Source organism: Mesorhizobium sp. LSJC285A00 (assembly GCF_000503155.1).
Classification (GTDB): domain Bacteria; phylum Pseudomonadota; class Alphaproteobacteria; order Rhizobiales; family Rhizobiaceae; genus Mesorhizobium.
On record NZ_AYVK01000037.1, the window covers coordinates 1 to 55835 of the forward strand.

Annotated in this window: 54 protein-coding genes, 1 tRNA gene and 3 pseudogenes (1 of these 58 running past the window's edge); 20 read left to right on the forward strand and 38 right to left on the reverse strand. The window is 63.9% G+C overall.

Features of this window, described 5'->3' with window-relative positions:
• Nucleotides 1-161 precede the first annotated feature (161 nt).
• Together rnpA and rpmH are read right to left on the reverse strand one after the other, a co-directional pair.
• On the reverse strand, nt 162-515 hold the full coding sequence (rnpA, locus tag X726_RS144480) for a ribonuclease P protein component (RefSeq protein ID WP_023672264.1): 354 nt from the start codon (nt 513-515) through the stop codon (nt 162-164).
• Nucleotides 516-531: 16 nt separating this feature from the next.
• Entirely contained in the window at nt 532-666 is a 135-nt protein-coding gene (gene rpmH / locus X726_RS1000000169650) for a 50S ribosomal protein L34 (RefSeq protein WP_008833937.1), read from the reverse strand.
• Between the two features lie 344 nt (nt 667-1010).
• On the opposite strand from rpmH, the gene X726_RS144475 reads away from it, so the two are divergent.
• The 3 genes and pseudogenes from X726_RS144475 to X726_RS1000000171925 all read left to right on the forward strand — a co-directional run.
• A complete protein-coding gene (locus X726_RS144475; protein ID WP_023672265.1) occupies nt 1011-2543 on the forward strand; it encodes a HAMP domain-containing sensor histidine kinase in 1533 nt (510 codons plus the stop codon).
• 195 nt (nt 2544-2738) lie between these two features.
• Nucleotides 2739-2815, forward strand: a tRNA-Arg gene (locus X726_RS144470).
• A 32-nt stretch (nt 2816-2847) separates the two neighbouring features.
• Nucleotides 2848-3012 (forward strand): annotated as a pseudogene (locus X726_RS1000000171925) (LysR family transcriptional regulator); the annotation flags it as partial.
• Between the two features lie 100 nt (nt 3013-3112).
• On the opposite strand, the gene X726_RS144465 reads toward X726_RS1000000171925, so the two are convergent.
• Complete coding sequence (locus tag X726_RS144465; RefSeq protein ID WP_023672266.1) at nt 3113-3655, reverse strand: autotransporter; 543 nt, start codon at nt 3653-3655, stop codon at nt 3113-3115.
• Between the two features lie 160 nt (nt 3656-3815).
• On the opposite strand from X726_RS144465, the gene X726_RS144460 reads away from it, so the two are divergent.
• Nucleotides 3816-4544, forward strand: coding sequence for a GntR family transcriptional regulator (locus tag X726_RS144460; RefSeq protein WP_023672267.1), 729 nt, complete (start codon nt 3816-3818; stop codon nt 4542-4544).
• A 30-nt stretch (nt 4545-4574) separates the two neighbouring features.
• On the opposite strand, the gene X726_RS144455 is transcribed toward X726_RS144460, so the two are convergent.
• Nucleotides 4575-5465: a sigma-70 family RNA polymerase sigma factor gene (locus tag X726_RS144455; protein ID WP_023672268.1), complete on the reverse strand. Its 891-nt coding sequence runs from the start codon at nt 5463-5465 to the stop codon at nt 4575-4577.
• A 32-nt stretch (nt 5466-5497) separates the two neighbouring features.
• Entirely contained in the window at nt 5498-5806 is a 309-nt protein-coding gene (locus tag X726_RS07410; RefSeq protein ID WP_023672269.1) for a hypothetical protein, read from the reverse strand.
• Nucleotides 5807-5953: 147 nt separating this feature from the next.
• On the opposite strand from X726_RS07410, the gene X726_RS144450 reads away from it, so the two are divergent.
• Together X726_RS144450 and X726_RS144445 are read left to right on the forward strand one after the other, a co-directional pair.
• Nucleotides 5954-6319 carry a VOC family protein gene (locus X726_RS144450; protein WP_023672270.1) on the forward strand — a complete coding sequence of 122 codons (366 nt, stop codon included), beginning with the start codon at nt 5954-5956 and terminating at the stop codon, nt 6317-6319.
• Between the two features lie 53 nt (nt 6320-6372).
• Nucleotides 6373-7221, forward strand: a complete 849-nt coding sequence (locus X726_RS144445; protein WP_245272154.1) for an alpha/beta hydrolase — start codon at nt 6373-6375, stop codon at nt 7219-7221.
• 85 nt (nt 7222-7306) lie between these two features.
• On the opposite strand, the gene X726_RS144440 is transcribed toward X726_RS144445, so the two are convergent.
• From X726_RS144440 to X726_RS144425, 4 genes are all read right to left on the reverse strand, one after another.
• A complete protein-coding gene (locus X726_RS144440) occupies nt 7307-8293 on the reverse strand; it encodes a Gfo/Idh/MocA family oxidoreductase (protein WP_023672272.1) in 987 nt (328 codons plus the stop codon).
• A 78-nt stretch (nt 8294-8371) separates the two neighbouring features.
• Nucleotides 8372-8947, reverse strand: a complete 576-nt coding sequence (locus tag X726_RS144435; protein ID WP_023672273.1) for a YceI family protein — start codon at nt 8945-8947, stop codon at nt 8372-8374.
• Nucleotides 8948-9015: 68 nt separating this feature from the next.
• Complete coding sequence (locus X726_RS144430) at nt 9016-9594, reverse strand: cytochrome b (RefSeq protein WP_023672274.1); 579 nt, start codon at nt 9592-9594, stop codon at nt 9016-9018.
• Between the two features lie 150 nt (nt 9595-9744).
• A complete protein-coding gene (locus X726_RS144425; RefSeq protein ID WP_023672275.1) occupies nt 9745-10635 on the reverse strand; it encodes a LysR family transcriptional regulator in 891 nt (296 codons plus the stop codon).
• A gap of 96 nt (nt 10636-10731) precedes the next feature.
• On the opposite strand from X726_RS144425, the gene X726_RS144420 reads away from it, so the two are divergent.
• On the forward strand, nt 10732-11727 hold the full coding sequence (locus X726_RS144420; protein ID WP_023672276.1) for an aldo/keto reductase: 996 nt from the start codon (nt 10732-10734) through the stop codon (nt 11725-11727).
• 150 nt (nt 11728-11877) lie between these two features.
• Here X726_RS144420 and X726_RS144415 read toward each other — a convergent pair whose 3' ends face one another.
• From X726_RS144415 to infC, 8 genes are all read right to left on the reverse strand, one after another.
• Entirely contained in the window at nt 11878-12480 is a 603-nt protein-coding gene (locus tag X726_RS144415; RefSeq protein ID WP_023672277.1) for a nucleotidyltransferase family protein, read from the reverse strand.
• A gap of 161 nt (nt 12481-12641) precedes the next feature.
• On the reverse strand, nt 12642-15050 hold the full coding sequence (gene pheT / locus X726_RS144410) for a phenylalanine--tRNA ligase subunit beta (RefSeq protein WP_023672278.1): 2409 nt from the start codon (nt 15048-15050) through the stop codon (nt 12642-12644).
• Nucleotides 15050-15499, reverse strand: a complete 450-nt coding sequence (locus X726_RS144405; protein WP_023672279.1) for a GFA family protein — start codon at nt 15497-15499, stop codon at nt 15050-15052. The genes pheT and X726_RS144405 overlap by 1 nt, the downstream gene beginning before the upstream one ends.
• Nucleotides 15496-16548 carry a phenylalanine--tRNA ligase subunit alpha gene (gene pheS, locus X726_RS144400; protein ID WP_032891898.1) on the reverse strand — a complete coding sequence of 351 codons (1053 nt, stop codon included), beginning with the start codon at nt 16546-16548 and terminating at the stop codon, nt 15496-15498. Before pheS ends, X726_RS144405 begins: the two co-directional genes overlap by 4 nt.
• A 296-nt stretch (nt 16549-16844) precedes the next feature.
• Complete coding sequence (gene rplT / locus X726_RS144395) at nt 16845-17246, reverse strand: 50S ribosomal protein L20 (protein ID WP_023672281.1); 402 nt, start codon at nt 17244-17246, stop codon at nt 16845-16847.
• A gap of 39 nt (nt 17247-17285) precedes the next feature.
• Nucleotides 17286-17489 (reverse strand): 50S ribosomal protein L35, encoded by a 204-nt coding sequence (gene rpmI, locus X726_RS144390; protein ID WP_006201248.1) that lies wholly within the window; start codon nt 17487-17489, stop codon nt 17286-17288.
• Nucleotides 17490-17673: 184 nt separating this feature from the next.
• Complete coding sequence (locus X726_RS144385) at nt 17674-18312, reverse strand: isoprenylcysteine carboxylmethyltransferase family protein (RefSeq protein ID WP_023672282.1); 639 nt, start codon at nt 18310-18312, stop codon at nt 17674-17676.
• A 132-nt stretch (nt 18313-18444) separates the two neighbouring features.
• Nucleotides 18445-18981, reverse strand: coding sequence for a translation initiation factor IF-3 (infC, locus tag X726_RS144380; protein ID WP_023744911.1), 537 nt, complete (start codon nt 18979-18981; stop codon nt 18445-18447).
• A gap of 246 nt (nt 18982-19227) precedes the next feature.
• On the opposite strand from infC, the gene X726_RS144375 reads away from it, so the two are divergent.
• From X726_RS144375 to X726_RS144360, 4 genes are all read left to right on the forward strand, one after another.
• Entirely contained in the window at nt 19228-19998 is a 771-nt protein-coding gene (locus X726_RS144375; protein WP_023672284.1) for an alpha/beta hydrolase, read from the forward strand.
• A gap of 6 nt (nt 19999-20004) precedes the next feature.
• Nucleotides 20005-21147 (forward strand): benzoate/H(+) symporter BenE family transporter, encoded by a 1143-nt coding sequence (locus X726_RS144370; RefSeq protein WP_023672285.1) that lies wholly within the window; start codon nt 20005-20007, stop codon nt 21145-21147.
• A gap of 117 nt (nt 21148-21264) precedes the next feature.
• The gene (locus tag X726_RS144365; protein ID WP_023672286.1) at nt 21265-21750 is read left to right on the forward strand and encodes a DUF2852 domain-containing protein; all 486 of its coding nucleotides are present in this window, start codon (nt 21265-21267) and stop codon (nt 21748-21750) included.
• Between the two features lie 198 nt (nt 21751-21948).
• Nucleotides 21949-22707 (forward strand): M48 family metallopeptidase, encoded by a 759-nt coding sequence (locus X726_RS144360; RefSeq protein WP_023672287.1) that lies wholly within the window; start codon nt 21949-21951, stop codon nt 22705-22707.
• An 18-nt stretch (nt 22708-22725) separates the two neighbouring features.
• Here the strand turns inward: X726_RS144360 and X726_RS144355 are convergent, their stop codons facing one another.
• Nucleotides 22726-22944: a hypothetical protein gene (locus X726_RS144355; protein WP_023672288.1), complete on the reverse strand. Its 219-nt coding sequence runs from the start codon at nt 22942-22944 to the stop codon at nt 22726-22728.
• Nucleotides 22945-23053: 109 nt separating this feature from the next.
• Between X726_RS144355 and X726_RS144350 the strand changes: the two genes are divergently transcribed.
• The 6 genes from X726_RS144350 to X726_RS144325 all read left to right on the forward strand — a co-directional run bounded on the left by X726_RS144350 (nt 23054) and on the right by X726_RS144325 (nt 28757).
• Nucleotides 23054-23713 carry a phosphoribosylanthranilate isomerase gene (locus X726_RS144350; RefSeq protein WP_023672289.1) on the forward strand — a complete coding sequence of 220 codons (660 nt, stop codon included), beginning with the start codon at nt 23054-23056 and terminating at the stop codon, nt 23711-23713.
• Between the two features lie 90 nt (nt 23714-23803).
• Nucleotides 23804-25054, forward strand: coding sequence for a tryptophan synthase subunit beta (trpB, locus tag X726_RS144345; protein ID WP_023672290.1), 1251 nt, complete (start codon nt 23804-23806; stop codon nt 25052-25054).
• 2 nt (nt 25055-25056) lie between these two features.
• Nucleotides 25057-25896, forward strand: a complete 840-nt coding sequence (gene trpA, locus X726_RS144340; RefSeq protein WP_023672291.1) for a tryptophan synthase subunit alpha — start codon at nt 25057-25059, stop codon at nt 25894-25896.
• Between the two features lie 100 nt (nt 25897-25996).
• A complete protein-coding gene (gene accD, locus X726_RS144335) occupies nt 25997-26923 on the forward strand; it encodes an acetyl-CoA carboxylase, carboxyltransferase subunit beta (RefSeq protein WP_023672292.1) in 927 nt (308 codons plus the stop codon).
• A gap of 62 nt (nt 26924-26985) precedes the next feature.
• Nucleotides 26986-28311: a folylpolyglutamate synthase/dihydrofolate synthase family protein gene (locus tag X726_RS144330; RefSeq protein WP_023672293.1), complete on the forward strand. Its 1326-nt coding sequence runs from the start codon at nt 26986-26988 to the stop codon at nt 28309-28311.
• Between the two features lie 26 nt (nt 28312-28337).
• The gene (locus X726_RS144325; protein WP_023672294.1) at nt 28338-28757 is read left to right on the forward strand and encodes a VOC family protein; all 420 of its coding nucleotides are present in this window, start codon (nt 28338-28340) and stop codon (nt 28755-28757) included.
• Nucleotides 28758-29195: 438 nt separating this feature from the next.
• Here X726_RS144325 and X726_RS144315 read toward each other — a convergent pair whose 3' ends face one another.
• The 14 genes and pseudogenes from X726_RS144315 to X726_RS144260 all read right to left on the reverse strand — a co-directional run bounded on the left by X726_RS144315 (nt 29196) and on the right by X726_RS144260 (nt 47438).
• A complete protein-coding gene (locus tag X726_RS144315) occupies nt 29196-29477 on the reverse strand; it encodes a cupin domain-containing protein (RefSeq protein WP_023672296.1) in 282 nt (93 codons plus the stop codon).
• 190 nt (nt 29478-29667) lie between these two features.
• Nucleotides 29668-29991 (reverse strand): thioredoxin, encoded by a 324-nt coding sequence (trxA, locus tag X726_RS144310; RefSeq protein ID WP_023672297.1) that lies wholly within the window; start codon nt 29989-29991, stop codon nt 29668-29670.
• Nucleotides 29992-30064: 73 nt separating this feature from the next.
• Complete coding sequence (locus X726_RS1000000172475; protein ID WP_348626775.1) at nt 30065-30730, reverse strand: PD-(D/E)XK nuclease family protein; 666 nt, start codon at nt 30728-30730, stop codon at nt 30065-30067.
• Complete coding sequence (gene addA, locus X726_RS01000000167395) at nt 30699-33638, reverse strand: double-strand break repair helicase AddA (RefSeq protein WP_348626776.1); 2940 nt, start codon at nt 33636-33638, stop codon at nt 30699-30701. The genes X726_RS1000000172475 and addA overlap by 32 nt, the downstream gene beginning before the upstream one ends.
• Nucleotides 33635-36832 (reverse strand): annotated as a pseudogene (addB, locus tag X726_RS01000000167400) (double-strand break repair protein AddB). The gene addA and the pseudogene addB overlap by 4 nt, the downstream one beginning before the upstream one ends.
• Nucleotides 36829-37533 carry a nucleotidyltransferase family protein gene (locus X726_RS144305; RefSeq protein WP_027049083.1) on the reverse strand — a complete coding sequence of 235 codons (705 nt, stop codon included), beginning with the start codon at nt 37531-37533 and terminating at the stop codon, nt 36829-36831. Before X726_RS144305 ends, addB begins: the two are co-directional and overlap by 4 nt.
• 14 nt (nt 37534-37547) lie before the next feature.
• Entirely contained in the window at nt 37548-39059 is a 1512-nt protein-coding gene (gene tsaE, locus X726_RS144300; protein ID WP_023672299.1) for a tRNA (adenosine(37)-N6)-threonylcarbamoyltransferase complex ATPase subunit type 1 TsaE, read from the reverse strand.
• 8 nt (nt 39060-39067) lie between these two features.
• A complete protein-coding gene (locus tag X726_RS144295) occupies nt 39068-41632 on the reverse strand; it encodes a PAS domain-containing sensor histidine kinase (RefSeq protein WP_023672300.1) in 2565 nt (854 codons plus the stop codon).
• Between the two features lie 302 nt (nt 41633-41934).
• Nucleotides 41935-43335 carry an adenosylhomocysteinase gene (gene ahcY / locus X726_RS144285; RefSeq protein WP_023672302.1) on the reverse strand — a complete coding sequence of 467 codons (1401 nt, stop codon included), beginning with the start codon at nt 43333-43335 and terminating at the stop codon, nt 41935-41937.
• A gap of 207 nt (nt 43336-43542) precedes the next feature.
• On the reverse strand, nt 43543-43833 hold the full coding sequence (locus X726_RS144280; protein ID WP_023672303.1) for an HPr family phosphocarrier protein: 291 nt from the start codon (nt 43831-43833) through the stop codon (nt 43543-43545).
• A complete protein-coding gene (locus tag X726_RS144275) occupies nt 43830-44231 on the reverse strand; it encodes a PTS sugar transporter subunit IIA (RefSeq protein ID WP_023672304.1) in 402 nt (133 codons plus the stop codon). The genes X726_RS144280 and X726_RS144275 overlap by 4 nt, the downstream gene beginning before the upstream one ends.
• Before the next feature lie 164 nt (nt 44232-44395).
• Nucleotides 44396-44857, reverse strand: coding sequence for an HPr kinase (locus X726_RS144270; RefSeq protein ID WP_023672306.1), 462 nt, complete (start codon nt 44855-44857; stop codon nt 44396-44398).
• Nucleotides 44858-44869: 12 nt separating this feature from the next.
• Entirely contained in the window at nt 44870-46651 is a 1782-nt protein-coding gene (locus X726_RS144265) for a sensor histidine kinase (protein WP_023672307.1), read from the reverse strand.
• Between the two features lie 85 nt (nt 46652-46736).
• Nucleotides 46737-47438, reverse strand: a complete 702-nt coding sequence (locus X726_RS144260) for a response regulator transcription factor (RefSeq protein WP_010912942.1) — start codon at nt 47436-47438, stop codon at nt 46737-46739.
• A 346-nt stretch (nt 47439-47784) separates the two neighbouring features.
• On the opposite strand from X726_RS144260, the gene X726_RS144255 reads away from it, so the two are divergent.
• The 3 genes from X726_RS144255 (at nt 47785) to X726_RS144245 (ending at nt 50707) form a co-directional block, all read left to right on the forward strand.
• Nucleotides 47785-49395, forward strand: coding sequence for a phosphoenolpyruvate carboxykinase (locus X726_RS144255; RefSeq protein WP_023672308.1), 1611 nt, complete (start codon nt 47785-47787; stop codon nt 49393-49395).
• An 86-nt stretch (nt 49396-49481) separates the two neighbouring features.
• Nucleotides 49482-49916: an alternative ribosome rescue aminoacyl-tRNA hydrolase ArfB gene (gene arfB, locus X726_RS144250; RefSeq protein ID WP_023672309.1), complete on the forward strand. Its 435-nt coding sequence runs from the start codon at nt 49482-49484 to the stop codon at nt 49914-49916.
• 158 nt (nt 49917-50074) lie between these two features.
• Entirely contained in the window at nt 50075-50707 is a 633-nt protein-coding gene (locus X726_RS144245; RefSeq protein ID WP_023672310.1) for an alpha-ketoglutarate-dependent dioxygenase AlkB, read from the forward strand.
• Here X726_RS144245 and X726_RS144240 read toward each other — a convergent pair.
• From X726_RS144240 to hisF, 6 genes and pseudogenes are all read right to left on the reverse strand, one after another.
• Entirely contained in the window at nt 50670-52244 is a 1575-nt protein-coding gene (locus X726_RS144240) for a hypothetical protein (RefSeq protein WP_023672311.1), read from the reverse strand. The two genes, X726_RS144245 and X726_RS144240, sit on opposite strands and share 38 nt — an antisense overlap.
• Nucleotides 52241-52690, reverse strand: a complete 450-nt coding sequence (locus X726_RS144235; protein ID WP_050588575.1) for a GtrA family protein — start codon at nt 52688-52690, stop codon at nt 52241-52243. The genes X726_RS144240 and X726_RS144235 overlap by 4 nt, the downstream gene beginning before the upstream one ends.
• A 2-nt stretch (nt 52691-52692) precedes the next feature.
• Nucleotides 52693-53726, reverse strand: a pseudogene (locus tag X726_RS01000000167405) (glycosyltransferase family 2 protein).
• A 75-nt stretch (nt 53727-53801) separates the two neighbouring features.
• On the reverse strand, nt 53802-54761 hold the full coding sequence (coaA, locus tag X726_RS144230; protein ID WP_023672313.1) for a type I pantothenate kinase: 960 nt from the start codon (nt 54759-54761) through the stop codon (nt 53802-53804).
• Nucleotides 54762-54893: 132 nt separating this feature from the next.
• The gene (locus X726_RS144225; protein WP_023672314.1) at nt 54894-55217 is read right to left on the reverse strand and encodes a phosphoribosyl-ATP diphosphatase; all 324 of its coding nucleotides are present in this window, start codon (nt 55215-55217) and stop codon (nt 54894-54896) included.
• An 8-nt stretch (nt 55218-55225) separates the two neighbouring features.
• Nucleotides 55226-55835: the 3' portion of an imidazole glycerol phosphate synthase subunit HisF gene (hisF, locus tag X726_RS144220; RefSeq protein ID WP_023672315.1), read on the reverse strand. Its footprint extends 197 nt past the window's final position; the window shows 610 of its 807 coding nt (coding positions 198-807); its start codon lies beyond the right edge, outside the window — the gene reads right to left on this strand; it ends in the stop codon at nt 55226-55228.

Here is a 55835-nt window from a genome sequence, read left to right on the forward strand (position 1 = left end):
CTTCTTCTGCTCCGCCGCCCGCTGCTCTTCGATGCGGGCCGCCTCGCGCTGCTGTTCGCTGCGCGGCAGCACATAGAAATATTGCCACAGCCCGAGGATCAGCACCGACAAGACGATGGTGATGTAGAAGTTCCGGTTGTTTTCCATCGAAAGCCCTTGGCCTATCGTGTTCCGCTGAGACGGCGGGAGAGTTCGGCCTTCAACTGGCCGAACGGAATGGTGAGCACGTCTTCACGCCCGACGATGACATAGTCATTGCCGGGCGCCATGTCACTTGCGGCATGGGTGCGCACGGCTTCTTTCAGCCGCCGCCTGACGCGGTTGCGGACAACCGCATTGCCGACCTTCTTGGTGACGGTGAAGCCGACGCGCGGCGGCAGGCCGTCATTGCGGTCGAGAACTTCGACGAGAAAAAGCCGCCCGCGCCGCTTTTCACCGCGGCGGACGGCCAGGAATTCCGCACGTTTCAGAAGCCGCTTGGGGTTTGGTCCCACTGGCTTGCCGGTTGCGGGCAACGATCTCGTCTTCCGTTCAGGCGCTGAGCCGCTTGCGGCCGCGGTTGCGGCGAGCTGCGACGACGCCGCGACCACCCTTGGTGGCCATGCGAGCACGGAAACCGTGCCGGCGTTTGCGGACGAGTTTGGACGGTTGGTAGGTACGCTTCATTTGTTTTAATACCGCGGGGTGCGGCCCTTCTTGATTCTGTCACTGTGTAACAGGAGCTTTGCCGGGCCGGCATTGGCGCGATCGAAACCGCGCCGGGACGAATGGCCCGAGCGTGAGCGGCTTATAGAAAGAAGGGTTTTGGGAGTCAATCCAGCGCGAACGCCAGTTCGTCGCAGCGCGAACTGCCAGTTCGTCACGGCGCGACACCCCGTTCGTCGCGGCGCGAACACCCAGTTCGAGGCTATTTTTATTGCTGGCGCCATCGTCCAACGAAGGATGAAATTGGCAAAAAAGCCGCAATCACCTAATCTCAACCGATCAAGCGTTTGTGAAGACAGGCCTTAATGAGCGAAGTTGCATCAGCGGATGAAGGGAGCGGCCCGGCGACAGCCGATGCCAGCCCGGCGACCGTTCGCCCGGTTGCGAGCCGTTCGGTGCCCAATCGTTCAGTGCCCTTGGCGCGCGGCCTGTCGACCAAGCTGCTCTTGCTCACCATTGTCTTCGTGCTCCTGGCCGAAGTCCTCATTTTCCTGCCCTGGATCGCCAGCTACCGCCTGGCCTGGCTGAAGGAGAGGCTAAGCACCGCTGCCGCGGTGTCGATCGTGCTGGTGCAGGGTGAGCCCAATTCGCTCTCCCGCGCCGCCCAGAACGACGTGCTGATGGCAATCGGCGCCAAGGCGATCGCGGTGCGCGACGGCGGCGTATCGCGCCTGCTGGTGGTGGCCGAGATGCCGCCGCAGGTCGACGAGCACATCGACATCGCCAATGTCGGCATGATCAAGGGCATGACCGGGGCGCTGGATACGCTGTTCTTCGGCGGCAAGCGCATGCTGCGGGTGTTCGGCCCGGTCGGCGACAGCGACAAGGAATTCGAGCTGATCATGCCCGACTATTCCCTCCGCAACGCCATGCTGCGCTATTCGCGCAACGTCGCCTTCGTCTCGCTGCTGATCTCGCTGTTCACCGCAATGCTGGTCTATGCCGCGATCGACCTGATCATGATCGGCCCGATCCGCACCATGACGCGCTCGATGCTGTCCTTCTCCGAGGCGCCCGACGATCCAGGGCGCATCATCCACCCGGCCGCCCGTGCCGACGAGATCGGCGTTGCCGAGCGCGAACTGTCGCAGATGCAGGAACGGCTGCAAAAGATGCTGTCGGAGCAGAAGCATCTTGCCGATCTTGGCCTCGCCGTCTCCAAGATCAACCATGACATGCGCAACATCCTGGCCTCGGCGCAGTTGATGTCGGACCGCTTGCGCCTGGTCAAGGACCCGACGGTGCAGGCCTTCGCGCCAAAGCTCTTGCGCGCGCTCGACCGCGCCGTCTCCTATTCCGAAGGCGTGCTCCACTATGGCCGCACGCAGGAGCCGGCGCCCTCACGCCGCCGCTTGCGGCTGCGCCAGCTGGTCGATGATGTCCACGGCCTGCTCGACATCGAGGACGGCATCGAATTCGTCAATGCCGTCGAGCTCGCCTTCGAGGTCGATGCCGATTCCGACCAGCTGTTTCGCGTGCTCACCAATCTGTGCCGAAACGCGGTGCAGGCGATGGCGGCCGACGCCGAGAGCGCGCTGGTGCGCCGGCTCGCCGTATCGGCCGAGCGCATAGGCAGCGTAAGCCGCATCATTGTCACCGACACCGGTCCCGGCCTGCCGGCGAAGGCGCGAGAAAACCTGTTCGCGGCGTTTCGAGGCTCGGCCCGCAGCGGCGGCACCGGCCTTGGCCTGGCCATCGCGCACGAGCTGATCCGCGCCCATGGCGGCACGGTGGAACTGGTCGAATCGATCGGCGGCCGCACCACCTTCGCCGTCACCATCCCCGACCAGCCGGTCCGCCTCGACCAGGCCCGCAACGGCCTGCGCCGCCCTGCCTGAGCTGTATTGATATTCAGCCGAAGCCGGACTGAGCTGAATCTCAGCACCCCTTTGATCGGCACCGTCGAAAGCAGCTGCGACAAAACTTTTGCCGGATTGGCTTGCTTTTCGGAAATTCAGTCGCTAGGGAACACGTCTTGTCGCGGCCGGTCGTCAGGATCGGTTAGCGGGGCTATGTAAAGCATGGCCTGTTGCGCGCCCGTAGCTCAGCTGGATAGAGCACCAGACTACGAATCTGGGGGTCAGGAGTTCGAATCTCTTCGGGCGCGCCATTTCCGCCGAATCTGCGATTTCCTGCGATCCGCTAGCCGGTCTTGGGCTCGCATATGAAGAGCAGGTCGCGGAACACGTTGCCGAGCACCGCCTCATCCGAGTGCTGGAGAACTGGACGCCGCCTATTCCGGGCTTCTTCATTTATTACCCCAGTCGTCAGCCTGACTGCGCTATAAACGCGCTGCGATGTTCTTGAAACGGGAGAGTACGCGGCGACCGTTATCTGGGCGCAGCGACGCTGAATGCTCATTCACGCCGCCGCGCAGCACGCTCACTTTTCTTCCGCCTTTCCCGGATCAGGGCCCAATAGGCCTCGCTCCAGCCAGATACCGCTCATTGTCAAACGGCTCGGCGTGGGTGCTGCCCGGGCTCCACATGTGGCGGTGGGTCTCGGTCAGATTGCCGAGATAGACATGCAGCGCGCCTGAGCGGGCGATGCCGGTGTTGGCCACCGCGTGCACGGTATCAGGGGTCATGTGCACCACCGCGGGCGCCGCGATGTCGTGGCGTTCCGGCGCATCGATCTCGCTGCCGTCGACGGGATAGATGAAGTTGGTCTCGCTGCCCTTGTAGATGCCGATCAGCGCATCCATCAGATGGTTGTGCGGCGGGTACCGCAGGCCGGGCGACAGCGTGATGTGGTAGATGGTCAAGTCAGGGCTGGCATGCAGCAGCACCTCATCGTCGTCTTCCTCATGCGCGAGCACGCCTGATGCATGGAAGCGGTCGGTGTGTTCGCGCAGCACCGCCTTGACCCGTTCGATGGCATGAGCACCTTTGGCTGCGTTGACGATACCGGCGGTTACGGCGTAGAGAGGCGAGTTGGCGGCAAGAGACATTTGTCGTCATCTCCATTGGGAAGCTCAACCAATACAGCTGAGATGCTCAGGCTAGCGAATGCCGACAGACCCGTCAACCGGATGGTCGAAACGGGCAAGCAGACTACGCGGGCAGACTACGCGGGCAGACCACGCGGGCAGACCACACGGGCAGGCAGATATGGCTCTTCCGAAATCAGTGTCACCGTCCGCCGTCAAGGCGCCGTCGACCGCCGACATATTGCGCAGCGAGGAAGCTTATGAGCAGCTGAAGAGCGACATCGTCGCCTGCGTCCTGCAACCCGGCGAAAGCCTGACCGAAAAGCAGATCGGCGACCGCTACCAGATCAGGAAGGCGACGATCCGCTCGGCTTTGGCCCGCCTGACGCAGGAAGGGCTGATCAAGAGCGAGCCGCGCCGCGGTTATGTCATCGCACCGCTTAGCCTGCGCGACGTCAACGAGATCTTCGACCTCCGCAGCCTGATCGAACCGGAAGTGTTCCGGGTGGCCGCGGCAAACCTCACCGAACGCGGGCTCGACGACATCAGGCTGGCGGCGCAGAAGGTGCTGAAGCCGGAGACGCTGCGCAGCCATGTCGCCTTTCTGGCGGCCGACCGCGCCTTTCGCCTGGCCCTGGCTGAACTCTCCGGCAATCTACGGCTGGTTCGCCTGCTCGACCAAACGCTCGACCAGTCGGAGCGTGTCCTCCATCTCGGCTTCAAATCGCGCGACTTCACGCAAGCGATCATCGGCCAGCAGAAGGAGTTGGTGCTTGCCTGCGAGCTGGCCGAAGTCTCGGCCATCGCAAAGCTTGCCCGCTCGCAGTGCCTGTCGCTCAAGAAGCAGGTGCTCGAGGCCTTGCTCGCCGGCTCCAAGCTGCAGGACGCCAATTTGCAAAGCTTCGCCTGAGGCGCGAAGTCCGCGCTCTCTGGCCGATGCTTACTCGTCGATGAAGCGGATGTCCGCATCGGCAAGGCAATAGGGCGCGTAGCGGAAATCGCGGATATGGCTGACCTTTCCATCCTGCCAGTCGACCAGCATGAAGCCGCGCACGGCGTCATCTCCCGTTTGCGGGTTGCGGATCAGGATGGCCGGCCTGCGGTCGACGAAGCCGAGCGACAGCGCCCAGTCCTGGACACGGTCGTAATTGCCGAAATAGTTGGAAACCTGCGCCTTGCCGCGCATGCGGGTGCGGTTGACGACTTCAAGCTGGATATCCTCGGCGATCAACGCGCGCACGGCGTCGAAGTCGCGCGCGTTGAACAGGTCGACATAGCGGCGCAGGCGCCGCTCGTCGTCGGCGTCGAGCTTTGGGGCAGGCGCCTGCTCGTCCTGTGACGCCAGCAGGCGCAGCTGCGACCGCCCGCGATGCAGCGCTGCCTTGGTCGCGGCCAGCGTCGCGCCGGACACTTCGCAGGTTTCGTGCAGGCTGAGGCCAAGCACGTCGACAAGGATCACGGCGCTGCGCTGCACTGTTGCCAGCTGCATGAAGCTTCGCAGGCTGGCGGCGGTGGCGAGCCTCGCATCGGCGCTTGCGGAGGGGTCTTCGATCGTCGTCATGTCGGTCTCGCTCATGCGCGCCTGCTCCCGCTGGCGCCGGCGCAGATGATCCTGCGCGGCATTGTGGGCTATGCGGAACAGCCATTGCTCCGGACGCCCAACGGTGGCGTCGCCGTCGATGGCCTGCAGTGCCTTGATCAGTGTCTCCTGGACGATGTCCTCGCCATCGATCACCGAGCCGGCCATGCGGGCGCAGTAGCGGTGCAGCTTCGGTCGCAAGGCGCCGAGCATCGCCTCCAGGGCAACGCGGTCGAGTTTTGCTGTGTTCATCCTGTCCGTTCCCAAAATGCCGGTCTTTGCATTCAAGCCGGCACGACCTCGCCGGCCAGCATACGATAATTGCCGACGATCTTTGCCGGCGATCTGGCAAGCGGCGTCGAGCGGCGCCCGGCATGATCGGCGCTGAAGGCCTTGAAGGCTGCGAGCCCCGTCAGGCCGTCGCCATCCTGGTTGACAAGATGGATGAACTCGCCATTCTCCAGTTCCAGGACGAGGTAGCGCACGGATTGCGGCTTCGTGTCGTCGAGTGCCTCGAACACCTGTGCAACCAGCATACGGTTCTCGGCGATGCTTTCGTCCTTCACGCCGTAGCGGATGAGATTGTAGCCCATTGTCGTCTCCTGTTTTTCAACTCTGCACAGAGAAGACGTTTCGCGGCCTCGAAAAGATTCGTCGCCCGGCGAATCTTTTCGATCGTCCGGATCGTCTTTCCCGTCGACGGCTGCGCGGCAGCCGTCCAGGAGCAGGAGAGACCCATCATGCACATCCAGTTTGCCGAATTGCCGGTGTTCGACCAGGACCGCGCCAAGGCCTTCTACACCGGACATCTTGCTTGCCAAGTGGCGGAGGACCAGCTGATGGGCGACAGCGGCTGGCGCTGGATCGAGCTGACATTTCCCGGCGCCGTCACCAATTTGCATTTCGTCAAACGCCCCGATGACACGCCGGGCACTGAGCCCGTGCTGGTGCTCGTTGATGGCGATGTCGAGGCAACGGTCGCGGGCCTGAAGGCGCGCGGCGTCGAAATCATCACCGAGCCGCAGGAAGCGCCTTGGCAGCCGGGCCGCACAGTCGCCGAATTCCGCGACAGCGAGGGCAACCGCATGGTTGTCGCCAGCAAATGATCGGACCCGGCGCAAAGCCGAACTTTGACATGAGAACAACAGGAGAGATGGACATGACCCCCCAAACGTCGACGCTGAAAGTACCGGGCGCCAGCCTCTATTATGAGATGCGCGGTTCCGGCCCCGTACTGTTGATAATCCCCGGCGGACCGCAGGACGCCGGCGTCTTCGCCGATGTCGCGGGCCACCTCGCCGACCGCTACACGGTGGTCGCCTATGATCCGCGCGGCAATTCGCGCAGCACCTTCGACGGAGAGCCGCAAGAGCAGGACCTCGATGTCCATGGCGACGATGCCGCGCGATTGATCGAGGCGCTTGGCGCCGGACCGGCCTATGTGTTCGGCACCAGCGGCGGCGCCCAGATCGGGCTCAACCTCGCCGCCCGCCATCCCGGCCGGGTTCGTGCACTGGTGGCGCATGAGCCGCCCAGCATGATGCTGCTCGACGACCCGTCGCCGTCACTGGCCGGCATGCGCGACCTGCACGACACCTATCGCAGCCAGGGTGTCGAGGCGGCGATGCAGAAATTCTTCAGCGAGAACAGCCTGTCGGAAGGGCCGGGTCAGGATGAAGCCGGGCCGCAGGACGGACCGCCTTCGTTCGAACCGTCGCCCGAGGAGGCCGAGACCTTTGCCAGGGTCAGCGGCAATTTCGAATACTGGCTGGCGCATGGCGTCATGCCGCTGTCGCTCTACCGTCCTGATATCGAGGCGCTGCGCGGCCGCCCGGTCGTGGTCGGCATCGGCGAAGAGTCCATCGGCCAGCCGATCGACGGCATGGGCAAGGCGCTGGCCGACGGGCTCGGCAGCAAGCGCGCCGCCTTCCCCGGCGACCACATGGGCTTTGCGCCCTATCCCGACCGCTTCGCCGAGACCTTGCACCTGACGCTCAGCGGCTCGTGAGATCGTCAGTTCAACAGGAAAGGAGCGTCCGCATGCACAATGCGGACGCCCTTCTCCCATGAAATTACCCGCTAAGATTGCTGTATCAGACGGCCTCCCAGCCTTCCTTGCCGCCGGCGCGGAAGATGGCGTCGATGACCTTCTGGTTGAGCACGGACTCCTCCAGCGTGAAGACACGCTCCTTGCCACCCTGTGCCGCCCTGGCAAACGTCTCGACCTCGCGCCGGTATTGCTGCGTGCCGGGAAAGCGGAACACCTGCGCCTCCGTATGGTTCTGGTTGTGCAGTTCGATGCGGTGATGGTCGTAGAGCCCGGCATTGAACGGCGAGAACACCTCGATGAAACCCTTCTCGCCGTGGAACACCATCACCTGCCGCGCCGCCATCTGCGTCGACAGATAGAAGGACAGTTCGAAATCGCCGAAATCGGCGCGGATCGAGGAATAGATGTCGGTGCCGAATTTCTTGTCGCGCTCGATCGTCGCCTGCACGCGCAGTGGCTCCTTGCCGCTCGAAAACCGCGTCGACACCGTCGGATAGACGCCGATATCAGGCAGCGCGCCGCCGCCGAGATCGAGCTGGTTGCGCATGTTGGTGGGATCGACATTGTAATAGGAGAAGGCGCCCTGCACATGGCGCAGCCGGCCGATGGCGCCATCGGCGATGAGATCGCGCACCTTGATCCATTGCGGGTGGTAGATGACCATGAAGGCCTCGCAGACCAGCACCTTCTTCTGGTCGCGCAGCTTGATCAGCGGTGCGATATTCTTGGCGTCGAGCGCCAGCGGCTTTTCCACCAGCACATGTTTTCCCGCTTCGATGGCCTTGGCCGTCCATTCGACATGCTGCGATGTCGGCAGCGGGATGTAGACGCCGTCGACGTCTTTCGAAGCCAGCAGCTCCTCATAGGAGCCAAAGGCATGCCTGGCGCCGAACCGCTCGCCCAGGGCCTCGGCCTTCGACAGGTCGCGGCTGGCGATCGCGGACAAAACGCTATTCTCGGCCTCGACGATTGCCGGCAACAATTGCTCGCGGCCGATCTTGGCCGTCGACAAAACACCCCATCGGAACATCAGGCTTCTCCTATCGATTTACAGGCGAGGAGGTTTGCCCGAAATTGCGGGAAAAGCCAATGCGGATCGCTGGTCCTCCTAGCCTCGCTTGCCCGTCAGCGTCATGTCGAAATCGACAATATTCGAATAGATCGGCGTGCCGACATCCATGCCGTACCGGGAGCGCAGCACCTTGCCGGTGACGTGGAATTTAATGACGCCGCCCTTCAGCCCGCCGAGCTCGGCAGTGAACTTTTCCGCAAACGTCTTGCCGCGCGCCGTCAGCCGGCCGCTGACCAGCGCCGTGGTGTCGCTGGTTCGGGTTACGCTGGTCGAGCGGAACTGGATTTCGGGGCTGTTGGCCACGTCGAACACCGCATCGGAGCGCAGGAAGGCGTCGATGCGGCCCTGGCCGGTGCCGACGCTTTCGGGATAGATGGTGAAGTTGACCGCGGAACGGCCGACATCGCTGTTGTCGATGCGGATGGAGCCCTTGAAGCGGCCAAAGGCGCCGTCGAGGCCGCCGCCACCGACCTTGCCGATGGAGAAGCGAATGCTGGAGCTGGCCGGGTTGACCGTGTAGCTGCCGGCGGCGTCGCCGAGGTCCACAGCGGCGGAGACAGGCATGGCAAGGCAAGCGGCAACAGCCGCCAATCCGAAGATGCGCGCATACATGGGTTTTGTCCTTCTGGGGCAGGCGAAGTGTTGCGCCCTCACTCCAATGAACGAATGCGCGGCGCGCGCTATTCCATGTCCTGATCTGACGAAGGCGTGATCATGCGCGTGAGCACGCTGTCGCGCAGCCAGAAATGATGCCGCAGCGCCGCCAGCGCATGCAGCGCAACCAAGGCAATGCCGGCATAGGCGAGATACCAGTGTGCTAGCGCCCAGAAGTTTTCCGCCGCATCGGACACGCCGAGCGGCAGGTTCGGCATCACGAACAGGTTGAACGGCATGCTGGGTATCTCCAGCATCGACACCGAAACCAGTGCCCAGCCGGACAGCGGCACCGCGAGCTGGAAGCCATAAAGCGCCAGATGCGCCAGCGGCGCCGTCCGACGCTCCAGGCCTCCGACCGAGGCCGGCAAGGCCGGGGCCGTATTGCCGAGCCGCCAGGCAATGCGCAGGATGAGGAGGCCGAGCAGCAGGAAGCCGAAGGATTTGTGCAGCTGGATCAGCTCGAAGGCGGTGCGCTGGCTGGTCAACCGCACCATGATGAAGCCGAGCATGAACTGGCCGATGAACAGGATGCCGATCAGCCAGTGGAGGACGATCGCCGCCCAGCCGTAGCGGGTTGAGTTGTTGGTGATGAATGCCGGCATGGTTGGTGAACGAATGGCAGCTGGGCTTTCTTCCACCCTCCCCCTTGTGGGGAGGGTCGGCGCGAAGCGACGGGGTGGGGGGTAGCGCCCTACGAAGACTCCCACCCCGATCCGCTACGCGGATCGACCCTCCCCACTAGGGGGAGGTGGCTAACCACCGACCTTGAAGAAATCCACAAACGCCCGCAGCGCCGGGCGCATCTGGCGGCGACTGGGGTAGTAGACGAAGAAACCGTCGAAGGGCGGACACCAGTCTTCCAGCACGCGGATCAAGCGACCGTCGGCGAGCGGCGCGCGCACATAATCGTCGAAGACGAAGGCGAGCCCAGCGCCGTCGACCGCCGCCTGGGCGATCAGATGGTCTTCGTCGAGGATCAGCGGCCCTTGCGCCGCGATCTCGATCTCTTCGCCATCCGTCTCGAATTCCCAGCGGTAAAGAATGCCGCTGGAAAAACGGAAGCGGATGCAGCGGTGGTCGGCAAGATCGCGCGGATGGCGGGGTCTTGGCATGGTCGCGAAATAGGATGGCGCGCCGACCACGGCGCCGCGAAGGTCCGGTCCGATGCGCACCGCGATCATGTCGCGCTGCAGGCTCTCACCGAGCCGCACGCCGGCATCGAAGCCGCCTTCGACGACGTCGGTGAAGCGATCCTCGATGACGATTTCCAGCACGATGTCAGGATAGGCCGCGGCAAAGCCGCCGAGCCTGGGCGTCAATGCCAGGTGGGCCGCGGTGCGCGGCACGGTCAGCCGCAGGTTCCCGGCCGGCCGGTCGCGCGCCTCGATCGCCGTTTCCAGCGCCAGATCGATCTCGGACAGCGCCGGCCGCAGCCGTTCGAGCAACTGCGCGCCCTCTTCCGTTGGCGCTACGCTGCGGGTGCTGCGCGCCAAAAGCCGCACGCCGAGCCGCGCCTCCAGGCTGGACACGGCATGGCTCACTGCCGAGGGCGCTATGGCCAGTTCGCGCGCCGCGCCACGAAAACTGCCGCATTGGGCGACTGTTGCCAGTACAGCGAGTTGAGAAAGATGCGCTCGGTTCATTGCTCTATTTTATAGAACACCCCGTGCGAATGACAGCCAATTATCGAACGTAAAGCCAAGCGCTATCTCTCTTTCAACGCAACAAGGAGACGCGCCATGAAAACCCGCAAACTTGGTACTGAACTCGAAGTCTTCCCCGTCGGCCTCGGCTGCATGGGCATGAGCTTCGCCTATGGCGGTCAGGCCGAGGCGGACGCAATCGCCACGCTGCGCCGCGCTGTCGAGATCGGCGTGACGTTTTTCGACACCGCCGAAGTCTATGGTCCCTTTGAGAACGAGATCCTTCTCGGCAAGGCGTTGAAGCCGGTGCGCGACAGGGTGACGATCGCCACCAAATTCGGCTTCAAGATTTCCGAGGAAGGCTCAGGCCTCGAACGTATGGTTGGCGTCGATAGCCGCCCGGAGCACGTCAAGGCAGTGGCGGAAGCCTCGCTGAAACGGCTCGATATCGATGTCATCGACCTCTACTACCAGCACCGCGTCGATCCCGGCGTGCCGATAGAGGACACGGTCGGCGCCATGGCGGAACTGGTGCGCGACGGCAAGGTGCGGGCGCTGGGCCTGTCGGAGGTCAGTGCCACCACCATCCGCCGGGCGCACGCCGTGCATCCGATCGCTGCCGTGCAGAGTGAATATTCGCTCTGGAGCCGCGACCCCGAAGACGAAGTGTTCGATGTCTGCCGCGAACTCGGCATCGGCTTCGTCCCCTACAGCCCGCTCGGTCGCGGCCTGCTCACCGGCACCATCGCCAAGCCCGAGGCCCTCAGCGACGACGACTGGCGCCGGACCTTGCCGCGTTTCCAGGCCGACGCCATGGCCGCTAATGCCAAGGTCGTTGCGACGCTGGAAAAGCTGGCGGTGGAAAAAGGCGTCACCTCGGCCCAGCTGGCGCTGGCCTGGGTGCTGCACCAGGGCGACTTCATCGTGCCGATCCCCGGCGCAAGAAAGATACGCCATCTCGAGCAGAACACGGCGGCGGTCGGGATCGATCTGAGCGCGGCTGAGGTCGCGGCGATCGGCGATGCGCTGTCGCCGGACAAGGTGGTTGGCAAGCGCTATACGGAGGAGCTGTTGGCGCTGGTGAATGGGTGAGTGCCTTTACCCTCCCCCTTGTGGGGAGGGTCGATCCGCGAAGCGGNGGGGGGGGGGGGGCTCCTCGTGAGGCGCACCCCCACCCCGTCTCTCTGTCTCCGCCTCGCTGCGACAGCGGGCCGACCCTCCCCACAACGGGGAGGGTAAGTCTCACCACGGCACCACCGTAATCTCCGGCCAGCACGCCTTCGCCCTCGCCCCCTTGGCCTCATGCGTGCGCCTGTTATCCATCAGCCGGTTGGGCGTGATGCGAAACGCGAAGAGGTCATCCAGCCCGAACGGCGCCACGACCTCAAGCTGCCCATCGGCATCGTATCGCACCCCGACCGCATGCGTCTTCGAAGCAAAATAGCTCACCGACTCGCTGGAACTCGTATAGCGCGGGCAGGGCTGGCCGAATTTCTGCGGATACCACAGATGCACCCGTGCCTGGTTGCGCACCTCGGCCGGCAGAGCCAGCCCCTCGAAATGCTGCGCCGCTCGACGGATGACCGCGTCCTCGGCCTCGTAGGACAGGTCGCTGTCATCGAAGTAGAAGAGATCGACATCCTTGATGCCGTAGCCCGGCGCCTTGCCGGTCAGGTGGTTCCAGACGCTGTTGTAGAGCGCGCCGGACACCACCAGCCAGTCCGGCAACGCCAGCGTGCGGGCCCGCTCCAGCGCGTCGCTGACGAGCGCATCCGCCAACACCATTGCGAGAAACGCTTCGCGCTGGGCTTCGAACGGCAGACCGGAATAGCGCAGATGGTCCATCGCCCTTTGGAGAGCGATTCGCAACTGCCGGCAATCCTCAGAAGCAATTCCAGGAAAAGTGTGTAGCGGTTTTCCCGGGAAAGCGCGCCGCGCTTTCCCTAAGACGCGCTTTCCCTAAGAATTGCGTGAAGGCGAAATATGTAGGGCGGGCGTTAGCCGCTCTACGTTCTCAGCATGCCGCCCGTTTGCTTGCCAACATTGTCGACGATGCGCTTGGCCAGCGCCTCGAAATCCTCGTCGGTGAGCGTCTTTTCAACCGGCTGGATAGATACTTCGATGGCAATCGACTTCTTGGCGGTCCCGAGAGATGCCCCCTCGAACACATCGAACACCGAAACGCCGGTGACCAGCTTCTTGTCGGCGGCGAGCGCCGCGCGCACCAGCGCGCCGGCCTCCACCGTCTTGTCGACGACGAAAGCAAAGTCGCGCTTCACCGCCTGGAAGGCGGACAGCTCCAGCTTTGGCTTGGTTTTCGTCGGCTTGGCCTTCGGCTCGGGCACGGCGTCGATATAGACCTCGAAACCGCAGATCGGTCCGGAAACGTCCAACCCCTCCAGCGTCTTCGGGTGGAACTCGCCGAAGGTGCCGAGCACTGTCTTCGGGCCGAGCTTGATCGTGCCGGAGCGGCCGGGATGATACCAGGCCGGACCGCCTGGCTCGATCTGCAGCCTGTCGACCGGGGCGCCGCAGGCTTCCAGCGCTGCAATCGCGTCGGCCTTGGCGTCGAACACGCCGACCGGACCGGAATTGCCGGCCCAACTGCGGCCGGAGCCGTCGAGCTTGGCGGTGCCGCGGCGCACACCGGCCGCAACGCGCCGCTGCTGGTCGGGGCGGTCGCCCTCATAGGTACCGGAGACCTCGAACAGCGCGACATCGCCGATGCCCTTGTCGGCATTGCGCTGCGCGGCGACGATCAGGCCGGGCAACAGCGAGGGCCGCATATCGGACATGTCGGCTGCAATCGGATTGGCGAGCTTCAGCGCCGTCTGGCCGCCGCCGAACAGTTCGGCGTGTTTGGCCGGGATGAACGACCAGGTGAGAACCTCCAGCATGCCCCGCACGGCGAGCGAGCGCTTGGCAGTGCGGGTGCGAACCTGCAGCGTCGTCAGTATCTTGGAGTTGACCGCGTCATGCGCGCCGAGCGGCTGCGGCGCGATGTTGTCGACGCCGTGGATGCGCATCACTTCCTCGACCAGGTCGGCCTTGCCGTCGACGTCAGGACGCCAGGACGGCACAGCGACATCGACGACGTCGCCCGCGCCTGACGGCTTGAAGCCGAGGCGGGTCAGGATGTCGAGGCTTTCCGCCTTCGGCACCTCGATGCCGGTCAGCCGCTTCACTTCGGAGATCGGGAAGGAAACGATCTTCGGCTTGTAGCCGGCATAGCCGACCACCTCCGTCTCGGTCGGCTCTCCGCCGCAGAACTCCAGCACCAGCTTTGTCGCCAGCTCGACGCCGGGCACCATGAATTCCGGGTCGACGCCACGCTCGAAACGGTAACGGGCATCGGTGATGATGCCGAGCGTACGGCCGGTGCGGGCCGTGGTGATCGGATCCCAAAGAGCGGATTCGATCAGCACGTCCGTGGTGTTCTCGTCGCAGCCGGAATGCTCGCCGCCCATGACACCGGCGATCGATTCGACGCCATTGTCGTCGGCGATCACGCACATCTGCGGCGTCAGCGTGTATTCGCGCCCGTCAAGCGCCAGCACCTTCTCGCCGTCGCGTGCGCGGCGCACGACGAGATTGCCGGCGACCTTCTTGGCATCGAACACATGCAGCGGCCGGCCACGGTCAAAGGTGACGTAGTTGGTGATGTCGACCAGCGCGCTGATCGGGCGCAAGCCGATGGCGATCAGCCTTTGCTGCAGCCATTTCGGCGACGGCCCGTTCTTCACGCCTTTCACCAGGCGCAGCGCGAAACCGGGGCAGAGCTCCGGCGCCTCGATGGTCACCTTGACCGGCGTTTCACCTTTGCCAAGGACCGCTTCGACCGGCGCGGTCTTGAGCCGGCCAAGCCCGCTTGCCGCCAGGTCCCGGGCGACGCCGTAAATGCTGGTCGCATCCGGCCGGTTCGGCGTCAGATTGATCTCGATCACCGGATCGTCGAGATGCGCGTAAGCCGCGAAGCTGGTGCCGACAGGCGCATCGGCCGGCAGGTCGATAATGCCATTGTGCTCATCCGACAGCTCCAGCTCGCGCTCGGAACACATCATGCCATGGCTCTCGACGCCGCGGATCTTGCCGACGGTCAGCGTCACGTCGATACCGGGCACATAGGCGCCGGGCGCGGCGAAGGCGCCGATCAGGCCGGCGCGGGCATTCGGCGCACCGCACACCACCTGGACAGGGGCTGCGCCATTGCCGGTGTCGACGGTCAGCACCCGCAGCCGGTCGGCGTCGGGATGCTGCACCGCCGTCAGCACCTTGGCGATGACGAACGGCTTCAGGCCGGCCTTGTCGTCGACATGCTCGACTTCGAGGCCGATCGAGGTCAGCCTCTCGACGATCTCGTCGAGCGTGGCGTCGGTGTCGAGATGATCCTTGAGCCAGGAAAGGGTGAGTTTCATCACTGTGTTCCGTTTTGTCTGTACCCGCCCGGACCTTGTCCATCGGGTCTGGGCACGCTTGTCTTCAAATGGCGCGGCAAGTCGTCGGGCATATGCACGAAGGGCAGCTGCTCGCGCACATAGGCATGGTGCGTCGGCCGGAAATAGGCCGGCATGTCCATGGCGCCCAGCATGAAATAGATGTGGTCTTCCAGCCGCTCGTCGACATAGGCGATAGGCGAGCCGCAAATGCCGCAGAACGAGCGTGTAACCGGCCCGTTCTCGTACATCTTCAGCGCCTTGCCGGTGAAAGCCACCTGCTCGGTCAGGAAGCCGACAAAGGCCGACACCGGCGCGCCGCTGGCGCGCCGGCAATCGCCGCAATGGCAATAGCTGATATGGTGCGGTTCGACTGATGCCTCGAACCGTACCGCGCCGCAGCGGCAGCCACCCGTGTGCGGCGCCGTCATGCGGAAAGACCTCCGAACAGCGTCGGCATGTCGAGCGGCCTGAAACCGTAATGCGACAGCCAGCGGACATCGGCGTCGAAGAAGGCGCGCAGGTCCGGCATGCCGTATTTCAGCATGGCGATGCGGTCGATGCCCATGCCCCAGGCAAAGCCCTGATATTCGTCGGGATCGAGCCCGCCGGCGCGCAGCACATTGGGGTGGACCATGCCGCAGCCGAGGATCTCCATCCAGTCGGAGCCTTCGCCGAATCGCACTTCGCCGGGCCGCGAGCGGTCGCACTGGATGTCGACCTCGAGGCTGGGCTCGGTGAACGGGAAGAAGGACGGCCGGAAGCGCATCTTGACCTGCGGCACCTCGAAGAAAGCCTTGCAGAATTCTTCCAGCACCCACTTCATGTTGGCGACATTGGCCGATTTGTCGATCACCAGCCCCTCGACCTGATGGAACATCGGCGAGTGGGTAGCGTCGGAATCCTGGCGGTAGGTCTTGCCGGGAATGACGATGCGGATCGGCGGCTTCTGCTTCTCCATGGTGCGGATCTGGACCGGCGAGGTGTGGGTGCGCAACAGCTTGCGCTCGCCCTTCTCGTCCGGCTGGAAAAAGAAGGTATCGTGCATCTCGCGCGCCGGATGCCCTTCGGGGAAATTCAGCGCGGTGAAATTGTAATAGTCGCTCTCGACATCGGGACCTTCTGCGATGGCAAAGCCGAGATCGCCGAAGATCGCCGCGATCTCGTCGATGACCTGGCTGATCGGATGGATGCGGCCGCGCTCGGCCGGCGATTGCCGCACCGGCAGCGTCACGTCGACCGTCTCGGCGGCGAGGCGCGCAGTGACAGCAACATCCTTCAGCTCGGCCTTGCGTGTCGTCAGCGCTTCGGTGACGCGGTTCTTCAGGCCGTTGATCGCGGGGCCCTTGACCTGGCGCTCCTCGGCGCTCATCGCGCCCAGTGTCTTCAGCAATTCCGAGATCGACCCCTTTTTGCCGAGAGCCGCGACGCGCACGGCTTCGATAGCGGCCTCATCGGCGGCCGACGCGACGTCGGCCATCAGGGAGTTTTCGAGAGTATCCAAGCCGGTAGCTATGTCGTTCACGGTCAAACTCGCTGTGTTGGGAGTCAACTTTGAGGTGAAAGTCACTTTCAAGTTGAAAGTTCATCCATAAGAAAAACCCGCGCCAGCCGTGCCAGCGCGGGTTCCCCAATCAGAATTGCGAATGCTGGGAAGCGCTGGGCTCGGAGCCCGATCCCGAAAAGTTGCAGACTTTTCGGAAAGATCGCGCTCCTCGCTAAATTTCCCTGAGCATGATGTTGTCCAAAAAGTCAGCAACTTTTTGGCATCATGCTCTAGGCGACAGCGCTTTCAAAAGCATTCGGGGTGGTGTTCTTCAGATATTCGAGCGCGACCTTGGCCTTGGCCACGAGTGCGGCGAACGCCTGCGGTTCATGGATGGCCATGTCGGACAGGATCTTGCGATCGATCTCGATACCGGACTTGTTGAGGCCGTCGATGAAGCGGCCATAGGTCAGGCCATGCTCGTGCGTCGCGGCGTTGATGCGCTGGATCCACAGCGCGCGGAACGAGCGCTTGCGGTTCTTGCGGTCGCGATACGCATACTGCATCGACTTTTCGACCGCCTGCTTGGCGATGCGAATGGTGTTCTTGCGGCGGCCGTAGAAGCCTTTCGCGGCTTTCAGGACCTTCTTGTGCTTGGCGTGCGAGGTGACGCCTCTTTTTACGCGTGCCATGTCATGATCTCCTTAAACGCTGTTCCTGAAAGCGAATGCTCAGAGGCCGTTCGGCAGAAAATTCTTGATGACCTTCTTGCCATCCGGTTCAGCCAGAACCATCGTGCCGCGGGCATTTCGAATGAACTTGTTGGAACGCTTGATCATGCCGTGACGCTTGCCGGCCGCAGCCGACAGGACTTTACCCGTACCTGTGATCTTGAACCGCTTCTTGGCGGCCGATTTGGTCTTCATCTTGGGCATTTTGCTACTCCGTATTGGTGGCGCACAATCGCGCTTCTTGTTCGCTTCGGGCGGACCAAAAGCCCGAAAAGCAAATGAAACCGCCACGGCATGCCCTGCCGGGCGGTTTTCTTGGAACGGCGGTCCTATACGTCAAAGCGGGCTGGCGCGCAACACCCGAGCGGCTGCGACGCTCTGTCCGCGATCAGGGCAGCCTGAACAGCACCGGGAGTATGCCCGATTGCTGGGCGCCATCGATGGTCTCGAACACCGGCAACGCCACCAGAAACACCAGCCCGTCGAGCAAGGTGGTCAGCAAGAGGCGCGGCTTGAAGCTGCCGGTGTCGCCTTCCTGGTAGAGCGACAGCTGGGGGAAGAAACGCGGCACCCGCGCCAGATAGACTGTGTAGGGCGCGCCGAGAACCTCCTTGAGATACCGTTCCTCGCGCAGGATGACGATGTGGAAGGCGCCGGCGCACAAAAGCGCAAACAGGACGATGCCGGAGAACGAGCCGATCTGCGCCCCGACGCCGGCGGCGGCAACGGTCGAGAACACGTAGAGAGGATTGCGGGTGATCGAATAGGGGCCGCCGGTGACCACTTCGGAGGATTTGCGCCCCCCGATATAGAGTGTCGACCACAAGCGGCCGACTACGCCAAGGAAGATCAGCAGCACGCCGACCATCTCGATCGTTTCATGCACCGGGGTATCGGGCGGGAAGGTCGACTGGCCGAACAGCAGTGCCGCAAACAGCACCACCACCAGCACCGCAAGCACCATGCGACGCATGTGCTGGTAGCCGCCCAGCTCCTTGATGGGCGCAGGGTTGATTTCATTGGCCATGTCGGGAATCCGATTGTCGAGAAGCTTTGCCGGCGATCGCGGCGTCTGGACAGGAGAATCGGCGTCCCGCCAATCGCCGGGACGCCATGAGACAGGATTCAGGCGGATTTAGAGCGCAACGCCCGAACTGATCTAGCGCGGCGCCAGCACCATCATCATCTGGCGGCCTTCCAGCTTCGGCTCGGCTTCGACCTTGGCGATGGTAGCCGTCTCCTCGCGCACCTTGTTCAGGAGCTGCATGCCGAGTTCCATATGCGCCATCTCGCGGCCGCGGAAGCGCAGCGTCAGCTTGACCTTGTCACCTTCCTCGAAGAAGCGCCGCACGGCCTTCATCTTGGTTTCGTAGTCATGGCTGTCGATGTTCGGGCGCATCTTGATCTCCTTGATCTCGATGACCTTCTGGTTCTTGCGCGCCTCGGCCGCCTTCTTCTGGTTGGCGTATTTCAATTTGCCGAGATCGAGAATTTTGACGACAGGCGGCACCGCATTGGGCGAGATCTCGACCAGATCGAGCCCTGCCTCTTCGGCGAGCAGCAATGCGTCGTTGATGGAAATATCGCCGCGGTTCTGGCCATCGGCGTCGATCAGCTGGACCCGGGGAACCCGGATATCACGGTTTGAGCGCGGGCCATCCTTGGTGGGCGCCGCTGCTTTGAAAGGTCTGCGAATGGTCGTGGTCTCCTTGGCCGTTTCGTTCAGGGTTTCAATCTAGAATGTTCAGGACGCGCCAATGTGGTGAGCGCGCGGGCGGAGTCAATAGCACAGCGCTGACAGAAAATCACCCTGATCGCAGGCCTGCACCAAACAAAGGATGTCGCGAGCACTTTCCGCCTCGCCTGTGCCTGTGTCAAAAGACCAGCGAGTAAAATCAGGCTCCCACAATCAGGTCCCCAGAACCAGGATTGATCCACAGCCATGACCGCGACCACCCCAACCCTGCTGGATGTCGACGGCATCGATATCGCGGTTCGCCATTCCTCGGGCGCAACGCCCGGCGTCGTCTGGCTCGGCGGCTACAAATCCGACATGCTGGGCACGAAGGCGCAAACGCTGTCGGATTGGGCGGCCAGGGAAGGCCGCGCATATCTGCGCCACGACTATTCCGGCCATGGCGAATCCGGCGGCGCCTTTGCCGACGGTACTATCTCGAAATGGCTTGGCGAGAGCCTCGCCGCCTTCCGGCATTTCACCGAGGGCAAGCAAATCCTGGTCGGCTCGTCGATGGGCGCCTGGATCGCGCTGCGCATGGTGCAGGAGCTGCGCAAGGCGGGCGACAGCAATGTGGTTGGCCTGGTGCTGCTCGCGCCGGCGCCGGATTTCACCGCCGAGCTGGTCGAGCCGGCTCTGACGGAGGCACAGAGGCGCGAACTTCGGGAGAAAGGCTTTTTCGAAGAACCTTCGGACTATTCCGCCGAGCCTTACATCTACACAAGCGCGCTTATCGAGGACGGCAGAGCGAACCGGGTCATGATCGGGCCGATCGATACCCATTGCCCGGTCCACATCCTGCAGGGCTTGGCCGATGCCGACGTGCCGGCAAGCCATGCGCTGAAGCTGGTCTCGCTGCTGCCAGCCGACGACGTCACTTTGTCGCTCATTCCCGACGGCGACCACCGCCTGTCGCGGCCGCAGGATCTCGACATGCTGCTGAGGGCGGTGGCCGACATGGTTCGGCGGGCGGGGTAGGCAAGAATGCGCATTTCCATCCCGATATCCGCCTTTGTCGCGGCAATCGTCGGCTTCGGCGGCACGCTGGCCGTCGTCATTGCCGCCGCCAAGGCGGTTGGCGCCACGCAAGCCGAAACCGCGAGCTGGGTGACGGCAGTGTGCGTGGCGATGGCGATCGAATGCCTGTGGCTGTCCTGGCGCACGAAAATGCCCATCATCACCGCCTGGTCGACACCAGGCCTGGCGCTGATGGCGGCATCGAGCGGCTTTACCATGGCCGATGCGGTCGGCGCCTTCATCGTCACCGGCTTGATGTTGATCGCCACCGGCCTGTTCAAGCCGCTGACCCAGCTTATATCAAGGATACCGACGTCGGTCGCGTCCGGCATGCTGGCCGGCATCGTCGTCACCTTCGCGCTCAATGCCGTCAAGACCATTCCGGTCGACCCCTGGCTGATCCTGCCGCTGATCGCGGCCTTCTTCGTCATTCGCCTGTTCAACCCGGCGCTGTCGGTGCTGGCGGTGCTGATCGGCGGCGGCATCGCCGCCTTCCTGACAGGCCGCGTCGGCGGACTGCCGGCGCCGGAACTGTCGACGCTGACGCTGATTGCTCCGCATTTCAGCGCCGCAGCTGTCATCGGCCTGGCGCTGCCGCTCTACCTCGTCACCATGGCGTCGCAGAACCTGTCGGGTCTCGCCGTCTTGCGCGCCGCCGGCTATCACCCCGAACCCGGCCCGCTGATCGGCGTCACCGGCCTGTTCTCGCTGCTGTCGGCGCCGTTTGGCGGCTCGACCACCAATCTGGCCGCGATCTCTGCGGCGATCTGCACCGGGCCGGACGTCCATCCCGACCCGGCCGAGCGCTGGAAGACCGGACCCTTCTATGCACTTGCCTATCTGATCTTCGCGGTTTTCGGCGCCTCGCTGGTGGCGATCTTCGCAGTGCTGCCGCAAAGCCTGATCGTGCTGGTGGCCGGCCTGGCGTTGATGGGGTCGCTGGCCAACGCGCTGGCGATCGCGCTCAAGGACGAGGACCAGCGCATGGCGGCTACTGTCACCTTCGTTGTCACCGCGTCGGGGCTGACTTTGTTCGGCGTTGGCGCCGCCTTCTGGGGCTTGGTCGCCGGCCTGGTCGTGCTTTTCCTCGAAGCGGTCAAAAAGCGATAATCAATTCAGGACCTTGTCCGGTTTTGGCGGACGTTGTCTTGAATCGCCGTTTTTCTCATCCCATTTCGAATCCACGCAGCCGCTCTTGGCTGTCTCCAACCGAAGGAATGGGAGAAAATGAACACATCCGCATTGATCCGCCCGGCCTGGACGCCGGCGACCATCGCGCTGATGGTGATCGGCTTCATGGTGTTCTGGCCGCTTGGCTTCGCCATGCTCGCCTACATCATCTGGGGCGACCGGCTTGACGGCTTCAAGCGCGACGTCAACCGGGCCACCGACGGCATCTTCGCCGGCTGCCGTCGCGGTTCCGACAAGGCCGCGCGCTGGGGCCACGGTTCGGCCCGCACCGGCAATGTCGCTTTCGACGACTGGCGCGAGAAGGAACTCGAACGCCTCGCCGAAGAGCGTCGCAAGCTCGATGAGATGCTGAGCGAGTTCGATGAGTACGCCCGCGAATTGCGCCGCGCCAAGGACCAGGACGAGTTCGACCGCTTCATGGCCAACCGCAACAAGTCGACAGCGCCTGCAAAGACAGGCTCGGCCGAAACGGCCAAGCCCGCGACGCCCAAGCGCAAGGGCCCGAACCTGCTTGACGACTGAGGCTGCGCGCATGACCCCGAAAATCGAAACCGATTTTCGGAAAGGTTCATGCGCCGAATTAGAGTGCTACAGCGTCCTTTGCGCGTCAGAGACGCGCGGCGCTCTAAGACAGGCCTTGGCATGATGGACGGCGTCGCGCGAGCGGCGCCGTTTCTTTTTTGTTCTGGTCGTTTTCCTCGAATCGCGTATCGTTCAGCCATGTCCTTCGGCTTTTTCCGCAACCTGACCAAACCAAAACCCTCGCCTGTCGAAGAGCGAGAGCACGTCGTTGCCGGCCGCACACTGCCGCTCAGGATCGTCGAGAGCGCCCGCGCACGGCGGCTGACGCTGCGCATCGATTCGGGCGGCCAGGGGCTGCGCATCACCGTGCCGCCGGGCCTGCGCCGCGGCGAGGTGGAGAAATTCCTTCACCGCCACCAGGACTGGCTGGAGCAGCGTCTGGCCAAGGTACCGACACGGCCGCAAGTGCGCCCCGGCATCAAGATCCCGATACGCGGCGTCGCGCATCGCATCGTCCACGAACCGTCGAAACGCGGCACCGTCACCGTGTCGCGCGACGAGCGCGGTCCGCTGCTGATCGTCCATGGCGAGCGCATACATTTGCCGCGCCGCATCGCCGATTTCCTCAGGCGCGAGGCCAAGAAGGACATCGAGAAGCTGGTGGTCAAGCATACCGAGGCCATCGGCAAGCGCGCCAAGGCGATCCGCTTCAAGGACACGTCGAGCCGCTGGGGCTCCTGCACTTCCGACGGCAATTTGTCCTTCTCATGGCGCATCATGATGGCGCCGACGCCGGTGATAAACTACCTGGTCGCGCATGAGGTGGCGCATCTCAAGGAGATGAACCACGGCCCGAAATTCTGGAAACTGTGCGAGCAGCTCTGCCCCGACACCGACCGCTGCAAGGACTGGCTGAAGCGGAATGGTGGGGCATTGCAGGCGATTGTGTTCGATTAGCCTTCGCCGGCGGCGCGCTCAATCATCATTGGCCGCATTAAGCTCTTCAGGCCGCAGCCCTTCGTCGCCATGGCGCGGCCATGGCAGGAAATTCTGCTCGAACGCATCGCTGCCGAAATAATCCAGGACCCGGTGCGCTTCTGCCCCGTCGAAGGCGGCCTTTTGCATCAGATGCGCGATGACGTCGCGCGCTTGCGCGATCTTCTGCCTGAGTTCGGCTATGCTCTGGTCGGCCATTGGTCTCCTCCGCCTTGCTTCTCCCATCAATAGGTAGCGCCTTTGGCGTTGCCGGCAAACAGCATGCTTTTTCTCGACTCTTGGCCGGTTTCGTGCCAATCCCCGCGCCATGGCGCTCGATATCAAGATCTGCGGATTGAAGACCGATGATGCAATGGCCGCGGCATTGGCCGGCGGCGCCAGCCATGTCGGCTTCATCTTCTTTGCCAGGAGCCCGCGCTATGTCGAGCCTGCGGCAGCCGGCCGCCTGCGCCAGGCGGCAATCGGCAAGGCCCTGGCGGTTGCCGTGACGGTCGATGCCGATGACGCCTTCCTGGACGAGATCGTCGAAAAGATGCGACCCGACATGCTGCAACTGCACGGCACGGAGACGCCCGAGCGGGTGGCCGAGGTGAAAGCTCGCTACGGCCTGCCTGTCATGAAGGTGTTCTCCGTCAGTGAGGTAGCCGATCTCGAGCGGCTAAAGCCGTTCATCGGCGTTGCCGATCGCTTCATGTTCGATGCCAAGCCACCAAAGGGCTCGCAACTTCCGGGCGGCAATGGCGTCGCCTTTGACTGGCGCATCCTGGCCGGCCTTGACGCCGGGCTCGATTACATGCTTTCCGGTGGGCTCAACGCCGCCAATATCGGCGACGCCCTGATATCAGCCAATCCGCCCGCGATAGACATTTCGTCGGGGGTGGAAAGCGGCCCGGGCGTCAAGGATCCGGCGCTGATCGAGCAGTTCTTCCGGGCCGTCAGGGCCGCGCGCGACGACCGCGCTGCCTGAGGCACTTCTTTCGAACCCGAGCATGTTCCGGAGAAGTGGGAACCGGTTTTCCGATAAGACATGCTCAGAACCAAGACCAGGAGATCGGCGATGAACAAGCCGGCGACACCCAATTCCTTCCGCACGGGACCCGACGAACAGGGCATGTTCGGCATCTTCGGGGGCCGCTTCGTGGCCGAGACGCTGATGCCGCTGATCCTCGACCTCGAGCGGCACTGGAACGAGGTCAAGAACGATCCGGACTTCAAGGCTGAGTTGACCAACCTCTCGACCCACTATGCCGGGCGGCCGTCAAAGCTGTATTTCGCCGAAGGCCTGACCAAACATCTTCGTGAGGTTTCCTCGGCGAAGGGCCTCGGGGGCGGCGCCAAGGTCTATTTCAAGCGCGAGGACCTGAACCACACCGGTTCGCACAAGATCAACAATTGCCTCGGTCAGATTCTGCTCGCCAAGCGCATGGGCAAGAAGCGCATCATCGCCGAGACGGGCGCCGGCCAGCACGGCGTTGCCGCGGCCACGGTCGCGGCGCGCTTCGGCTTTCCCTGCGTCGTTTATATGGGCGCCACCGATGTCGCCCGCCAAAGCCCCAACGTCTTCCGCATGAAGCTGCTCGGCGCCGAAGTGCGGCCGGTGACCGCCGGTCACGGCACGCTGAAGGACGCCATGAACGAAGCGTTGCGCGACTGGGTCACCAATGTCGAGGACACTTATTATCTGATCGGCACCGCCGCAGGTCCGCATCCCTATCCGGAGCTGGTGCGCGACTTCCAGTCGGTGATCGGCATCGAGGCGCGCGCCCAGATCCTGGAACAGGAAGGCCGGCTGCCCGACACCATCATCGCGGCTGTCGGCGGCGGCTCCAACGCCATCGGCCTGTTCCATCCGTTCCTGGATGACAAAGAAGTCCGCATCATCGGCATCGAAGCCGGCGGCCGCGGCCTTGACGGCATCGAGCATTGCGCCTCGATGAATGCCGGCGCGCCCGGCGTGCTGCACGGCAACCGCACCTATCTCTTGCAGAACGCCGACGGCCAGATCCTCGACGGCCATTCGATCTCGGCCGGCCTCGACTATCCGGGCGTCGGCCCCGAACATTCCTGGCTGCGCGATTCCGGCCGCGTCGAATACGTGCCGATCCTCGACGACGAGGCGCTGGAAGCCTTCAAGCTGACGACGCGCGTCGAAGGCATCATCCCGGCGCTGGAATCCGCCCACGCCATCGCGCATGCGGTGAAGATCGTGCCTGATATGGACAAGGACCAGATCGTCATCGTCAACCTGTCGGGACGCGGCGACAAGGATGTGCACACAGTGGCCTCGATGCTGGGCATGGAGATCTGATCATGGTGACCCGCATCGACCGCCGCATGGCAAAACTGAAAGCCGAGGGCCGCCCGGCGCTCGTCACCTATTTCATGAGCGGCGACCCCGACTATGACACCGCTTTGTCGATCATGAAGGCGCTGCCCAAGGCCGGCGCCGACATCATTGAAATGGGCATGCCGTTTTCCGATCCGATGGCCGATGGACCGGCGATCCAGGCCGCTGGCCTGCGGGCGCTGAAAAGTGGCCAGACCCTGGTCAAGACGCTGAAGACGGCGGCTGATTTCCGCGCCACCGACAATGAAACGCCGATCGTGCTGATGGGCTACTACAACCCGATCTACATCTACGGTGTCGATCGCTTCCTCAAGGACGCCATCGCCAGCGGCATTGACGGGCTGATCGTCGTCGACCTGCCACCGGAGATGGACGAAGAACTCTGCATTCCGGCGCTGAAGGCCGGCATCAACTTCATCCGCCTGGCGACGCCGACCACCGACGACAAGCGCCTGCCCAAGGTGCTGCAGAATACGTCGGGCTTCGTCTATTACGTGTCGATGACCGGCATCACCGGCTCGGCTTTGGCCGACACCGGCAAGGTTGCCGCCGCGGTCAAGCGCATCCAGGGCCACACCAACTTGCCAGTCTGCGTCGGCTTCGGCGTCAAGACCGCCGAGCAGGCGCGCATTATCGGCGCCAATGCCGATGGCGTCGTCGTCGGCACCGCGATCGTCAACGCGGTCGCCAATGTGTTGGGACCGAAGGGCGAGAAGACCGCCGACCCGTCCGAGGCCGTCGCCACCCTGGTCAGCGGACTGTCTCAGGGCGTGCGTTCGGCCCGCCTTGCTGCTGCCGAATAGTTTCCCTACTTAGGCCTTGTGCAAGTCGTTATCCCAAAACCGGTTCCCACTTTGGGCGACATGCACGAGCCAACTCTTCGTCAGGACAGGAGCCGAAGCGATGAACTGGATCACCAATTACGTTCGCCCGAGGATCAATTCGATGCTCGGCCGGCGCACCGACATGCCCGAGAATCTCTGGATTAAGGATCCCGAGACCGGCGAGATGGTGTTTCACAAGGACCTGGAATCCAACCAGTTCGTCATCCCGTCATCGGGCCATCACATGAAGATTTCGGCCAAGGAACGGCTGAAATTCTTCCTCGACGACGGCAAATACGAGCAGCTTGAGAACCCCAAGGTCATGCAGGACCCGCTCAAGTTCCGCGACGAGAAGCGCTACACGGACCGGCTGAAGGACGCCAAGGCCAAGACCGGCCTGGAAGACGCCATCATCAACGCGCTGGGCACGGTCAAAGGCCTGCCGGTTGTGGTGACGGTGCAGGATTTCGCCTTCATGGGCGGCTCGCTCGGCATGGCCGCGGGTGACGCCATTGTGCACGGTTTCGAGGTCGCCTTGCAGCGCAAGCGGCCGCTGATCCTGTTTGCCGCCTCCGGTGGCGCGCGCATGCAGGAAGGCATCCTGTCCCTGATGCAGTTACCGCGCACCACGATCGGCGTCGACCGGCTGAAGGAAGCCGGCCTGCCATACATCGTCGTCTTGACCAACCCGACCACCGGCGGCGTTACCGCCTCCTACGCCATGCTGGGAGACGTCCACATTGCCGAGCCCGGCGCGCTGATCGGCTTTGCCGGCCCGCGCGTCATAGAGCAGACCATCCGGGAGAAACTGCCGGACGGTTTCCAGCGCTCCGAATATCTGATGGAGCACGGCATGGTCGATATGGTGGTGTCGCGGCTGGAACTGCGCGAGACGATTTCACGGCTGTTGAAAATCCTGCTCAAACTGCCGCAGGAGCAAAAGCCGCTGGAGCCGGAAATCCTGCCGCCGTCGGTCATCCCGACGGAAGCCCGCCCGCAGGCCTGACGCGACATTTCTGGCCGCAAACCGCGATTGCGTGCACCTGCGCGCATGCGTAGGATTCGCTCATGACAACGCTTGCCGCAGATCGTGAAATCGAAGCCCTGATGGCGCTGCATCCGAAAGGCTTCGACCTTTCGCTCGACCGCATCACAAGGCTGCTCGAACGCCTCGGCAATCCGCAGGAGCGGCTGCCGCCGGTCATCCATATCGCGGGCACCAACGGTAAGGGCTCGTGCGCGGCCTTTTCGCGCGCGCTGCTCGAAGCCGGCGGCCACCTTGTCCATGTCCACACTTCGCCGCATCTGGTGAACTGGGCCGAGCGCTACCGACTGGCGGCCGAGGGCGGCGGCCGGCTGGTCGACGACGAGACCTTCGCCGAGGCCATCGCCCGCGTCGCCCGGGCCAATGCCGGCCAGAAGATCACCGTCTTCGAAATCCTAACCGCCGTCACCTTCATCCTGTTTTCCGAGCATCCGGCTGCCGCCGCCATCATCGAGGTCGGCCTTGGCGGCCGCTTCGACGCCACCAATGTCGTTGCCCGGCCGGCGGTGTCGGTGATCATGCCGGTGTCGATGGATCACGAAGCCTATCTCGGCGACCGGGTCGAACTGATCGCCGCCGAAAAGGCCGGCATCATGAAGCGCGGCTGCCCGGTGGTCATCGGCGCGCAGGAGAGCGAGACGGCGCTGCAAGTGCTGATCGAAACCGCCGAGCGGCTGGATTGCCCGACCTTCGTCTACGGCCAGGATTTTCTCGCCTTCGAGGAAAACGGCCGCATGGTCTATCAGGATGAGGACGGGCTGATGGACCTGCCGCCACCGCGCCTGCCCGGGCGCCACCAGTTCGCCAATGCGGCGGCAGCGATTGCCGCCGTCAAGGCCACCGGTTTCGAAATCAGTCATCGCGCCACTGAGAAGGCGATGGCGAGCGTCGCATGGCCGGGCCGCATGCAGAAACTGGTACAGGGCCGGCTGATGGAGCTGGCGCCCAAGGGCGCCGACATCTGGCTCGACGGCGGCCACAATCCGGGCGCCGGCATGGTCATTGCCGAGGCGCTGGCCGAGCAGGAGGAAAAGAACCCGCGGCCGCTGTTTCTGATCTCCGGCATGATCAACACCAAGGACCAGAGCGGCTACTTCCACGCCTTCAAGGGCCTGGCTCGGCACGTCTACACCGTGCCGGTGAGCATGAGCGATGCCGGCGTGCCGAATGACGAGCTGGCGGTGCGGGCGACCGAAGCCGGCCTCACGGCCGAACCGGTCAGTTCCGTCGCCAGTGCGCTGATGCTGCTGCGCGACACCTGGGACGGGCCGGCGCCACGCATCCTGATCGGGGGGTCGTTATATCTCGCCGGCGCGGTGCTGGCCGAAAACGGCACGCCGCCAACCTGAAGCCATTTCACTGCGAGGAGCCCATCATGATCAAGGTCAAGCAACTCGCCCATGTCTGCATCTTCGCGCATGATCTGGAGGCGACGCGAAGCTTCTACCGCGGCGTGCTTGGCCTCGACACGCAGTTCAATTTCCTGCGCGACGACAAGGTCTTCGGCTTCTACCTCAATTGCGGCGGCCGCAGCCATGTCGAGGTGTTCCAGAAGGACGGCACTGCATACAGCGAGCAGAACCAGATCAACCATTTCTGCCTGGAAGTCGAAGATCTCGACGCGGCGATCGCCCATATCAAATCGAAGGGCATCGACGTCACCGCCAAGAAGCACGCCTGCGACGACACTTTTCAGGCCTGGATCCGCGACCCCAACGGCGTGAAGATCGAGCTGTTCGAATACACCGCAAAAAGCGCGCAATTTACCGGAGGCGACCGCATCGCCGACTGGTAGTATTTTGGCCCGGGGAATCTATCGGGCGGTTGCCCCTCGGGCAGAAGCCCCGATATGCTTGGCCAAGCATGGAGGCAAGCTCGAATGGTTGTGAAGTGTCTTGTTACCGTCGACAACGACCCGCCGGAGGAGCTGATATTTGAATATGCTCCGCGGGTCGGCGATCATGTGATGTTACCGGGAGCCATCGAGCCACCGCACCCAATTGTTCGAGTGGCCCACAGACCGACGCGCCCCAATGATGCATCCGGCCAGCCCAGTGTCGCGTATTTCGTAAGCCGAGAGACGTTTCTCTATCGTGTGTATACGGGCGCTATAGAGGGATATGGGCAGGTCCTGAAGCCCGCGACCGGACGGAAGCCCGGCAAGCCTAGGCAGGCCAAAAAAACCGTGGCTCAAACTAAATAGACATCGGCGGCCGCGGCACCAGTCTGAGGCCTATTTCAGCTCGATCTCGATGAAGGCGTATTCGCCGTCATTGGCGCTGATGACGTCGTGCTCGACGCCTTCCTTGCGGAAGTAGGGCGCGCCCTTCTTCATTTCAGCAAAACTCTCGCCGTCCTTGGTCACCAGCTTCACCTTGCCGTCCATCAGCGGCACCACGACGTAGTCATGGCGATGCCGGTGCCAGCCGGTGTTGTCGCCGGGCTGGAAGCGGTATTCGGTGACGATGACGCGCTCATTGTCGATGAAGACGGTGGCCTTGGCGGATCCGGTCATTCTGTTTCTCCCTGTCCTGCCTCAAGCAGATGACATGGAGTGCGCCGATGCGAGGGCCAGAGGCGGCCGGGCGATGACGCCAAAGAAAAAGCCCGGCGCGAGGGCCGGGCTTCGATCTCGGGAACTAATGCAGGTCGCCCAAAAGTGGTCCCGGTTTTGGGAGGACGACATGCATCAAAACAAAGCCAGATCAGGCGAGGCTGCCATTGATCCAGTGCGACAGCGCGGTCTTCGGCGCGGCGCCGACCTTCATGTCGGCGACTTCGCCGCCCTTGAAGATCATCAGCGTCGGGATCGAGCGCACGCCGAATTGGGCGGCAAGCTCGGGGTTCTCGTCGATGTTCAGCTTGGCGATCTTGATCTTGTCGCCGAGTTCGTTGGCGATCTCTTCCAGCGACGGACCGATCATCTTGCAGGGGCCGCACCATTCGGCCCAGAAATCCACGACGACGGGCTGCGAGGCGTTGAGCACATCGGCCTGGAAATTGCTCTTGTCGACCTTGACGGTGGCCATACGAAAATCCTTTCGAAATTTATCTCGCACCAAATGTGGTGGTTCAGCAGCCCTTCTTCAAGCAGAACTTGTGTCACGCTCCCGTGAGTCGGGCAAGGGCGTCATCCATCGCTTGCACCGGCAGTTCGATAAGCCTCGGTGCCTCGGTGAACAGCAGTGCTGCCGTCACCGCGCGGCCGGGGTAAAGCGGCTGGAGCAGCGCGCGGTAGAGCGCCAGCTGCAGGATATAGGCCGGCGGCACCTGGGCCAGGCCTGCGGGCGCCGGCCGGTTGGTCTTGTAGTCGACGATCGATACGCGCCCGGGCGTCACCGCCAGCCGGTCGATCTTGCCGGAGATCGAGCGCAGCCTGCCCTTGACCTCAAGGCTGCCCATCACAGCAACTTCGGCGCGGGACGACGGCGAAAACAGCCCGGCAAAACGCGAATCTCTGAGGATCGCCATCACCGAAGCCAGCGCCTTGTTGCGCTCGGCCTCCGGCCAGTCGGCGCCGGCTCGAATGAGATACTGCGCCGCCGCGCCTTGCCGTTCGTCTTCGGCAAAACCGGGCAGCATCTGCAGCAGCTTGTGCAGCGCCAGCCCGCGCATCACCGCAAAGCCCGGCTCCGCCTCGCTGTCCAGCACCGGCGAGCGGGTATCGACAACAGCTTCCTTGGCCTCGTCGATCAGCGCCGACGCGCCGGAAGGCGACAGCGGGCGCGGCAGCTCCTCATAAGGCGGCAAGGGCCGGAACAAGCCCACCGGCAGCGGCGGCACCTGTTGCGGCAGCCGCGACNAAGGGCCGGAACAAGCCCCCCGGCAGCGGCGGCCCCTGTTGCGGCAGCCGCGACTCGTCGGCTGCCGCTTGCGCCACCGGCGGAAGCTTGGTCATGACGAAACGGTGCACCGGCTCGCTGCTGGCGGGGTGGCGGCGCTCCGTGCTTTCCGGCGCGGCAAGCAGCGCGCGGCTGACAATCGAATGCCAGGTGCCGGTGCTGGGCTGACGCTTGCCGTGATAGCCGCAGACGATCAGCCGGTCCTCGGCGCGCGTCATGCCGACATAGAGCAGCCGCCGGTATTCGTCGTCGGCAAGCTCCCGCGCCCTGGCCGAGGCCGCCTTGGAGAAGCCGTTGGCGACATCGGCGGCCGAGCGCCAGAGATAGCCCTTGCCGTCGAAATTGCGGCCCGAAGCGTCGAACGGCATGAGCCGCGGCAGATGCTGGTCGCTGAACGGCGCCGAACCGCCATCGACCAGGAAGACAACAGGCGCTTCCAGGCCCTTGGCGGCATGCACGGTCATGACGCGGACCTCGTCGCGCGTCTGGTCCATCTCGCGCTTGATCTCCGGGCCGGTGTTTTCCAGCGTCGCCAGGAAAGCCTCCAGCCCCGGCAAGCCGGTGCGTTCTTCGGCCAGACAGAAACTCAGGAACTCGTCGAGAATATCGCCGGCTTCCGGTCCAAGCCGGGCGATCATCTTCTTGCGCAGGCCGTCGCGCGCCAGCACCCCGGCGTAGAATTCGAACACCGGCCGGAACGCCGCCTCGTTGGCCCAGCCGTCGAGCCGGGCAACGACATCGGTCAGCGCGGTATTGTCGCCAGCATGCTGGCGTAATGAGGCGATCAGCGATGTTCCGGCTGGCCGTCCGGCGCCAAGCGTAAAAAGCGTCTCCTCCGACACGTCGAAAACCGGGCTGCGCAGCACGGCGGCGAGCGACAGGTCATCCTGCGGCTGGATGAGGAAATGGCCGAGTGCGATCAGGTCCTTGACCGCGATGTGGCCGGGCAGGCTCAGCCGGTCGGCGCCGGAGACGGGAATATCGCGGTCCTTCAGCGCGCGCGACAGCGCATGGACGAAGCGGTCGCGCTTGCGCACCAGCACAAGAATGTCGCCGGCCCTCAGCCTGCGTCCCTTGCCCTCGATGATCTCGCGGTCCTTGAGCCAGGTCTGGATGGTCGCAGCCACGTGCTCGGCCACCCGCACAGCCGGCGCGCTGGCATGATTGACCGGCAACGTCCAGTCGTCGGGCTCCTCGACGGCGTCAGCGCCGAGCGACGGCCAGACCTCGACATAGCCAGGCGCGTCGTTGCGGATCGCCTTGTGGTCGAGCGGATCGGGGTCGTGGCTGATGCCGCGCCGCACGCCCGGATCGGCAAAGACGCGGTCGACTGCGGCAAGCACGTCGTCGGTCGAACGGAACGACCAGGTCAGTTTCAGGTCGGCAAACGAAGCATTGGCTGCGTTCACGCGTCCGGAAAACAAGAGCCGGCTGTCGGCAAAGGAATCCGGTGCGGCACCCTGGAAGGAATAGATCGACTGCTTTTCGTCGCCGACGGCAAACACCGTGCGATTGGCCGTGCCGCGCTGGCCGTGGCCGGCAAAGAACTCCTCCGCCAGCCGCTTCACCACCTCCCATTGGTCGGGGCTGGTGTCCTGCGCCTCGTCGAGCAGGATGTGGTCGATGCCCTGGTCGAGCTTGTACTGCACCCAGGGGCCGGCATCGGGCCGCGCCAGAAGGTTGACGGTGCGGGTGATGAGGTCGTTGAAATCGAGAAAGCCGCGGCTGCGCTTCAGGCGCTCGTACCGCACGATCAGCCAGTCGGCTATGGTCAACGCCGCGACCGTGCCTTCCAGCATCCGGAACAGCGCCAGCCGGTCGGAGACGTCTGTTATCGACTTGACGGCCGCCAGATAGCGCTCGGGAAGGTCGGGCAGCCGGCCGAGCAGCGCCTTCTTGAACAACTTTGAGGGATCATAGGGGTCGCCATCGGCCTTGAGAAAGGCTTTGCCGAGCATCTGCAGCCGGCGGGTCGGGTCCGTCTCGGCAAAGGCCAACCGGGCATAGGGCAAGAGATTGTTGAGCACGGTGCGGGCGTCGGCGGCCTCGGCGGCACTGGCGAACACTGCAAAGAAGTCCGGCAGGAAACCCGGCAGCGGCCATACCGATGCCGCTATGTCTTCGGCGCTCCGCCCGGGGCGAAAATGGAATTCGTCGAACAGGGCCTGAAAGCCGCCGCCGTCGCGCCGGACCGCACCGATGAAGCCGCGTAAGCCGTCGCGCTTGCGCACGATTTCGGCGAGCAGCGCATCGAGTCCGTGTTCGCCGCCGCGCTCCAGCACGGTGGCAAAGGCCTCGGCCAGTCCGGCGTCTCCGGCTGACGTGCCCGAAATCATGTCGCGGCGGGCGCCAGCAAACAGCGAGGCCTCCATCTGCGGATCGAGCATTTCGAAATGCGCCGGGATGTTGGCCTCCAGCGGAAACTGGTGCAGCACCGATTCGCAGAAGGCGTGGATGGTCTGGATCTTCAGCCCGCCCGGCGTTTCCAGCGCTTCGGCAAACAGCCGGCGCGCCCGCCGCATCGTGTCGCGGTCGGGTCGGCGGCCGTCCACCGCCTCAATCTTTGTGGCAAGCTCGGCATCGCCGAGCGCCGTCCATTCCGACAGGGTCGAGAACACGCGGTTCGACATGTTGGCGGCGGCCGCCCGCGTATAGGTCAGGCACAGGATCTTCGACGGATCGGTGCCGTTGAGCAACAGCCGGATGACGCGCTGGGCCAGCACATGCGTCTTGCCGGATCCGGCATTGGCCGACACCCAGGCCGAGTTCTTCGGGTCGGAAGCGCGCGTCTGGCTGGCGGCGGTTTCGCCGGGAATGGGATAGGCTTTTTTCATGCCTCCCCCGCCTCGTCATCGCTGTCGCCGCCGGCCGACCATTCGAGCACGCGCGCCAGGTGGTCGTAGTCGCCATCGCTCTCGCCTTCGCGAAACGGCAGCGCCCGCGACAGATAGCCGGTCGCCGGATCGGCATAGTGAATGAGCAGTTTTTCCAGCCGCGCCCAGGCCTCTTCGGCGAGGTCTTCTGCGGTCCGGGGCTGGCGGTTGTAGTCGAGGATGGATTCCTCGAACACTTCGCCATTCGGCTTCAGCCGCACGAATGCAAGCTGCGATGGTTCGCGCGCGCCAAGCCCCTTGAAGGCGCCGCGCCGGAGCAGCGCCCCTTCGAGCGCCAGCTGTGGCGCCAGCAGCGTGTGCGCCTGCGCCTTGGACGGCGAGGAGCCGGTCTTGTAATCGAGAATGTCGGCCATGCCACCGGCCAAAAGGTCGACGCGGTCGGCATAGCCGGACAGCGTCACACCGGTACGGCCGACAGCCGTCTTTTCGGCGCGCTCCTCGGCATGCCGCCGGGCGACGGCGGGAGCGCGGCCGCGCTCCCATTCGATGATGTTGGCGGCGAGCTTTTCGAAGCGCGGCCACCACACAGCCTCGACATCGGCGGGCAGGGCGATCTCGGCAAAGCAGGTCCGGCCGGCAGCGATGAGGCGTTCCAGAGCTTCGGGCGCGCGGGGATCCGCCACCTCTGTCGAGAACAGATGCAGGATGTCATGAAACAGCGTGCCGCGCTCGGCCGCACCGGGATCGCGGATCACCGGCTCGAGCGGCAGAAGGCTCAGAATACGCTTGGCATAGACCGCATAGGGGTCGCGGCGCAGCGTCTCGATCTCGGTCACCGAGAAGTGGGTGGGCCGCATGCTCAGCGGCGGTTTCGGCTGCGGTCGCGGCGCGAAATGCTGCCGCTCGCCGGCATCGAGCGCGCGCGCCCAGGCAAGCAATTCGTCGCCGCGCCCGCGCAATGCGGCCGCCGGATCCTTGCCGATGAAGGTGAGGATGCGCTGCAGCCAGCGCGACGGCACCGCCGGTGCGTCGCCGGCTCGGGCGGAGCGCGTCAGCACCACCTTTTTCGCCCCCATCGNGCGGCAAGGCCGATACGGCGCTCCGGCGGCTCGAGATCGATGCCGGTCTTCATCAACCGCGACATGAAGCGATCGCTTTCCGGCTTGCGTGGCCACACGCCCTCGTTCAGCCCGCCAATGACCAGCGTGTCGACATTCTGCAGCCGCGCTTCCAGCGCCCCCCAAATGGCGATGTTGCGGTCGGTGCCTTGCCCGGGCTTGACTGTTTCCGGTGCTACCAGCGCGTCCATCACATCAGGCCATTCGTCGGCCGGGAAGTCGAACGAGGCCGAGGCCGCGACCACACCGCGCAGCAGCTCGGCGAGTTTCTCGCCGGCGTCGCCGGCATAAAATTCAGCCAGGCTGCGCTCCGCCGTGCGGCCGAGATTTTCCAGCGCGGCGACGCTCGCTCTGGTCAACGCGACAAGATCGGCATTCTCTTCACCGCGAAAGGCGGTCAGCGGCGCCAGTGCCGTCACAAGCCGGCTCAGCATATCGCGGGCATCGTCGATGCCGCGCACGCTCAGGCGCGAAAACCAGAAGGGCTGGCGCTTGTCCCCGCTCAGCCCGGCGAGACGCTCCTCGAACAGTGCTGGCAGGGCGGCGATGTCGGGGCGTCCGGTGCCGCCGCGCAGCGCCACGAGTTCGATGAGCTCGGCGGCATGGCGCACGCCGGTGCGCTCAAGTCCGAGCCCGAGCAGCGGATGCTTGAGCAGCGACAAAAGGCCGACGGGATCGCCGGGCCGGAATACCGCGTGAAGTGTGAGCCGCAGCAGGCTGGCTGCAGGCGTGTTGGCGAGCGGCGTGCCGCCGGAATCGTCGGCGATCACGCCGAAGCGCAACAGCTCGGCCGAGACGCGCCGCGCCAGCCCGCGGTCNCGTGCCGCCGGAATCGTCGGCGATCACGCCGAAGCGCAACAGCTCGGCCGAGACGCGCCGCGCCAGCCCGCGGTCGCCGGTAACGAGCGCTGCCCTGTGCCCCGGCTGTTCCACGGCGGTTTTCAGCGCGATGGCGATCGCCGCCGCCTCGTCGCGTTCGCTGGCGGCTTCGACCAGCGTCACGTCGGCGAAGGCCTCGGCGATGTCTACGGCGTTGAAGCATATGCGGGTCTCGGCCCATAATTCCGTGGTCTCGGCCGGCCGCAGCGCCTCGCCGACAAGGGCCGCGCGGAGCGCCAGTGCGGGCTCGGCGGAGACCACTTCCTCGACATCGCCACGCAGCACGCCAATCTTGCCGATCAGCTTGGCCATGCCGTATTGCGGGTGGCCAAGCAGTGCCGGCCGCGCACCGGGCGCCCCAATCGCGGCAAAAGACGGTTCGTCCAGCATCCCATCGAGCCCGGGCAGCACCACGGCGCCGTTGGGCAGGCTGGCGACCGTGGCAAGCAGTTCGGCCGTGGCGGGAATAGAGCCCGTCGAGCCGGCGGCGATCACCGGGCCTTTGGGCGGGTTGCGTTCCAGCCGCTTCGCCTCGCGCCGGATCAGCGCATTGCGGTGCGCGGCCGGGTTGGAGCGGTCGCGCTCCTCCAGCAATTTCGGCCAGGCCTCGGTGACGATACGGAGGAAATCGAGCGTCACAAGCCACCATCCGGCAAGATTGCCGGTGACCAGATCGGCAAGCCTGGTCCAGTCCGTGCCTTCGGTTTCGATCTCGTCCATCAGCCGGGCGAGGTCGCGCGCCAGCCAGATCGCATCGGCGGCGGAGGCCGGCACGACGATCTCTTCGTTGAACATATCAAGGACATGCGCCGGCAAGGTGCGCTTCCAGGCCCGCACCAGCGGCGCCAGTAGCAGCAGGCGTTCGATGGCTGCGATCGGCGGCGCCATTTCAAGCTCGGTCGGCGTGCCGGCGTCGAAGGCGGCTTCGTCCTCGTCGAACTCTCCGAGCGGGCGGATGACCGGCAGGATCGCCGAACGGCGGCTCCCCCCCGGTCCCGAAAGCGCGTCGACAAAAGCGCCGCGCAGCGCACGGGCCGCGCGCCGTGTCGGCACATAGATGGTGACATCAGCCAGCGCCAGCGGATCGCCGTCGAACCGGAAGCCGGGCACCAGCCGTCCGGCCAGCAAGGCCTCGGCCAGAGTCGGCAGGAATGGCGCTCCGGGCGGGATCGAAAGAACGCGGCGCGCGCCGCTCATACCACCTTCGCGAGAGCTTCGGCGGCGGCCGCTTCCGCCTGCGGAATGGCGTCGGGAGTGCCGACGGTGATCCAGCTTCCGCGCATCTGCATGCCGAACAGACGGCCAGAGGCGATTGCCTTGTCGAAATGGGTGTTGAGCGAATGCGCCCCGGCCGGCGCATCCCTGAAGATGGCGGGATTGACGATTGCCGCTCCGGCATAGATCAACCCGGCCGGATCGCCTTTCGAGCGCCGCAGGCCGCCATCCGGCGCCATCAGGAAATCCGTGCCGACACCGTGTCCGGTGGCCGAGTCGAGATCGGTAAGCATCAGCAGAATATCCATTTTCGCGCCGTCCCATGCAAGGGCAAGGCGCTCGAGGCTGGGCTGGCCGCTGTCGATCCAGAACGTATCGGCGTTGATGATGTAGAAGGGGTCGCTGCCCAGCAGCGGCAATGCCTTGACGATGCCACCCGCCGAATTCAGCAGTGCGTCGCGCTCGTCGGAAATGACGATCTTTGGCGCCCGCCTGTGGGCGATATGGGCGACGATCTGGTCCGGCAGATAGTGCACGTTGACGATGGCTTTCTCGACGCCGGCCGCTTCGAGACTGTCCAGCCCCCAGTCGAGCAAGGTCCTGCCGGCGATCCGCACCAGCGGCTTCGGCATGGTGTCGGTGATCGGCCGCATGCGCTTGCCAAGACCAGCCGCCAGCACCATCGCTGTGGTCAAGGTCACGGGAGCCGTTCCTCCAGCAGGCCATGTGCCATGTAAAACTCCTTCAACTGAGCCAGCGCCGGGTGCGCCAGCGCCCGCCTGAGATAATCGCGGATGCGCGGCAGGTGTCGGAGATAATAGGGCTTGCCGTCGCGCTTTTCGAGCCGCACGAAAATGCCGAGGATCTTCGAATTGCGCTGCGCCGCCATGATCGCATAGGCCGCGCGGAAGGCGTCCTCATCGAAGCCGCCGGCGGCGTGGCGCGCAGCGACATAGGCGTCCACGGTCCGCTGCTCGATATCGGGCGAAACGGTGACGCGGGCATCCATGGCCAGCGACGCAACGTCATAGGCCGCCGGACCCATCAGCGCGTCCTGGACATCGACGATGCCCAGCCGGTCGTGGCCTTTGCGGTCACCGCGCCAGATGATGTTGGGCGAATGGAAGTCGCGCAGCATCAGCGTGTATTCCTGTGTGTCCAGCCGATCGAGAACCGCGTTCCATTCCCTGTGATAGCCGGCGCGTAAAGCCTCGCTTGCCGGGCTGCCGGTCACCATCGGCACATACCAATCGACCAAGAGATCGGCTTCGATCAGCATGGCGGCGCGATCGAAGGGCGGCACCTCGTGGAAGACGCCCGGCACGGCCTCCATGCGCTGCGGCCAGGTCTTCCCATGCATCATCGCCAGCAATTCGGCCGCTGCCGCGTAGCGCTCGGCCACCGGCTCATCATTGCCGTCGAGAAAACCTTCCGAGCCCAGATGCTCCAGCAGCAGAAAGCCCCGTTCGAGATCCTCGGCATGGATTTTTGGGACACTGACACCTTGCGCCAGCAGCGCCTTGTCGATGGCGACGAAAGCGGTGACCGACTGCGCCGTGTGGGCGATCACGGCATAGGGCTTGCCGTCGCGCACCGGCGGCCCCAGCACCAGCCTTGGCGAATTCATCAGCACGCGCGGCGCAAGGCCGGCGAGCGAAACAATCTCGTAAGAGCGCGCCGAGGCGTCGCCGACGAAATGGCGCCGCGCGGCGTCGCCCCAACCGGCCGTTTTGAGGAAATCGCGCATCGCCAGCGATCGGGCCACGCGTTCGAAGGCAACGCCTTGGCCCGATAGTTTCGCCAATCGTCCTTCGTCCTGATGGACGAGTTCGATCCAGATCGACGTTCTCGGAAGAGCGGCCTCCGCCCGTTCCGGCCACTCGACAAGGGCAGCGCCCTGCAGCAGCGCCTCGTCGAAACCCAGCTCGTCCATCTCGCCGGCCGAGGACAGGCGATAGAGATCGAAATGGTGCACGGGGATGCGCGTGTCGTAGCTTTGCACCAAGGTGAAGGTAGGGCTCGGCACATCGAGGCCGGCATCATCGGCCAGCGCCCTGATCAGGGCCCGCGCCAGCGTCGACTTGCCGGCGCCGAGATCGCCCTTGAGCGCCAGCACGTCGCCCGGCCGCAGCGCCATGGCCAGGTCTTCGCCGAGCCTTGCGGTCGCAGCCTCGTCGGCGAGAAAACGCTCCAGCACAACAACGGTCATCGAGCGCGCTACTCGGCCGCGGCGCGGATGCCCGACGGTGCATCGGGGAAGGTGCAGATGACGGTGGTGCCCTTGTCCTTGCCAGTCTCGATGCGCACGCTGCCGCCGTGCAGCTCGACAAAGCTCTTGACGATCGACAGGCCTAAGCCCGCACCGCGCCGGCGCCCGCCATTGGTGCGCGGCTCGAAGCGGCGGAACACCGAATCGAGCAGGTCCGGCGGCATGCCGGGGCCGTTGTCATGGACGGAGAATTCCACACCTTGCTCCAAATGCCGGCAGGCAAGCGTGATAGTGCTCGCCTCCGGCGCGTAATTGGCGGCGTTGCTGAGCAGATTGTAGAGGATCTGGCGAACCCGGGTCTCGTCGCCGTGAAAACTCTTCGGCGCCGCAGCGGCGTCGATCCGGAGCTTGATCGAATGCTCTTGCAGCCGGTCGGCGACCAGTTCGGCCGCGGCCTCGATGGTGCGCTCGACGCTTACTTCCGAAATGTCGAGCTGCATGATGCCGGCGTCGACGGTGGCGAGGTCGAGTATGTCGTTGACGATGGTGAGCAGCACCGAGGATGACGAGCCGACATGCTCGACATATTCGCGCTGCTTTGGGCTGAGCGGCCCGGTCGCCGGCAGCGACAGAAGCTCGGTGAAGCCGATGATGTTGGTCAGCGGCGAGCGCAGCTCGTAGGAGACATGCTGCACGAACTCGTTCTTCAGCTGGTCGGATTTCTGCAGCGCTTCGTTCTTGTCCTTCAGCGCGCGCTCGACATTGACGCTGTCGGTGACGTCCACAAAGGTCATCATCACCTGGCCGTTGGGCAGCGGGATGACGGCGTAGCTGAGCACTGTGCCGTTCTTCAGTTCGGTCTGGCCATGGCGGTCGCGGCGCTCGTCGTCGAAACCGGTGATGGCGGCGACGAACCCGCCCCACGGGCTGTCGACGGCGCGCTGGTCGCTGAGATCGCGGATCGCCGAGACATGGACGTTGGGCTTGATCACATCCTGGCTCAGTCCCCACAGCGCGACAAAGGCCGGGTTCGACAGGCGCAGCCGCCCATCGGGACCGAACACGGCGACGCCTTCGGCCAGATTGTCGAGCGTTTCGCCCTGGACCCGCACCGCCGTCTGGTAGCGGCTTTCGAGGTCCATCTTCTCGGTCAGGTTCTCGAACACCCAGGTCACGCCGCCCTTCGGCTGCGGGTTGGCCACCACGCGGATGGTCTTGCCGTCGGGCAGATGCCACCAATGCTCTTGCGATTCCACCGCGCGGTAGGCACCAAGCAGGCCTTCTTTCCAGCGCCGCCATTCCGGCTGCTCGGCGATCTTGCCTTCGCTGCGCAGCCGGTCGAGCAGCAGCGCATTGTCGGGCGCGCTGTGCAGGAAGCCCGGGTCCAGCCCCCACAGTTTCTGGAACGCCTGGTTGAAGAAGCGCAACTTCTCGTTGGCATCGAAGATCGCCACCGCCGTGTTGAGCTGGTCGAGCGTGTCGGCATGGCTGCGCACCGTGCGCTCATATTCGCCGCGAATGGTTTCGGTGGCGCTGGTGTCGCAGGCAAGGCCGGCCGAGCCGTCGGCACCGGCGAAGTCGGTGACGGCGAACACGCGGCGGTCGCCCTCGATCACTGTCGACAGCGTTTGTTCGAAGATTGGGCGCGATTTGTGCTGCGCGGCGATCTGTTCGCGCGCCTGGGCGCCGAGGAATTCCTTGGCTTCGCGCACCGCGGTCTCGGCGTTCGGTGCCTCAACCGCTCCGGCATAGGCACGGTTGACCCATTTCAGCCGCCCGTCGGTGGCGCGCAGCCAGGCCGGCATCGGCAAGGCGTCGAGCAGGCCGATCATGGTCTCGTAGTCGGCGGCCAGCCGCTGGTTCTCGATCTTCAGCCTGGCTTGGCTCCTCTGAGTTTCCGACAGCGAGACGAAGCGCACCAGCACATGCGCGGCGCTCTTGCGGCCATGCACTTCAAGCGGCGCCCCGGCCTGCGATTCGATCACGAGATCAAAGGGTTTCGCTTTCTCGCGCAGACCAGCGACGGCATTTTCGAGCGCCGCCGCCGAGCGCGGCATCAGCCAGCGGCCGAAGGCGAGGAAGGCTGCACGGTCGTCCGGCGCACCGCTTTCCAGCGGCAGCGTGCCGATCAGCTCCGGCTTCTTGTTCTCCGACGCCCAGACGATGACGCGCTGGTCACGCAGATTGAGCAGCGCCTCGGAGCGCTGCAGCGCCGCATTGATGTCGGCAATGCGGGCTCTGAGTTCGACATTCTGCGCCGAGGTGCGGGCTCTTTCGCGGATCAGGAAGATGGCCGAGACCAGTGCCGCGCCCATGACCCCGACGAACATGGCGAGCTGGATGACTTCGACCGCGCTGACCGACAGTCCGGCCTTCTGCGCAATGGCCGGCTCGGCATGGGCGGCAAACGAGGTGAGCGGGCCGGCAAGAGCTGAGGTGGCAAGAAAGCCGGCGGTGCGGGCGCCAACGCGCCTCTTCAGGCCACCGCCTGTCGTGACGGAGCCATTGCTATCGGAATCGTCATGGCCGCCGGAAACGGCCGATCCCGCGCGAGGCGGGTTTTCCCCCGGCATGCCTTGGTCCTCTTCGCCGCCTGAATGCAAGACCGCCTAGATCAGGATCATGGAAACGCCCTTCTGACCTAACTCTCTCTTGAAGAGCATGATCTTTTCCGAAAACCGCTTCCCACTTTTCGCTGACGCGGTCCTTCGGTTCGAATCATGCTCTCGATGCGTTAGCCGGCCCTCGTCCCCGGCCCACGAATCAGCACAATAGCGCGTGCTGGAATCGGCGTGAAGAATCATCCGCGCAAAAAAGAAGCCGGGCGAAAAGTCAATCGCCCGGCTTCAATATCTAGTGGTAAACGCTGCTTTTGTTAATAGCGGTAGTGTTCCGGCTTGAACGGACCCTGCGGGGTCACGCCGATATAGGCGGCCTGTTCGCCGGACAGTTCGGTTAGGCGGGCTCCAAGCTTGCCGAGATGCAGACGCGCCACCTTCTCGTCGAGGTGCTTGGGCAGCACATAGACCTGGTTCTGGTACTGGCCGGGCTTGGTGTAGAGTTCGATCTGCGCCAGCACCTGATTGGTGAACGAAGCCGACATCACGAAGCTCGGATGACCGGTCGCGTTGCCGAGGTTGAGCAGGCGCCCCTCGGACAGCAGGATCATCCGCTTGCCGTCCGGGAAGGTTATCATGTCGACCTGCGGCTTGACGTTGGTCCATTGCAGGTTGCGCAGCGACGCGACCTGGATCTCATTGTCGAAGTGGCCGATATTGCCGACGATCACCATGTCCTTCATCGAGCGCATGTGGTCGAGGGTGACGACATCCTTGTTGCCGGTGGTGGTGATGACGATGTCGGCGGTCGGTGCGGCATCTTCCAGCGTGACGACTTCAAAGCCGTCCATCGCCGCTTGCAGCGCGCAGATCGGATCGACTTCGGTGACCTTGACGCGGGCGCCGGCGCCCTTGAGCGAAGCCGACGAGCCCTTGCCGACGTCGCCATAGCCGCAGACGACCGCAACCTTGCCGGCCATCATGGTGTCGGTGCCGCGGCGGATGCCGTCGACCAGCGATTCCTTGCAGCCATATTTGTTGTCGAACTTCGACTTGGTGACCGAGTCGTTGACGTTGATCGCCGGGAAGGGCAGCAGGCCCTTCTTCTGCAGCTGGTAGAGCCGGTTGACGCCCGTCGTCGTCTCTTCGGTGACTCCGCGAATGGCTTCCTTCTGCTTGGTGAAGAAGCCGGGTGAGGCCTTCAGGCGCTTCTTGACCTGGGCGTAGAAGTATTCCTCTTCCTCGCTCTGCGGGTTGGACAGCACGTCCTCGCCGGCCTCGGCGCGGGCGCCGATCAGTATGTACATGGTGGCGTCGCCGCCATCGTCGAGGATCATGTTGGAGAGGCCCCCATCGGCCCACTGGAAGATCCTGTCGGTATAGTCCCAATACTCCTCGAGCGACTCGCCCTTGACGGCGAACACCGGGATGCCGGCCTCGGCGATGGCTGCGGCCGCATGGTCCTGGGTCGAGAAGATGTTGCACGAGGCCCAGCGGATATCGGCGCCAAGCGCCTTCAGCGTCTCGATCAGCACCGCAGTCTGGATGGTCATGTGCAGCGAGCCGGTGATGCGCGCACCTTTCAACGGCTTCTTGTCGCCGAATTCCTCGCGGCAGGCCATCAGGCCCGGCATTTCGGTTTCGGCGATATCGAGTTCCTTGCGGCCCCAGCCGGCAAGCGAGATGTCGGCGACCACATAGTCATTGCTACCTGTCATGGCAGTGCTCCGGTGTGATTTGTCTTCAGAATGCGCCTGCGCCACACGGCGCGTCGAAGGGCGCGGAATGCCGGCCTGACTAGCAGATCGCCGCCAAGACGACAATGGGATATAAAGAAATCTTTATGCGCGTATGTGTTTTACGGGGATGCATGCCGCCCAAAAGTATCCCGCGGTTTTGGGACAACGGCGTTCAAAGCAAAAACTTCAGCACTCTTCGCCGAAGCGCGAGGCGACCAGCTGCTCCAGCGCGTCCATCGCCGCTGCGGCTTCAGCGCCGCTGGCGGTGACGCGGATCGAATAACCGGGGCTCGCCGCCAGCATCATCAGCCCCATGATCGAGGTGCCGCCGACCTTGAGACCATCCTTCTCGACATGGACGGTGGCGTCGAAGCCGCTGGCGACCTGGACGAACTTCGCCGAGGCGCGCGCATGCAGGCCGCGCTGGTTGACGATCGGGAACTCGCGCACGATCTCACCGGGCGACAGCGCGTTCATTTGCTGCTCAGCAGCTGACTTGCGACGTTGATGTATTTGCGCCCCGCGGCCTGCGCCTCGTCGAGCGCGGTCGCCATGTTGTCGCCCTTGCGGATCGACGACAGCTTGATCAGCATCGGCAGGTTCATGCCGGCGATGACCTCGGTGCGACCGGATTCCATCACCGAAATGGCGAGGTTGGAAGGCGTGCCTCCGAACATATCGGTCAGAACGATGACGCCGGTCCCGGTGTCGACGCGGCCGACGGCGTCGACGATATCGCGCCGACGCTGCTCCATATCGTCATCGGCGCCGATTGCCACGGTTTCGAAATTGTCTTGTGGCCCCACGACATGTTCCACGGCATGGCGGAACTCGGCGGCCAGTTGACCGTGCGTTACAAGCACGAGTCCGATCATTCTATGGTGGCTCCCGTCATCGCCGCTTCACAGGCGCTTTTTATGCTCGCCGGCCATCCCAGGCGGCGGGAGCGCTATCTTGTCGACGCGCGGCGCGTTGACAAGCCCAAAATTGCGTCGGCCATGGCCAATTTGACGCATTGCAGCAAAAAACCGGCGGCGGATCATACGAAAGGCGCAATCGCCAGCCGCGCCATTACCGCCGGCAAAGCCGCAGTGACGTTGCGCTGAACGAGGTCGATGCGCGGCACCACACAGCCGGCAATGGTCGCGCTCGACTCTTCCTGGAAACGCTCCACAGCGTTTGCGGCAACCAGCTGGATCGTAAGGTCGATGACCCCCACAGGTTGGAACAAAAGCGGCTTCGGACCAAGCCCGGGCACCTCTGCGAGGCCGGCAATGCTGGCGGGCGCATGGCAGACCAGCCGCCCGAAACGCGCCGCGACAAACAGCTGGTCGTCGCCGATCAGCCGCGCAAACAGCCCGAGCCGGCTGAAATGGTCGATGAGCGCCAGCGCCAGCGTTGTCTTGCCCGAGCCGGACGGCCCGGTGATCAGGACGCCCCGCTCGCCAATCAGGACTGCGGTGGCATGGATGTTCTCGGGTTCCGCGGTGGGATCGGGCATGCGCAGCCGCGATCAGCCTTCTGCCGGCAGCGTAACGACGAAGCGCGCGCCCTTGATGTCGCCGGGCTTGGTGCCGGGGATGTTCTCGGCGGTCAGCGTGCCGCCATGGGCTTCGACGATCTGCCTGGATATCGACAGGCCAAGCCCCGAATTCTGGCCGAACGCCTCGCCGGCCGGGCGGTCGGTGTAGAAGCGCTCGAAGATGCGGTCGATGGCGTCGGCGCGGATTCCGGGGCCGTTGTCGTCGACGGTGACGATGTTGACCTTGCCCGAGCGTGCCAGGGAAATGGCGATATGGCCGTGGTCCTCCGGCACGAAGGAGCGGGCATTCTCGATCAGATTGGTGATGACCTGGCCGATCCTGAGATCATGGCCGGTGACGAAATAGCCTTTGACGCCTTGCGGCAGCTTGGCGGCCTTGAATTCGATCTCGACAGCCTTTTTGTTGCGCGTCGCTTCGCGCGACACGGCGACGAGATCGGTGATGAATTTCTTCAAATCGACCGTGGCGGCATCCTCACGCGCCAGTTCGGCGTCTAGGCGCGAGGCATCGGAAATGTCGGTGATCAGCCGGTCGAGACGCCGGACATCGTGCTGGATGATCTCCATCAGCCTGCCGCGTGAATTGTCGTTCTTGGCCAGCGGCAAGGTCTCCACCGCGCTGCGCAGCGACGTCAGCGGGTTCTTCAGTTCGTGCGAGACATCGGCGGCGAAGCTTTCGATCGCCTCGATGCGGGCATAGAGCGCATTGGTCATATCGCGCACCGCGACCGACAAATTGCCGATCTCGTCCTGGCGGTCGGAAAAGTCGGGGATCTCCTCGCGGCTCTTGACGCCGCGCCGCACCCGCACTGCCGCCGCCGATAGCCGGCGCAGCGGATTGGCGATGGTGGATGCGAGCAGCATCGACAGGATGGCGGTGACCAGGGCGGCGATGCCGAACACGCGCAAAATAGCCTTGCGTTCGGCGGCGACGATCTTGTCGATGTCGCCGCCTTCCGTCGACAGCATCAGCACGCCGAGAACGGCACGGAAGCGCTGGATCGGCACCGCCACCGAAACGATCTGCTCGCCCTGTTCGCTCACCCGCACGATCGTCGATGGACTGCCGGTCAGCGCCTTGACCACTTCCGGGAAGGCCGCACCGTTGCCGCCCGGCTGCTCATGGTAGACGGGCAGGTCCTTGTTGCGGAAGAAGTCGAAGACGAATTTCTGCACGCGCTCCAGCATATCCGGCTGCTCGTCCTCGACCGGCGGCAGGTCGTAGCGCAGGATTTGGCCGCGCGAATAGAGATGGCGCGAATCGAGCAGCAGATTGGCGTCGCGGTCATAGATGCGGGCCCGGGTGCGCGTCGGCGAAATCAGCCGCCGCAGCACCGGCGCGACGCGCTCGGGATTGATCGGGAAATCCAGATTGTCGAGCTGGTCGGAGCCCGGCCCCAGGCTTTCACCGGCCTGCAGTTCGAGCAGTTTTTCCGGATCGATGCTGATCGAATCGGTCTCGACCGTCGCCGACGCGGCAATGGCGCCGGCGATGATCTCGCCCTGCGTCATCAGGCTTTCGACGCGGGCGTCGATCAGCCCGTCGCGGAAGGTGTTGAGATAGAGGATGCCGGTGACCAGCACGGCGAGGCCGGCCAGGTTGAGGAACAGGATGCGCCGGGTCAGGCTGGAAAAGATGTGGTGGCCGAGGAAGCGGCGCATCGGCACCGTCAACCTCGACAGGAATGCGGGCAGAATCCGCGACCGCCTGACAGCGCTCGTTCGTCTGCTCCGCTGTACATCCACTGCCATCGAATAGCAGCTCCCGCCTAGTCTTTGGTTTTATGCATGTCGTCGTCCCAAAAACCGCGACCACTTTTGGGCGACATGCATCAACTCAAGCTTCGCGGAACCGGTATCCGACTCCGTAAAGGGTTTCGATCATTTCGAAGTCGTCATCGACGGCCTTGAACTTCTTGCGCAGCCGCTTGATGTGGCTATCGATGGTGCGGTCGTCGACATAGACCTGCTCATCATAGGCGGAATCCATCAGCGCATCACGGCTTTTTACCACGCCTGGGCGCTGCGCCAACGAGTGCAGGATGAGAAATTCGGTGACCGTCAGCGTCACCGGCTCGCCCTTCCAGGTGCAGGTATGGCGTTCCTGGTCCATGACCAGCTGGCCGCGTTCCAGCGAACGGGCCTGCTGGCTGGGCGCCTTTGCCGCAGCTTCGCGGGCGCTGGCGCGGCGCAGCACGGCGCGCACCCGCTCGACCAGCAGGCGCTGCGAGAACGGTTTGCGGATGAAATCGTCGGCGCCCATCTTGAGGCCGAAAAGCTCATCGATCTCATCGTCCTTCGAGGTCAGGAAGATCACCGGCAGGTCGGACTTCTGCCGCATCCGGCGCAACAGCTCCATGCCGTCCATGCGCGGCATCTTGATGTCGAGGATGGCGAGATTCGGCGGCCGCGCCGCCAGGCCTTCCAGCGCCGACGCACCATCCGTGTAGGTCTCGACGCGATACCCCTCGGACTCGAGGGCGATCGACACCGATGTCAGAATGTTGCGGTCGTCATCGACAAGCGCGATTGTTGCCATTTCAAGCGGCTCCCTCATGAGCTGTCCCTTCTGTCTTAGAGAAGGGGCTTTTGCAGGACAAATTAGGTACAAAATGTGGCACAGGCTCCACCCGCTGTCGCGGACGGCTTGCCGGCGGCCCCATCGGAACCTCTACACGGGTTGGACGAACACTGTGTGCCAATCCTTTGGGCAACCACCGTGATTTTTTGCACATATAAACGATTTAAACAACTTTCAAAATTTTTAAATCGATTAATGATTTGATATCATTCGAGTTTTCTGGTTCTCACCGTCTCAGCCCCTAACGCGGGCTCGCCGGAAACGCGCCGGCAAAGTGCGGCGAATCCAGAAGAAGGGACCCTTGATGTCGGAAGTCGGCAAACGCAATTCTGCTTGCGCGATCGATCGTATCGGCCTGAAAACCACCGGCACGGTGCATTATAATTTTGGTGCGGCCGCCCTTTATGAGGCAGCGATCCGTCGTGGCGAGGCCCGGTTGACCGCCGGCGGCGCGCTGCTTGCCGAGACCGGCCAGCACACTGGCCGCTCGCCCAAGGACAAGTTTGTCGTCCGCGATGGCGCCACCGAGCCCCATGTCTGGTGGGACAACAACAAGGCGATTTCGGCGGGCCAGTTCGAAATGCTGCTCGCCGATTTCCTTGTCCACGCCGCGAATAGCGATCTCTATGTGCAGGACCTCGTCGGCGGCGCCGATGCCGAGCTGAAGCTGCCGACGCGGGTCATCACCGAATTCGCCTGGCACTCGCTGTTCATCCGCAATCTTTTGATCCGCCCGCAGGCCGCCGAGCTCGAGGATTTCGTGCCGGAGATGACGATCATCGACCTGCCGTCCTTCCGCGCCGATCCGGCCCGCCACGGCAGCCGCACCGAAACGGTGATTGCGGTCGATCTCACCCGCAAGATCGTGCTCATCGGCGGCACTTCCTATGCCGGCGAGATGAAGAAATCGGTGTTCACCATGCTCAACTATCTGCTGCCGGAAAAGGGCGTCATGCCGATGCACTGCTCGGCCAATGAGGGCCCGGGCGGCGACGCAGCGATCTTCTTCGGGCTTTCCGGGACGGGCAAGACGACGCTGTCGGCCGATCCGTCACGTACGCTCATCGGCGACGACGAGCACGGCTGGGGACCGCACGGCATCTTCAACTTCGAAGGCGGCTGCTACGCCAAGACGATCCGGCTGTCGGCCGAGGCCGAGCCGGAGATTTTCGCCACCACGCAGCGCTTCGGCACGGTGCTGGAAAATGTCGTGCTCGACGCCGACCGCGTGCCGGACTTCAACGACGGCCGGCTCACCGAAAACACGCGCTGCGCCTATCCGCTGGATTTCATCCCCAATGCCTCGAAGAGCGGACGGGCCAGCCACCCGAAAAACATCATCATGCTGACCGCCGATGCCTTCGGCATCATGCCGCCGATCGCACGGCTGACCCCGGCGCAGGCGATGTACCACTTCCTCTCCGGCTACACCGCCAAGGTGGCCGGCACCGAGAAGGGCGTTACCGAGCCGGAAGCGACCTTCTCGACCTGCTTCGGCGCCCCGTTCATGCCGCGCCACCCCAAGGAATACGGCAATCTGCTGCGCGAGCTGATCGCCCGCCACGGCGCCGATTGCTGGCTGGTCAACACCGGCTGGACCGGCGGCGCCTACGGCACCGGCAAGCGCATGCCAATCAAGGCGACGCGCGCCTTGCTGGCCGCAGCGCTTGACGGTTCGTTGAAGGCGTCCGGTTTCCGCACCGACGCCAATTTCGGCTTCGAGGTGCCGGTTGCTGTGCCTGGCGTCGACAGCGCCATTCTCGACCCGCGTTCGACCTGGGCCGACAAGGCAGCCTATGACCGGCAGGCAGCGCGATTGGTCGGCATGTTCGCCGTCAACTTCGAGAAATTCGAGAGCCATGTCGATGCCGTCGTGCTCGGCGCAGCACCCCGCCTGCAGGAAGCTGCGGAATAGTCCAGGCATCTTCACCGAAGCATCCTTGAAAGGCGCGGTCTCGATCGGGCCTTTTCTTTTTTGGTCCGCCGCGCCATGACTGCGGCATGCCGATCGACGACATCATCATATCAGACGAAGCCGTAATCCATCCGGGCGACCTGCACGAGGATTTCATCCGCTCGTCGGGTCCCGGCGGGCAGAACGTCAACAAGGTGGCGACCGCCGTCCAGTTGCGCTTCGACGCCGCCAATGCGGCTGGCCTGTCCGAACGCGTGCGCGCGCGCACGATCAAGCTCGCCGGCCAGCGCGCCACCAAGGACGGCGTCATCGTCATCGAGGCCGGCCGCTTCCGCACCCAGGAGCAGAACCGGGCCGATGCCCGGGCAAGGCTGACGGCGCTGGTCGCCAAGGCCGCGGAACCGCCGCCGCCGCCGCGCAAGAAGACCAGGCCGTCGAAAGGCTCGGTGGAGCGGCGGCTGCAAAGCAAGGCAGGGCGCGGCACGATCAAAAAGCTGCGCGGCCGGGTAGAGAACGACTAAGGACCGCGCCGACTGCGTGCATAAAGCGGCCTCCCCTTCGGAACCGCAGACGCAAGGTTTCACCATTGCCACAGAAAGGGAGGCCGACAACGGTGGCTTTCGGGTCGCTGTTTCTGATTGGCGGTGGCATGGTTTCAGTATCAACCGGAGGCGAAGTCATGCTCGTTCTGCCCAAAGGCGTCCGCCACATGCCTGGTTATCTGTCCCGCGCGGCGCAGGAAGCGCTGGTCGAAGAGGTGAGGACCATTGTACAGCGGGCGCCGCTGTACGTGCCGGCGATGCCGCGGACCGGCAAGGAGATGAGCGTGCGCATGACCAATTGCGGCACGCTCGGCTGGGTCACCGACAAGGAGCTGGGCTATCGCTACCAGCCAACGCACCCACTCACCGGAGAGCCATGGCCGCCGATCCCGGACGCGCTGCTGCAATTGTGGCGGGAGGTCGCCGCCTATCCGAATCCGCCGGAGGCCTGCCTGGTCAATTTCTATACGCAGGACGCCAAAATGGGTCTGCACCAGGATCGCGACGAAGCCGATTTCTCGGCCCCAGTGGTCTCGGTGTCACTTGGCGATGATTGCCTGTTCCGGGTCGGCCAAGTGACGGGCAGGGGGGCCACACGCGACGGCGGTACCAAATCGTTCCGCCTGAAAAGCGGCGACGTCGTCGTGCTCGGCGGCGAAGGCCGGCTCTGCTTCCACGGCGTCGACCGCATCTATCCGTCGACCTCGGCGCTGCTGAAAAATGGCGGCCGGATCAATCTGACGCTGCGGCGGGTGACGGAGCCCGGCTAAAGTCGTCGCGAACAAGGACCCTCAACGTATCGTCCTCCGCGATCTGGCGATAGTGTTGCATGAAGCGGACGAAATCCTGCCGGCCGGAAAGCTCGGTCAGCCACAAGATGTCCTCCTTCTGCACAATGACCAGCGATGGCTGGTTGGTTTCGAGTTGGGCAAGCTTGTCATCGATGTAGCGATCGGTGATCCGCTTGTAGTGTTCGGCCCCCGCCTCGTTGCCGCTTTGCGCCTCGACCTTCGCGAAATAGGTAGCAAATCCCCCGAGCCAATCGCTGCAGTACGTCGAGATCCAGCTCCCGCCGACCATTCGCGTCAGCGGATGGCCCGCCGCAATGTCCGAACCTATGAGCGCGACCTTCGGATGGTCTACCGCGGCATTTATCGTCGCGACGAAATCGGCGCTGGGCTTCTGGCTGGGCCAGAAGGGGACAGCATTGGCCAAAATGGTGGCGGCAAGCAAAAGCATCCGCGCCAGCCCCATGCCCGATAGCGATTGCCTCGCCGGGTCAATCTGGATGGCTCTGAGCAGCAACGCCGCCGCTATCAGGCTGATCGCCGGGAATGCATGATAAGGCCAGCCCTTGGCCTGGTAGACGAGAGGCACGGTGGCGGCCAATGACGCCAGGACGAACACCACGATCATCGGCGACAGGGAGAGGCCTGGCCGAAGCCAGTGTAACATGTAGAGAGCGACGAGATAGGCTGGTGCATACTTGACCAACAGCGCTTGCACCACCCGCAGCCGCATATAGGTGTCGGTCAGCACCGGATAGATGGTGTTGAGGAACTCTGGATAAAAGTACAGCACGGCGACGAGATAGGCGACGCAGACCAAGCCGATTACCCAGTATTCGATGCGGAAGAGCGACCAGATCGACCGGCGCTGAAAGGCCACGTACAGCGCCGGAACCAGCACCATCAGCGCATAATAGGGTTTCACCAGCACCAGGACGCTGCCACAAAGGCCGGCCAATGCCGCTATCGACAAGCTCGGCGTGCGCCCTTCCGTCGGCGCGGCGCGCCAAGCCATCAACACCAGCAACGGCAGAAACAGGGCGATGCCCAGATGTTCCCGCTCGCTGAAAGCGTTGCCCGGAAGAATGATCAGCAGTGCCAGAAACAGCGGCAGCATCGAGAACAGCACATGGTTCTCGGCAAAGCCGGCCAATCTAGCGATCCGCGCGGCAATGCCGAGACCCAGCAGGCAGATCGTATAGGCATAGAGATGAATGACGACTTCCGGCGAAATGCCGAGAGCGTGCGCCAAGGCCACGGCCGGCATGAACATCCACGGCGTGAACGGCGGATTGACCTCGAAGAGATCCACATAGAGCCGTGAGCCGGCAAGCACCTTCTCGGACATGGTGATTGCCCAACTGGTGTCGGGTATGACGCCCCAGCGCATCTGCCAGGGCACGGCCGCCACCAGCACGAGCAGGCAGATGACCATGGTCGGTGGCAGCGTTCGCGAGCTGCCCTGGGCCGAAGTCAGGGCGGATCTCGCGATGAGCGAAGTGCGGATCTCCGTACTCATCGGGCCGCCACGAAGACGAATTTGCGCAGGATAATGAAGTTCAGGACCGGAACCAGGATGGAAGCGATTGCCACCGGCACAAGTGGCGGCAGTCCAGCTACGTCGGTAAGGATCATGGCCAGCCCGACCGAGAGCAGAAACCCGATCGCCGTGGCGCAGGCGAAGCGGACGATCTCGAAGCCAATCGAGCCGTCCGACATGAACGTCACGAAGCGATGCCCGCAATAGGAGAACACCGCGCCGGCGCCATAGCCAGCGACCGAGGCGATTGTCGCAGGCCTGCCAAAGCCATGCAGAGCCGAAAGGGCCAAGGTCAGCACGGCGTAGATCAGGGTCGATACGCCGCCGATTGTAGCAAACCGCAGGATTCGCGCCGGCTCCGAACGGCCCATGGCCCATGACCAGAACCGGTAGCCGGGCAAAGGATCGTTGACCGCCTGGCGCACAGTCAACCGAACCGGCGTTCGTGCGTCGCGGGCGGCGTCTTTTTCGACGCCTGGGAATTGCTGATCGCGGCGATCGCTTCCTCGAAGCCGGTCAGCCGGTCGACGACGTAAAGCGGCCGCCGTTTCACCTCGGCATGAATGCCGCCAACATAAAGGCCGATGACGCCGGTCATCAGCAGATTGATGCCCGACAAGAAGGAAATGATCACCACCGTCGATGTCCAGCCATGGACGACGCCGCTGACAAAAAGCCAGGAAAACACCGCGTAGAGCCCAAGCAGGGCGGCGAGACCGGAAATGGCCAGACCCGCCCACAGCGCCAGCCGCAGCGGCTTGTCGGAAAAGCTGATGATACCGTGCACGGCCAGCCGCACCATCTTCCAGAACGGATATTTGGTTTCGCCTGCTGCCCGCGTCGGCCTCTCGAACGGCACGGCGGTCTGCTTGAAACCCATCCAGCCGAACATGCCGCGCACGAAGCGGTCACGCTCGGGCATGCGTTTGAAAGTCTCGAGCGCCTTGCGGCCGACGAGGCGGAAATCGCCGACATCGCGCGGAATGCTGACGGAGGTCATCTGCTCGAGCGCGCGATAGAACAGATTGGCGCTGACCCGCTTGAACCAGGTTTCGCCCTCGCGCCGGATGCGCCGCGCATAGACGATCTCGTAGNCTCTTTCCACTTGGCGACGAGATCGAGCACCACCTCCGGCGGGTCCTGCAGGTCGGCATCCATGACGATGACGGCGTCCCCGGCGGCAGCATCCATGCCGGCCGTGATGGCGATCTGGTGGCCGAAATTGCGCGACAGCTCGATCAGCCGGAAGCGGTCGTCCTCGGCAACCATGCCGCGCAGGAAGATGAGGCTGGTGTCGCGGCTGCCATCGTCGATGAAAATCGCTTCGGCACGGCCGTCCAGCGCGTCCAGCAGCATGCGGATCCGCCGCACCAGCAGCGGTAGCACCGCTTCCTCGTTAAAGATCGGAATGACCAGGGAATAGACCGGGGCTTGGCGGCCCCCGGCATCGCTCGCATTGATCACCGCTTGCTCCCGACCCGCTGGAATTGCAGCAAAAACTAGCCGGGATTGCCTAAGGCGCCGTTAACCCAGTCGTCACAGTTTCCTGAGCGCCACTTCCTCGACCAGATGATTGGCGCCCTTGCGCAGGATGAGGTCGGCCCGCGCTCGTGTCGGCACGATGTTCTCGCGCAGGTTTTTCAGGTTGATGTTGGCCCACAAGCCTTCCGCAATGGCACGCGCGGCGTCTTCCGAAAGCTGCGAATAGCGGTGGAAGAAGGAGTCCGGATTGCGGAAGGCCGTCTCGCGCAGGCGCATGAAGCGGGCGATGTACCATTGGTGGATCAGCTTTTCGTCGGCGTCGATATAAATGGCGAAATCGAAGAAATCCGACAGGAACGGCACTATCTTGCCGTCCTTCGGCAATTTGCCGGGTTGCAGAACGTTGATGCCTTCGAAGATCAGAATGTCTGGCCGGTCGATGGTGACGAACTCGCCGGGAATGACGTCATAGGTCAAATGCGAATAGACGGGCGCGCGGACATTGCGCTGGGCCGACTTGATGCCCGACAGGAAACGCAGCAGCGCACCGACATCGTAGCTGTCGGGAAAGCCCTTGCGCTCCATCAGATTGTCGCGTCGCAACACCTTGTTGGGCAGCAGGAACCCGTCGGTAGTGATGAGATCGACCTTGGGGCTCGACGGCCAGCGCGCCAGAAGCTCCTTCAGCACGCGCGCCGTGGTCGATTTGCCGACCGCAACCGAACCGGCAATGCCGATGATGAACGGTGTCTTGACCACATCCAGCGCGTTGAAGAAGGCCTGGCGCTGGCGAAACAGCAACTGGCTGGCCTCGACATGCGCCGAAAGCAGCCGCGAGAGCGACAGATAGATGCGCTTGACTTCTTCCAGGTCGACCGGATCGTTCAGTGAGCGCAGACGGTTGATCTCGTCTTCGCCCAGCGTCATCGGCGTGTCGGCGCGGAAGTTCGACCATTGCTCGGCCGAGAAGAAACGATAGGGGGAATATTTCTCGGTCGGAGCGAGCTGGTCCATCGAGTTTCCTGCCCTCTAGAGCATGAGGCCGAAAAGTGTGAAGCGGTTTTCGGGCGACATCATGCTCCCTCTATCAATTTAGAGACGGATTCAGATTTAAGGCCTCGGCCCGAAATCATCCGGCTCTCGCGGTCAGCCTTTCGGCCGGGATGCCTTTTCAGTGACGCCCGAACGGCCGGTACGGCCCTCAAGCTCCTTCAGCACCTCGCCCAGCGAAACGCCGGCCATGCCAAGCACGACGAGCCAATGATATATGAGATCGGCACTTTCGGAAACGAGGGCATTTTTGTCGCCCTTGACGGCGGCAATGACGGTCTCGACTGCCTCTTCACCAAGCTTCTGCGCCGCCTTGTCGATGCCTTTGGCGAACAGTTTTGCCGTCCACGAGTCCGGGTCGCCGGAACGGGCGCGTTCGCCAATGATCGTTTCCAGATCGGACAGCGAAAATTCAGCCATGGCGCAGCCTACAGCCTTTGTGGAGTGGATTGAACCGGGTAGTCCAGCCGCATCGGTAGCCCGGCCTCGGCCATATGCGCCTTGGCTTCGGCAATCGTGTAAGTGCCGAAATGGAAGATCGAGGCGGCGAGCACGGCGCCGGCATGGCCGTCGCGAATGCCCTCGACCAGATGATCGAGCGTGCCGACGCCGCCCGACGCGATCACCGGCGCGCGCACCGCATCCGCTATCGCGCGGGTCAGCGCAATGTCGTAACCGGCCTTGGTGCCGTCGCGGTCCATCGAGGTCAAAAGAATCTCGCCAGCGCCGCGATCGACCATTTTTCGCGCGAACTCGACCGCATCGATGCCGGTCTTTTCGCGGCCGCCATGGGTGAAGATCTCCCAGCGGCCGGGCTCTTTCGGCGCCGACACCCTCTTGGCGTCGATGGCGACGACAATACACTGGTTGCCGAACTTGTCGGCGGCTTCGGCGACGAAATCGGGATTCTTCACCGCCGCAGTGTTGATCGACACCTTGTCGGCGCCGGCCAGCAACAGTTTGCGGATATCGGCGACCTGGCGCACGCCGCCGCCGACGGTCAGCGGCATGAAGCATTGTTCGGCGGTGCGGGCGACG

Bases quoted from the DNA above. Each gene is read 5' to 3' on its own strand.
- rpmH (WP_008833937.1), bottom strand. From the start codon at position 666: ATGAAGCGTACCTACCAACCGTCCAAACTCGTCCGCAAACGCCGGCAC.
- X726_RS144475 (WP_023672265.1), top strand. From the start codon at position 1,011: ATGAGCGAAGTTGCATCAGCGGATGAAGGGAGCGGCCCGGCGACAGCC.
- X726_RS144465 (WP_023672266.1), bottom strand. From the start codon at position 3,655: ATGTCTCTTGCCGCCAACTCGCCTCTCTACGCCGTAACCGCCGGTATC.
- X726_RS144460 (WP_023672267.1), top strand. From the start codon at position 3,816: ATGGCTCTTCCGAAATCAGTGTCACCGTCCGCCGTCAAGGCGCCGTCG.
- X726_RS144455 (WP_023672268.1), bottom strand. From the start codon at position 5,465: ATGAACACAGCAAAACTCGACCGCGTTGCCCTGGAGGCGATGCTCGGC.
- X726_RS07410 (WP_023672269.1), bottom strand. From the start codon at position 5,806: ATGGGCTACAATCTCATCCGCTACGGCGTGAAGGACGAAAGCATCGCC.
- X726_RS144450 (WP_023672270.1), top strand. From the start codon at position 5,954: ATGCACATCCAGTTTGCCGAATTGCCGGTGTTCGACCAGGACCGCGCC.
- X726_RS144445 (WP_245272154.1), top strand. From the start codon at position 6,373: ATGACCCCCCAAACGTCGACGCTGAAAGTACCGGGCGCCAGCCTCTAT.
- X726_RS144440 (WP_023672272.1), bottom strand. From the start codon at position 8,293: ATGTTCCGATGGGGTGTTTTGTCGACGGCCAAGATCGGCCGCGAGCAA.
- X726_RS144435 (WP_023672273.1), bottom strand. From the start codon at position 8,947: ATGTATGCGCGCATCTTCGGATTGGCGGCTGTTGCCGCTTGCCTTGCC.
- X726_RS144430 (WP_023672274.1), bottom strand. From the start codon at position 9,594: ATGCCGGCATTCATCACCAACAACTCAACCCGCTACGGCTGGGCGGCG.
- X726_RS144425 (WP_023672275.1), bottom strand. From the start codon at position 10,635: ATGAACCGAGCGCATCTTTCTCAACTCGCTGTACTGGCAACAGTCGCC.
- X726_RS144420 (WP_023672276.1), top strand. From the start codon at position 10,732: ATGAAAACCCGCAAACTTGGTACTGAACTCGAAGTCTTCCCCGTCGGC.
- X726_RS144415 (WP_023672277.1), bottom strand. From the start codon at position 12,480: ATGGACCATCTGCGCTATTCCGGTCTGCCGTTCGAAGCCCAGCGCGAA.
- pheT (WP_023672278.1), bottom strand. From the start codon at position 15,050: ATGAAACTCACCCTTTCCTGGCTCAAGGATCATCTCGACACCGACGCC.
- X726_RS144405 (WP_023672279.1), bottom strand. From the start codon at position 15,499: ATGACGGCGCCGCACACGGGTGGCTGCCGCTGCGGCGCGGTACGGTTC.
- pheS (WP_032891898.1), bottom strand. From the start codon at position 16,548: ATGGCCGACGTCGCGTCGGCCGCCGATGAGGCCGCTATCGAAGCCGTG.
- rplT (WP_023672281.1), bottom strand. From the start codon at position 17,246: ATGGCACGCGTAAAAAGAGGCGTCACCTCGCACGCCAAGCACAAGAAG.
- rpmI (WP_006201248.1), bottom strand. From the start codon at position 17,489: ATGCCCAAGATGAAGACCAAATCGGCCGCCAAGAAGCGGTTCAAGATC.
- X726_RS144385 (WP_023672282.1), bottom strand. From the start codon at position 18,312: ATGGCCAATGAAATCAACCCTGCGCCCATCAAGGAGCTGGGCGGCTAC.
- X726_RS144375 (WP_023672284.1), top strand. From the start codon at position 19,228: ATGACCGCGACCACCCCAACCCTGCTGGATGTCGACGGCATCGATATC.
- X726_RS144370 (WP_023672285.1), top strand. From the start codon at position 20,005: ATGCGCATTTCCATCCCGATATCCGCCTTTGTCGCGGCAATCGTCGGC.
- X726_RS144365 (WP_023672286.1), top strand. From the start codon at position 21,265: ATGAACACATCCGCATTGATCCGCCCGGCCTGGACGCCGGCGACCATC.
- X726_RS144360 (WP_023672287.1), top strand. From the start codon at position 21,949: ATGTCCTTCGGCTTTTTCCGCAACCTGACCAAACCAAAACCCTCGCCT.
- X726_RS144355 (WP_023672288.1), bottom strand. From the start codon at position 22,944: ATGGCCGACCAGAGCATAGCCGAACTCAGGCAGAAGATCGCGCAAGCG.
- X726_RS144350 (WP_023672289.1), top strand. From the start codon at position 23,054: ATGGCGCTCGATATCAAGATCTGCGGATTGAAGACCGATGATGCAATG.
- trpB (WP_023672290.1), top strand. From the start codon at position 23,804: ATGAACAAGCCGGCGACACCCAATTCCTTCCGCACGGGACCCGACGAA.
- trpA (WP_023672291.1), top strand. From the start codon at position 25,057: ATGGTGACCCGCATCGACCGCCGCATGGCAAAACTGAAAGCCGAGGGC.
- accD (WP_023672292.1), top strand. From the start codon at position 25,997: ATGAACTGGATCACCAATTACGTTCGCCCGAGGATCAATTCGATGCTC.
- X726_RS144330 (WP_023672293.1), top strand. From the start codon at position 26,986: ATGACAACGCTTGCCGCAGATCGTGAAATCGAAGCCCTGATGGCGCTG.
- X726_RS144325 (WP_023672294.1), top strand. From the start codon at position 28,338: ATGATCAAGGTCAAGCAACTCGCCCATGTCTGCATCTTCGCGCATGAT.
- X726_RS144315 (WP_023672296.1), bottom strand. From the start codon at position 29,477: ATGACCGGATCCGCCAAGGCCACCGTCTTCATCGACAATGAGCGCGTC.
- trxA (WP_023672297.1), bottom strand. From the start codon at position 29,991: ATGGCCACCGTCAAGGTCGACAAGAGCAATTTCCAGGCCGATGTGCTC.
- X726_RS144305 (WP_027049083.1), bottom strand. From the start codon at position 37,533: ATGGTGCTGGCGGCTGGTCTTGGCAAGCGCATGCGGCCGATCACCGAC.
- tsaE (WP_023672299.1), bottom strand. From the start codon at position 39,059: ATGACCGTTGTTGTGCTGGAGCGTTTTCTCGCCGACGAGGCTGCGACC.
- X726_RS144295 (WP_023672300.1), bottom strand. From the start codon at position 41,632: ATGCCGGGGGAAAACCCGCCTCGCGCGGGATCGGCCGTTTCCGGCGGC.
- ahcY (WP_023672302.1), bottom strand. From the start codon at position 43,335: ATGACAGGTAGCAATGACTATGTGGTCGCCGACATCTCGCTTGCCGGC.
- X726_RS144280 (WP_023672303.1), bottom strand. From the start codon at position 43,833: ATGAACGCGCTGTCGCCCGGTGAGATCGTGCGCGAGTTCCCGATCGTC.
- X726_RS144275 (WP_023672304.1), bottom strand. From the start codon at position 44,231: ATGATCGGACTCGTGCTTGTAACGCACGGTCAACTGGCCGCCGAGTTC.
- X726_RS144270 (WP_023672306.1), bottom strand. From the start codon at position 44,857: ATGCCCGATCCCACCGCGGAACCCGAGAACATCCATGCCACCGCAGTC.
- X726_RS144265 (WP_023672307.1), bottom strand. From the start codon at position 46,651: ATGGCAGTGGATGTACAGCGGAGCAGACGAACGAGCGCTGTCAGGCGG.
- X726_RS144260 (WP_010912942.1), bottom strand. From the start codon at position 47,438: ATGGCAACAATCGCGCTTGTCGATGACGACCGCAACATTCTGACATCG.
- X726_RS144255 (WP_023672308.1), top strand. From the start codon at position 47,785: ATGTCGGAAGTCGGCAAACGCAATTCTGCTTGCGCGATCGATCGTATC.
- arfB (WP_023672309.1), top strand. From the start codon at position 49,482: ATGCCGATCGACGACATCATCATATCAGACGAAGCCGTAATCCATCCG.
- X726_RS144245 (WP_023672310.1), top strand. From the start codon at position 50,075: ATGCTCGTTCTGCCCAAAGGCGTCCGCCACATGCCTGGTTATCTGTCC.
- X726_RS144240 (WP_023672311.1), bottom strand. From the start codon at position 52,244: ATGAGTACGGAGATCCGCACTTCGCTCATCGCGAGATCCGCCCTGACT.
- coaA (WP_023672313.1), bottom strand. From the start codon at position 54,761: ATGGACCAGCTCGCTCCGACCGAGAAATATTCCCCCTATCGTTTCTTC.
- X726_RS144225 (WP_023672314.1), bottom strand. From the start codon at position 55,217: ATGGCTGAATTTTCGCTGTCCGATCTGGAAACGATCATTGGCGAACGC.